At 60.4% G+C, this 57,485-nt stretch carries 49 protein-coding genes, 1 tRNA gene and 1 pseudogene; 17 read left to right on the top strand and 34 right to left on the bottom strand.

Features of this window, described 5'->3' with window-relative positions:
* The first annotated feature begins 30 nt into the window (after positions 1–30).
* The 3 genes from AC13QY_RS21265 (at position 31) to AC13QY_RS21255 (ending at position 2,945) form a co-directional block, all read left to right on the top strand.
* Positions 31–1,083, top strand: coding sequence for a type III polyketide synthase (locus tag AC13QY_RS21265; protein ID WP_113353802.1), 1,053 nt, complete (start codon positions 31–33; stop codon positions 1,081–1,083).
* Entirely contained in the window at positions 1,083–1,580 is a 498-nt protein-coding gene (locus AC13QY_RS21260) for an isoprenylcysteine carboxyl methyltransferase family protein (protein WP_113353801.1), read from the top strand. The genes AC13QY_RS21265 and AC13QY_RS21260 overlap by 1 nt, the downstream gene beginning before the upstream one ends.
* Before the next feature lie 117 nt (positions 1,581–1,697).
* Positions 1,698–2,945: an NAD(P)/FAD-dependent oxidoreductase gene (locus tag AC13QY_RS21255; protein ID WP_113353800.1), complete on the top strand. Its 1,248-nt coding sequence runs from the start codon at positions 1,698–1,700 to the stop codon at positions 2,943–2,945.
* A gap of 9 nt (positions 2,946–2,954) precedes the next feature.
* Here AC13QY_RS21255 and AC13QY_RS21250 read toward each other — a convergent pair whose 3' ends face one another.
* The 10 genes from AC13QY_RS21250 to AC13QY_RS21205 form a co-directional block, all read right to left on the bottom strand.
* On the bottom strand, positions 2,955–3,482 hold the full coding sequence (locus AC13QY_RS21250; RefSeq protein WP_113330110.1) for a gluconokinase: 528 nt from the start codon (positions 3,480–3,482) through the stop codon (positions 2,955–2,957).
* A gap of 74 nt (positions 3,483–3,556) precedes the next feature.
* A complete protein-coding gene (locus AC13QY_RS21245) occupies positions 3,557–4,510 on the bottom strand; it encodes a peptide ABC transporter ATP-binding protein (RefSeq protein WP_113353799.1) in 954 nt (317 codons plus the stop codon).
* A complete protein-coding gene (locus tag AC13QY_RS21240; protein ID WP_113330108.1) occupies positions 4,507–5,523 on the bottom strand; it encodes an ABC transporter ATP-binding protein in 1,017 nt (338 codons plus the stop codon). Before AC13QY_RS21240 ends, AC13QY_RS21245 begins: the two co-directional genes overlap by 4 nt.
* Complete coding sequence (locus tag AC13QY_RS21235; RefSeq protein ID WP_113330107.1) at positions 5,523–6,431, bottom strand: ABC transporter permease subunit; 909 nt, start codon at positions 6,429–6,431, stop codon at positions 5,523–5,525. The genes AC13QY_RS21240 and AC13QY_RS21235 overlap by 1 nt, the downstream gene beginning before the upstream one ends.
* 10 nt (positions 6,432–6,441) lie before the next feature.
* Positions 6,442–7,446, bottom strand: coding sequence for an ABC transporter permease subunit (locus AC13QY_RS21230; protein ID WP_113353798.1), 1,005 nt, complete (start codon positions 7,444–7,446; stop codon positions 6,442–6,444).
* An 89-nt stretch (positions 7,447–7,535) separates the two neighbouring features.
* On the bottom strand, positions 7,536–9,131 hold the full coding sequence (locus AC13QY_RS21225; protein WP_113330106.1) for an ABC transporter substrate-binding protein: 1,596 nt from the start codon (positions 9,129–9,131) through the stop codon (positions 7,536–7,538).
* A gap of 81 nt (positions 9,132–9,212) precedes the next feature.
* The gene (locus AC13QY_RS21220) at positions 9,213–9,452 is read right to left on the bottom strand and encodes a hypothetical protein (protein WP_152095527.1); all 240 of its coding nucleotides are present in this window, start codon (positions 9,450–9,452) and stop codon (positions 9,213–9,215) included.
* Positions 9,453–9,473: 21 nt separating this feature from the next.
* Complete coding sequence (gene rirA / locus AC13QY_RS21215) at positions 9,474–9,962, bottom strand: iron-responsive transcriptional regulator RirA (RefSeq protein WP_113330105.1); 489 nt, start codon at positions 9,960–9,962, stop codon at positions 9,474–9,476.
* A gap of 156 nt (positions 9,963–10,118) precedes the next feature.
* On the bottom strand, positions 10,119–10,466 hold the full coding sequence (locus AC13QY_RS21210; RefSeq protein ID WP_113330104.1) for a VOC family protein: 348 nt from the start codon (positions 10,464–10,466) through the stop codon (positions 10,119–10,121).
* A 145-nt stretch (positions 10,467–10,611) separates the two neighbouring features.
* The gene (locus tag AC13QY_RS21205) at positions 10,612–12,108 is read right to left on the bottom strand and encodes a CoA-acylating methylmalonate-semialdehyde dehydrogenase (RefSeq protein ID WP_113330103.1); all 1,497 of its coding nucleotides are present in this window, start codon (positions 12,106–12,108) and stop codon (positions 10,612–10,614) included.
* Between the two features lie 126 nt (positions 12,109–12,234).
* Here AC13QY_RS21205 and AC13QY_RS21200 point away from each other — a divergent pair, with 126 nt between their 5' ends.
* Positions 12,235–13,116 carry a LysR family transcriptional regulator gene (locus tag AC13QY_RS21200; RefSeq protein ID WP_113330102.1) on the top strand — a complete coding sequence of 294 codons (882 nt, stop codon included), beginning with the start codon at positions 12,235–12,237 and terminating at the stop codon, positions 13,114–13,116.
* A 40-nt stretch (positions 13,117–13,156) separates the two neighbouring features.
* Here AC13QY_RS21200 and AC13QY_RS21195 read toward each other — a convergent pair whose 3' ends face one another.
* On the bottom strand, positions 13,157–13,363 hold the full coding sequence (locus AC13QY_RS21195) for a hypothetical protein (RefSeq protein ID WP_113354068.1): 207 nt from the start codon (positions 13,361–13,363) through the stop codon (positions 13,157–13,159).
* 190 nt (positions 13,364–13,553) lie between these two features.
* On the opposite strand from AC13QY_RS21195, the gene AC13QY_RS21190 reads away from it, so the two are divergent.
* Positions 13,554–13,700 (top strand): hypothetical protein, encoded by a 147-nt coding sequence (locus AC13QY_RS21190; protein WP_167078186.1) that lies wholly within the window; start codon positions 13,554–13,556, stop codon positions 13,698–13,700.
* Positions 13,701–13,752: 52 nt separating this feature from the next.
* On the opposite strand, the gene AC13QY_RS21185 is transcribed toward AC13QY_RS21190, so the two are convergent.
* Together AC13QY_RS21185 and AC13QY_RS21180 are read right to left on the bottom strand one after the other, a co-directional pair.
* Positions 13,753–13,829, bottom strand: a tRNA-His gene (locus AC13QY_RS21185).
* A 220-nt stretch (positions 13,830–14,049) separates the two neighbouring features.
* A complete protein-coding gene (locus AC13QY_RS21180; protein ID WP_069612335.1) occupies positions 14,050–14,496 on the bottom strand; it encodes a phasin in 447 nt (148 codons plus the stop codon).
* Positions 14,497–14,718: 222 nt separating this feature from the next.
* On the opposite strand from AC13QY_RS21180, the gene AC13QY_RS21175 reads away from it, so the two are divergent.
* A complete protein-coding gene (locus AC13QY_RS21175; RefSeq protein WP_113353796.1) occupies positions 14,719–18,324 on the top strand; it encodes an ATP-binding protein in 3,606 nt (1,201 codons plus the stop codon).
* Between the two features lie 18 nt (positions 18,325–18,342).
* Here AC13QY_RS21175 and AC13QY_RS21170 read toward each other — a convergent pair whose 3' ends face one another.
* From AC13QY_RS21170 to AC13QY_RS21160, 3 genes are all read right to left on the bottom strand, one after another.
* Positions 18,343–18,744: a GFA family protein gene (locus AC13QY_RS21170; RefSeq protein ID WP_145633260.1), complete on the bottom strand. Its 402-nt coding sequence runs from the start codon at positions 18,742–18,744 to the stop codon at positions 18,343–18,345.
* A gap of 127 nt (positions 18,745–18,871) precedes the next feature.
* Positions 18,872–20,275 carry a chromate efflux transporter gene (gene chrA, locus AC13QY_RS21165; protein ID WP_152093693.1) on the bottom strand — a complete coding sequence of 468 codons (1,404 nt, stop codon included), beginning with the start codon at positions 20,273–20,275 and terminating at the stop codon, positions 18,872–18,874.
* A gap of 6 nt (positions 20,276–20,281) precedes the next feature.
* A complete protein-coding gene (locus AC13QY_RS21160; protein WP_145633264.1) occupies positions 20,282–21,094 on the bottom strand; it encodes a chromate resistance protein ChrB domain-containing protein in 813 nt (270 codons plus the stop codon).
* Positions 21,095–21,452: 358 nt separating this feature from the next.
* On the opposite strand from AC13QY_RS21160, the gene AC13QY_RS21155 reads away from it, so the two are divergent.
* Positions 21,453–22,475, top strand: a complete 1,023-nt coding sequence (locus AC13QY_RS21155) for a class I SAM-dependent methyltransferase (RefSeq protein WP_113330096.1) — start codon at positions 21,453–21,455, stop codon at positions 22,473–22,475.
* Between the two features lie 88 nt (positions 22,476–22,563).
* Here the strand turns inward: AC13QY_RS21155 and AC13QY_RS21150 are convergent, their stop codons facing one another.
* Both AC13QY_RS21150 and AC13QY_RS21145 read right to left on the bottom strand, forming a co-directional pair.
* The gene (locus tag AC13QY_RS21150; protein WP_488493939.1) at positions 22,564–24,480 is read right to left on the bottom strand and encodes a DEAD/DEAH box helicase; all 1,917 of its coding nucleotides are present in this window, start codon (positions 24,478–24,480) and stop codon (positions 22,564–22,566) included.
* A 354-nt stretch (positions 24,481–24,834) separates the two neighbouring features.
* On the bottom strand, positions 24,835–26,787 hold the full coding sequence (locus tag AC13QY_RS21145; protein WP_488493916.1) for an acetoacetate--CoA ligase: 1,953 nt from the start codon (positions 26,785–26,787) through the stop codon (positions 24,835–24,837).
* A gap of 165 nt (positions 26,788–26,952) precedes the next feature.
* Between AC13QY_RS21145 and AC13QY_RS21140 the strand changes: the two genes are divergently transcribed.
* Positions 26,953–28,848, top strand: coding sequence for an AsmA family protein (locus AC13QY_RS21140; RefSeq protein WP_488493915.1), 1,896 nt, complete (start codon positions 26,953–26,955; stop codon positions 28,846–28,848).
* A gap of 28 nt (positions 28,849–28,876) precedes the next feature.
* On the opposite strand, the gene AC13QY_RS21135 is transcribed toward AC13QY_RS21140, so the two are convergent.
* From AC13QY_RS21135 to AC13QY_RS21120, 4 genes are all read right to left on the bottom strand, one after another.
* Positions 28,877–29,692, bottom strand: a complete 816-nt coding sequence (locus AC13QY_RS21135) for an ABC transporter permease subunit (protein ID WP_113353790.1) — start codon at positions 29,690–29,692, stop codon at positions 28,877–28,879.
* Between the two features lie 3 nt (positions 29,693–29,695).
* On the bottom strand, positions 29,696–30,607 hold the full coding sequence (locus AC13QY_RS21130) for an ABC transporter permease subunit (RefSeq protein ID WP_113353789.1): 912 nt from the start codon (positions 30,605–30,607) through the stop codon (positions 29,696–29,698).
* A gap of 2 nt (positions 30,608–30,609) precedes the next feature.
* Positions 30,610–31,752, bottom strand: a complete 1,143-nt coding sequence (locus AC13QY_RS21125; protein WP_113353788.1) for an ABC transporter ATP-binding protein — start codon at positions 31,750–31,752, stop codon at positions 30,610–30,612.
* Between the two features lie 129 nt (positions 31,753–31,881).
* Entirely contained in the window at positions 31,882–32,970 is a 1,089-nt protein-coding gene (locus AC13QY_RS21120) for a polyamine ABC transporter substrate-binding protein (RefSeq protein WP_233788612.1), read from the bottom strand.
* Between the two features lie 339 nt (positions 32,971–33,309).
* Here AC13QY_RS21120 and AC13QY_RS21115 point away from each other — a divergent pair, with 339 nt between their 5' ends.
* The gene (locus AC13QY_RS21115; RefSeq protein ID WP_113353787.1) at positions 33,310–34,308 is read left to right on the top strand and encodes an aldo/keto reductase; all 999 of its coding nucleotides are present in this window, start codon (positions 33,310–33,312) and stop codon (positions 34,306–34,308) included.
* Between the two features lie 36 nt (positions 34,309–34,344).
* On the opposite strand, the gene AC13QY_RS21110 is transcribed toward AC13QY_RS21115, so the two are convergent.
* Positions 34,345–35,217 (bottom strand): LysR family transcriptional regulator, encoded by an 873-nt coding sequence (locus AC13QY_RS21110; protein WP_113395718.1) that lies wholly within the window; start codon positions 35,215–35,217, stop codon positions 34,345–34,347.
* A gap of 87 nt (positions 35,218–35,304) precedes the next feature.
* Here AC13QY_RS21110 and AC13QY_RS21105 point away from each other — a divergent pair, with 87 nt between their 5' ends.
* Positions 35,305–35,562: a hypothetical protein gene (locus AC13QY_RS21105; RefSeq protein WP_113353786.1), complete on the top strand. Its 258-nt coding sequence runs from the start codon at positions 35,305–35,307 to the stop codon at positions 35,560–35,562.
* Here AC13QY_RS21105 and AC13QY_RS21100 read toward each other — a convergent pair.
* The 3 genes from AC13QY_RS21100 to AC13QY_RS21090 all read right to left on the bottom strand — a co-directional run bounded on the left by AC13QY_RS21100 (position 35,538) and on the right by AC13QY_RS21090 (position 39,878).
* On the bottom strand, positions 35,538–38,075 hold the full coding sequence (locus tag AC13QY_RS21100) for a methyl-accepting chemotaxis protein (RefSeq protein ID WP_152095528.1): 2,538 nt from the start codon (positions 38,073–38,075) through the stop codon (positions 35,538–35,540). The two genes, AC13QY_RS21105 and AC13QY_RS21100, sit on opposite strands and share 25 nt — an antisense overlap.
* 323 nt (positions 38,076–38,398) lie before the next feature.
* Positions 38,399–38,542: a hypothetical protein gene (locus AC13QY_RS21095; protein WP_173002499.1), complete on the bottom strand. Its 144-nt coding sequence runs from the start codon at positions 38,540–38,542 to the stop codon at positions 38,399–38,401.
* A 154-nt stretch (positions 38,543–38,696) separates the two neighbouring features.
* Positions 38,697–39,878 (bottom strand): BaiN/RdsA family NAD(P)/FAD-dependent oxidoreductase, encoded by a 1,182-nt coding sequence (locus AC13QY_RS21090; RefSeq protein ID WP_152093696.1) that lies wholly within the window; start codon positions 39,876–39,878, stop codon positions 38,697–38,699.
* A gap of 137 nt (positions 39,879–40,015) precedes the next feature.
* Here AC13QY_RS21090 and AC13QY_RS21085 point away from each other — a divergent pair, with 137 nt between their 5' ends.
* The 5 genes from AC13QY_RS21085 to edd all read left to right on the top strand — a co-directional run bounded on the left by AC13QY_RS21085 (position 40,016) and on the right by edd (position 47,077).
* Complete coding sequence (locus AC13QY_RS21085; protein WP_152095529.1) at positions 40,016–41,452, top strand: glutamine synthetase family protein; 1,437 nt, start codon at positions 40,016–40,018, stop codon at positions 41,450–41,452.
* Between the two features lie 12 nt (positions 41,453–41,464).
* Positions 41,465–42,763, top strand: coding sequence for an NAD(P)/FAD-dependent oxidoreductase (locus AC13QY_RS21080; RefSeq protein WP_152093698.1), 1,299 nt, complete (start codon positions 41,465–41,467; stop codon positions 42,761–42,763).
* Between the two features lie 131 nt (positions 42,764–42,894).
* Complete coding sequence (gene zwf, locus AC13QY_RS21075; protein WP_095433980.1) at positions 42,895–44,370, top strand: glucose-6-phosphate dehydrogenase; 1,476 nt, start codon at positions 42,895–42,897, stop codon at positions 44,368–44,370.
* 15 nt (positions 44,371–44,385) lie between these two features.
* A complete protein-coding gene (pgl, locus tag AC13QY_RS21070; protein WP_113330082.1) occupies positions 44,386–45,084 on the top strand; it encodes a 6-phosphogluconolactonase in 699 nt (232 codons plus the stop codon).
* 169 nt (positions 45,085–45,253) lie between these two features.
* Entirely contained in the window at positions 45,254–47,077 is a 1,824-nt protein-coding gene (gene edd / locus AC13QY_RS21065) for a phosphogluconate dehydratase (RefSeq protein ID WP_488493914.1), read from the top strand.
* 41 nt (positions 47,078–47,118) lie between these two features.
* Here the strand turns inward: edd and AC13QY_RS21060 are convergent, their stop codons facing one another.
* Entirely contained in the window at positions 47,119–47,949 is an 831-nt protein-coding gene (locus AC13QY_RS21060) for a DUF3313 domain-containing protein (RefSeq protein WP_442966476.1), read from the bottom strand.
* 294 nt (positions 47,950–48,243) lie between these two features.
* Between AC13QY_RS21060 and AC13QY_RS21055 the strand changes: the two genes are divergently transcribed.
* Positions 48,244–48,840 carry a TetR/AcrR family transcriptional regulator gene (locus tag AC13QY_RS21055; protein WP_113353779.1) on the top strand — a complete coding sequence of 199 codons (597 nt, stop codon included), beginning with the start codon at positions 48,244–48,246 and terminating at the stop codon, positions 48,838–48,840.
* 46 nt (positions 48,841–48,886) lie between these two features.
* Here AC13QY_RS21055 and AC13QY_RS21050 read toward each other — a convergent pair whose 3' ends face one another.
* The 6 genes from AC13QY_RS21050 to AC13QY_RS21025 all read right to left on the bottom strand — a co-directional run bounded on the left by AC13QY_RS21050 (position 48,887) and on the right by AC13QY_RS21025 (position 55,889).
* Entirely contained in the window at positions 48,887–49,240 is a 354-nt protein-coding gene (locus AC13QY_RS21050) for a hypothetical protein (RefSeq protein WP_069612447.1), read from the bottom strand.
* A 191-nt stretch (positions 49,241–49,431) separates the two neighbouring features.
* Complete coding sequence (locus AC13QY_RS21045; RefSeq protein WP_113353778.1) at positions 49,432–50,520, bottom strand: sn-glycerol-3-phosphate ABC transporter ATP-binding protein UgpC; 1,089 nt, start codon at positions 50,518–50,520, stop codon at positions 49,432–49,434.
* A 21-nt stretch (positions 50,521–50,541) separates the two neighbouring features.
* Positions 50,542–52,194: a beta-galactosidase BglA gene (gene bglA, locus AC13QY_RS21040; protein ID WP_113353777.1), complete on the bottom strand. Its 1,653-nt coding sequence runs from the start codon at positions 52,192–52,194 to the stop codon at positions 50,542–50,544.
* Between the two features lie 36 nt (positions 52,195–52,230).
* The gene (locus tag AC13QY_RS21035; protein WP_113330076.1) at positions 52,231–53,385 is read right to left on the bottom strand and encodes a carbohydrate ABC transporter permease; all 1,155 of its coding nucleotides are present in this window, start codon (positions 53,383–53,385) and stop codon (positions 52,231–52,233) included.
* Between the two features lies 1 nt (position 53,386).
* Entirely contained in the window at positions 53,387–54,403 is a 1,017-nt protein-coding gene (locus AC13QY_RS21030; protein ID WP_113353776.1) for a carbohydrate ABC transporter permease, read from the bottom strand.
* A gap of 124 nt (positions 54,404–54,527) precedes the next feature.
* Positions 54,528–55,889, bottom strand: coding sequence for an ABC transporter substrate-binding protein (locus AC13QY_RS21025; RefSeq protein ID WP_113353775.1), 1,362 nt, complete (start codon positions 55,887–55,889; stop codon positions 54,528–54,530).
* Between the two features lie 310 nt (positions 55,890–56,199).
* Between AC13QY_RS21025 and AC13QY_RS21020 the strand changes: the two genes are divergently transcribed.
* Positions 56,200–57,231 carry a substrate-binding domain-containing protein gene (locus AC13QY_RS21020; protein WP_113330073.1) on the top strand — a complete coding sequence of 344 codons (1,032 nt, stop codon included), beginning with the start codon at positions 56,200–56,202 and terminating at the stop codon, positions 57,229–57,231.
* Positions 57,232–57,238: 7 nt separating this feature from the next.
* Here the strand turns inward: AC13QY_RS21020 and AC13QY_RS21015 are convergent.
* Positions 57,239–57,485: pseudogene (locus tag AC13QY_RS21015) on the bottom strand (bifunctional methylenetetrahydrofolate dehydrogenase/methenyltetrahydrofolate cyclohydrolase); the annotation flags it as partial.

The raw sequence follows: 57,485 nt of genomic DNA, 5'->3' as shown, positions 1-57,485 counted from the left end.
ACATGCCCCTCAAGGGCACAGGAGAAACTCGTGACCGATACCGTCAAACTTCTAAGCCTTGCCGTCGCAACGCCCGACAACATCATCCTCCAGACCGAAGCCGCCGAGACGGCGGGCCGTCTGTTCTCGGACCGTTTTCAGGATTTCAAATATCTCGCCCGCGTGTTCGAGAGCACCGGCATTCGCCAGCGCCATCTGGCGCGGCCGCTTTCCTGGTTCGAACAGCCGCATGGCTGGCAGGACCGCATGGCCGCCTATGCGGACGAGGCCTCCGAACTTTTCCGCCGTTCCGCAACAGCAGCGCTGCAGCGGGCCGGTCTCGAGGCCAGAGAGGTCGACTGCATCGTCACGGCTTCGTCCACAGGGCTTGCGACGCCGAGCCTCGAGGCACGGCTTGCGAGCGAGATGGGCTTCCGCCTGGATATCGAGCGCGTGCCGATCTTCGGGCTCGGCTGTGCTGCCGGCGTATCCGGCCTTGCCGTTGCGACGAAGATGGCAAGAAGCCGGCCGGGCGCCGTCGTGCTCTTCGTCGCGATCGAGCTCTGCTCGCTCGCCTTCCGCCTAGACGAACTGACACGGCCCAACATTATAGCCACCGCGCTGTTCGGCGATGGAGCAGCAGCCTGTGTGCTGCGAGCCGGCGAAGGCGGCATTGCGGAAATCGAAGCGACAGGCGAACATCTTTTCCCCGACAGCCTCGGCATCATGGGCTGGAAGATCGACGATACCGGTTTTGGCATCATCCTCGAACAATCACTGCCGGTCTTCGCCGAAACGCATCTGAGGCGGGCGGTTGCCGGGATTCTGGAGCGATCCAGGCTTTTGATCTCCGATGTCGACCGCTTCATTTGCCATCCCGGCGGCGCCAAGGTGCTGTCGGCCCTCGAGAAGTCGCTCGGCCTTGAAGAAGGTTCGCTCGATATCGAGCGCGAGGTGATCGGCGACTATGGCAACATGTCCTCTCCCACCGTGCTGTTCGTGCTGGAGCGGGTGATTGCGGCCGGATTGCCAGAGCGTTCCGCCCTACTCGCCATGGGGCCGGGATTTTCGGCAAGCTGCATTACCCTGAGGAGGGTTGCGTGATGCTGTGGCCATCGATCGCGCTTCTGACCTTCGTGACGCTGCAGCGGCTGGCAGAGCTCGTCTATGCCAGGCACAATACCGCGGCGCTCCTTGCCCGCGGCGCTCGGGAACATGCGCCGGAGCATTATCCCTTCATGGTGGCGATGCATACGACATGGCTGATAGGATTGTGGTTGCTCGCCATCGGCCGGTCGGTCGATCCCGCCTGGTTTGTGCTCTTCATGGTGCTGCAGGGACTGCGTCTCTGGGTGCTGGTGACACTCAAGGATCGTTGGACGACACGCATCATCATCCTGCCCCGCGCGGCGCTGGTGACCAAAGGACCCTATCGCTTCCTCAGCCATCCGAACTATGCCGTTGTCGTCGGCGAGATCGCCGTCTTGCCGCTCGCTTTCGGCATGCCGCTTTATGCCGCGATCTTTTCTCTGCTCAACGGCATCATTCTTGCTATCCGCATCCGCGCCGAAAACGCCTGCCTGCGACAGACTGCAAGCTGATCCGCATTTTTCAATTGCGCCACTGAAATTTGGCAGGCATTTTCGATGCTTAGAGCGCGGTCAGGCAATGCGGAGCGACCGGGCGCAATGCGATGAGCATGCGGATAGCAGGGTGAGATGACAAAGAACGCAATCGTTCTCGGTGCTGGTATCGTCGGGGTTTCGACGGCAATCCATCTGCAGCGGCGGGGACGGCAAGTCGTCCTCGTCGATCGCCAGCCACCGGGTCAGGGAACGTCCTTCGGCAATGCCGGCCTCATCCAGCGCGAGGGCGTGGTGCCCTATGGCTTCCCCCAGCAGTTCGGCCTGCTGCTGCGCTATGCCTTCAATAACCGCATCGACGCGCATTACCATCTGCGCGCGCTGCCGGCGCAGATCGCCTTTCTTGCCCGCTATTGGTGGAACTCCAATACCAAGCGCCATGAGATGATTTCGCGCGCCTATGCGCCGCTCATCGAACATTCCGTCAGCGAACACAACGATCTCATCCAAGCCTCGCATGCCGAGGAGCTCATTCGCAAGAATGGCTGGATGGAGCTCTTCCGCTCGAACGAGAAGCGGGATGCCGAGTTTGCCGAAGCGGAGCGCCTCAGCCGCGAATTCGGCATCGGCTATGACGCGCTGAACAGCGCAGAGATCGCAAGTGCCGAGCCGCATCTGAGAGGCAGCTTTGCCGGAGCACTTCGCTGGCGCGATCCCTGGTCGGTGCTGGACCCGCACGGATTGACGGCCGCCTATCGGCGATATTTCGAAAGCATTGGCGGCCGTGTGACGACCGGAGACGCGGTTTCGCTCGGCATGGCAGGTTCGGCCTGGAGAATGGTGACGGCGGAGGGATCGATCGAGGCGGAGGATGTCGTCGTCGCACTCGGCCCCTGGGCTGATATCGTCACGAAACGCTTCGGCTATGCTTTCCCGCTCGGCGTCAAGCGCGGCTACCACATGCATTACGCCGCCGAGGGCAATGCCATCCTCAACAACTGGATGCTGGATGCCGAGCGTGGCTATCTGCTGGCGCCGATGAGCCGGGGCATCCGGCTGACGACCGGCGCCGAATTCGCCCTGCGCGATGCACCGAAGACCCCGGTGCAGCTCGATCGCGCGGAGGCCGTCGCCCGCACCGCCTTCCCGCTCGGCGAACGGCTCGATCCGGAACCCTGGATGGGTGCGCGGCCCTGCACGCCCGACATGATGCCGATCATCGGCAAGGCACCGCGCCACAACGGCCTATGGTTCGCCTTCGGCCATGCTCATCATGGATTGACGCTCGGGCCGGTGACCGGTCGCGTGCTTGCCGAGCTCATCACCGGCGAGACGCCGTTCATCGATATTTCGGCTTATGCTCCTAGCCGATTTGCGCCCTGAGCTTTTGATTTAGAGAATAGCCTTGAGACTTTTGACGGAGGCATCGACGATCTCCCCGATCGTGGCGTCGATATCGACGGTGACGACGCCGGGCTCGCTGGTCGGCACTTCCAAAGTCTGCAGCTGGCTTTCGAGCAGTGACGCCGGCATGAAATGCCCCTTGCGCTCGCCCATGCGCTTCGTCAGCAGCTCCTTCGAGCCTTCGAGATAGATGAAATAGAGATGGCCGCCGGCAGACGCCCGCAGGCGTTCGCGATAGACACGCTTGAGCGCCGAGCAGGTAACGACAACGCCCTCGTTTTTCGCGAGGCTTGCCGATATTTCCTGACCGATCTTTTCGAGCCAGGGCCAACGATCCTCGTCCGTCAGGGGGATGCCCTTGCTCATCTTCTCGACATTGGCGGCCGGATGCAGCGCGTCGCCTTCGATAAAATGGATGCCAAGCTTGGCCGCGACACCCTCACCGATTGAGGATTTGCCACTGCCGCTCACACCCATGACGATGATGGCAAGGGGAATGTCTTGATTATCGCGCATAAGGCCTGTCCGGAATGATTGACTTGAACGGGGCACGACTGGTCTCGCCAGCCGTGCCCGACTCACAACTTGGATCAATCCAGCGGAAAGAAACAGGAAAATTTATGCGTACCCTCGCCCGCGAGTTCCGGTTCGACCTGCCGGCACTTGTCCTGGGCACGCCAGCAGCGCGGATTGAAGTGACATCCCTTCGGCGGATTGAGCGGGGACGGCAATTCGCCCTGAAGGCGGATACGGTTCTTCTCGCGATCCGGATCGGCGATCGGCGTTGCCGACAGAAGGGCTGCGGTATAGGGATGGCGCGGCCGGCTGAAGACCTCGTCCGCCGTGCCGGTTTCCACCGGGCGTCCGAGATACATAACCATCACGTCGTCTGCGATGTGACGGACGACGGAAAGGCCATGCGAGATAAAGAGGTAGGCAAGGCCCATCTCTTTCTGCAGGTCCATCAGCAAGTTCAGGACCTGCGCCTGAATCGACAGATCGAGTGCGGACACCGGCTCATCGAGCACCAGCACCTTCGGCCGCAGCATCAGGGCGCGTGCGATGGCGATGCGCTGGCGCTGGCCGCCCGAGAACATATGCGGATAACGATCGTAGTGTTCCGGGCGCAGACCGACGCGCGCCATCATCTCCTCCACCTTGCGGCGGCGCGTCGCGGCATCATCATCCGTGTTGATCTTCAGTGGCTCTTCCAGGATGGAGCCGACCTTCTGACGCGGGTTCAGCGAGCCATAGGGGTTCTGAAACACGATCTGCACGGCGCTGCGCAGGCTGCGATCGCCGAGCCTGGCGGGCTTGCCGTCGATCAGCAATTCGCCGGCCGTCGGATTTTCGATCATCGTCACCAGGCGAGCGAGCGTCGACTTACCGCAGCCGGATTCGCCGACGACAGCGAGCGTGCGGCCCGACTGCAGGCTGAAGCTGACACCGTTCAGCGCCTTGACGGTCGCTTCCGGTTTGAAGGTGCCGCGCTTGACGGTGTAGAAACGGGCGAGATCGCGCCCTTCGAGAACAGCGCCGGTCATGCGGCACCTCCTGCTTTTTGCGTGGCGGCAATCCCGGGGTGGCCGAGCGGCTTGCCATGTTGCAGCGGATAATTGCATAGGGCTACGCCCAGTTCAGGCCCCTGACGCTTGACGCCCTTGTCGCATTCCGGCGTTGCAAAGGAGCAGCGCGGCGCAAAGAGACAGCCCCTGGGACGATCGTGCTGGCCGGGAACGACGCCGGCGATCGACGGCAGACGCTCGCCGACTTCGGCACGTTCCGGCAGAGCCGAAAGAAGGGCTGCCGTATAGGGATGATGCGGATCGCGGAACAGTTCCTTGACCGGCTGCTCCTCGACCTTCTGGCCGGCATATTGCACCTGGACGCGCTCCGCCGTTTCGGCGACGACGCCCATGTCATGGGTAATGAGCACGAGCGCCATGCCCTGCTCCCGCTGCAGGCGCACGAGCAGGTCGAGGATCTGCGCCTGGATCGTCACGTCGAGCGCGGTCGTGGGCTCATCGGCGATCAGAAGCTTCGGATTGCAGGCGAGCGCCATGGCGATCATGACGCGCTGGCTCATGCCACCAGACATCTGATGCGGAAAGTTCGACAGACGATCCTCGGGAGCTGGAATGCCGACGAGATTCAGCAGTTCGATCGAACGCTGGCGGCGCGCTTTACGGTCGAGGCCCATGTGGATGCGCAGTGTCTCGCCGAGCTGGAAGCCGACCGTGAAGCACGGATTGAGGCTCGACATGGGTTCCTGGAAGATCATTGCCATGTCCTTGCCGATGATCTTACGGCGCTGGCGCGAGGAGATGCCGCGCAGATCCTTGCCATCGAACATCATGCGGTCGGCGGTGATCTTCGCCGTCCAGGGCAGAAGGCCCATCATGGCCAGCATGGAGACGGATTTGCCGGAACCGGATTCGCCGACGATCGAGAGGATTTCTCCCTTGTCGCAGGTGAGCGAAACGCCATCGACCGCCCGGAACAGGCCGGACGAAGTCTGGAATTCAACGGATAGGTTTTCAATATCGAGGAGTGCCATTACGACCTCTTCAGCTTCGGGTCGAACGCATCGCGCAGGCCGTCGCCCATCAGGTTGATGGCGAGAACGGTAATCAGGATACAGAGACCGGGGAAAGTAACGAGCCAAGGGTTGCTCTGGAAGAATTCGCGCGAGTCGGCGAGCATCGTGCCCCATTCCGGCGTCGGCGGCTGGGCGCCCTGGCCGAGAAAGCCGAGGGCTGCGGCATCGAGAATGGCGGCCGAAAAGGCAAGCGTCGCCTGCACGATCAGCGGACCGAGGCAATTCGGCAGGATCGTCTTGAACATCAGCCGCAGAGGACCGGCGCCGGCAACACGCGAGGCGATGACATATTCCTTGTCGCGCTCGGCCATGACGGAAGCGCGGGTCAGACGAACGAAATGCGGCTGGTTGACGATGGAGATCGCGATCATCGCATTGGTCAGGCCCGGTCCGAGGATTGCCACCAGCACCAGGGCAAGCAGCAATGACGGGATGGCAAGAATGATGTCCATGATACGCATTATGATCGTATCGATGCGGCCACGGGCGTAGCCGGCGACAAGGCCGATCAAGATGCCGGCGATCGCCGAAAGCGAGGCAACGACGAGGCCGATAAACAGCGAGAAGCGCGTGCCGTAGATGAGGCGCGACAGAAGATCGCGACCATTGGCATCGGTGCCGAGCAGGAAACTGCTGTTGCTGCCCTCCGCCCAAGCTGGCGGCAGGCGCTGCATGTCGCTGCCGTAAGCGGCATCGGGATTGTGAGGCGCCACGACGCCGGCAAAGATTGCCAGAAACAGGACGAAGAGGAAGATCGCAAGGCCGATGACGGCGCCTTTGTTGCGAGAGAAATAATACCAGAACTCCGCAAGAGCGGAAGGACGGTCGGATTTGACACTAACCGTTTTGACGCTAACCGTGCTCATGGGGCCGCTCCTAGTGACGAATGCGTGGGTTGACGAAGCCGTAGAGCAGGTCGACAGCAAGATTGACGAGCATGACGATGCCAGCGATCAACAACAGGCCACCCTGCACCACCGGATAATCGCGCTTGAAGACGGCGTCGATCATCCATTTGCCGATACCGGGCCAGGAGAAGATGCTTTCCGTCAGGATGGCGCCGCCAAGCAGCACGCCGACCTGCAGGCCGATCGTGGTGACGACGGGGATCATCGCATTTCGCAACGCATGCACGGAAACGACGCGCAGCGGCGAAAGCCCCTTGGAGCGCGCCGTGCGCACATAATCCTCGCCCAGCACTTCCAGCATGGCGGAGCGCGTCTGGCGCGCAATGACGGCAAGCGGAATGGTGCCGAGCACGATGGTCGGCAGGATCAGCGAATTCAAAGCGGACCAGAAGGCGCCCTTCTGACCGGAGAGGAGGCTGTCGATCAGCATGAAGCCGGTGATCGGCTTGAAGAAATAGATGAGGCCGATGCGGCCCGAAACCGGCGTCCAGTGCAGATAGCCGTTGAAGACGATGATCAGCAGCAGGCCCCACCAGAAGATCGGCATGGAATAGCCGACAAGAGCCACGCCCATGACGCTTTGATCGAACCATGTGCCGCGCTTGACGGCGGCGAAAACGCCGGCCGGAATGCCAAGACAGATCGCAAGGATCATGGCGCAGATCGACAATTCGAGCGTTGCCGGGAAGAAGGTCAGGAAGTCGGTCAGCACGTCGCGCTTGGTGGTGATTGAGGTACCGAGGTCGCCATGCAGGGCGTTCCAGATATATCGGCCGTACTGTACCACCATCGGCTGGTCGTAGCCGAGATCGTGGGAGATTTGCGCATGACGTTCCGGCGACATGACGCGTTCGCCCGACAGCAGCATGACGGGATCGCCGGGAAGCAGGCGGATGAAGGAGAAGGCGACGATCGATACGCCGAGAAATGTCGGGATCAGCACCGCTAGCCGGCTGAGAAGAAATCGCAACATGGCAGATGTCCAAATTTTTCCGGCGGTCAGACAGGGTGTCTGACCGCCGGGTCGCCCGGTCTTAGCCGGGCATTCTCACAGATTTTTCGTTATTCGGCGATATCGACGCCGTCGAAGCGATGAACGCCGACCGGATCCTGGAAGTAACCGGAGACATTCTTCGTCATCGGAATGAACTCTTCCGAATGGTCGATGGTCATCCAGGGAGCCTCGCGCTTGAAGACGACCTGAGCCTGTTCGTAGAGCTTGGTGCGCTCCTTGACGTCGGCTGTCTGCTTGGCCTTCTTCACGAGATCGTCGAATTCCTTGTTGCACCACTGCGCGCGGTTGTTGCCGCCGACGGCATCGCAGCCGAGAAGCGTGTCAAGGAAGTTGTCCGGATCGCCGTTGTCACCGGTCCAGCCGAGGATGGCCGCACCGTCGCGGTCCTTGGCGGAGGAGAGCTTCAGGTACTGAGCCCAGTCATAGGTGACGATCTCGACCTTGACGCCGATCTTGGCCAGGTCTGCCTGCATGAGTTCGGCAGCGCGGCGGGCGTTCAGCATGTACGGACGCGAAACCGGCATTGCCCAGATCTTCATGCTCAGATCCTTGACACCAGCCTTTTCAAGCAGCTTCTTGGCTTCGTCCGGATTGTAGGCGTCGTCCTTCACGTCCTTGTTGTAGGACCACATGGTCGGCGGGATAGGGTTGGTCGCAACCTTGCCGGAACCCTGGAAGACGGCATCAACGATGGCCTGCTTGTTGACGGCCATGTTGATCGCCTTGCGAACTTCGACCTTGTCGAACGGCGCAACGAGCGTGTTGTAGGCAAGGTAGGAAACGTTCAGGCCGGCCTGTTCGAGAACCTTGAGATTCTTGTCAGCCTTCAGATCCTTGATGTCGGCGGCGTTCGGGTAAGGCATGAGGTTGCATTCGCCGGACTTCAGCTTCTGCGCGCGGACGGATGCATCCGGCGTAATCGCAAAGACGAGATCGTCGATCTTCTCCTTGCCCTTGAAGTAGGTTTCGTTCGCCTTGTAGCGGATGACGGCATCCGGCTGGTAGGCGACGAAGGTGAACGCGCCGGTGCCGAGCGGCTGCTGGTTCATCTGCTCCATCTTCTTGTCGGCCTGCAGCTTGTCTGCATATTCCTTCGACAGGATCGAGGCGAAGTCCATGGCGAGGTCGGCGAGGAACGGAGCTTCCGGACGGTTCAGAACGAACTTGACGGTGAGGTCATCGACCTTGTCGATCGACTTGATGAGCTTGGGGAAGCCCATGCCGTCGGCATATTCATAGGAACCGCCGGCAACATACTTGGCCCACGGATTGTCCGTACCGAGCTGACGGCCGATCGAGAAGATGACGTCGTCGGCATTGAGGTCACGCGTCGGCGTGAAGAAATCGGTCGTCTGGAACTTCACGCCCTTGCGAAGCTTGAAGGTGTATTCCTTGCCGTCGGGGGAAACGGTCCAGCTTTCGGCGAGGCCGGGTTCGATCTCGGTGCTGCCGTGCTTGAATTCGACAAGACGGCTATAAACCGTGCGCGAGGAAGCATCAAATGTGGTGCCGGCGGTATAGATGCCGGGATCGAAACCTTCCGGCGAACCTTCCGAGCAATAGACAAGCGTTTTCGACCAGGCGGACGTCGCCATGACCGAAGCCAAGGCTGTCACTGCCAGCAGGACAGAAATCTTTTTCATGATATCGTTTCCCAGATTTGTTATTCTTTTGAAGCCGTGGACACCACCAGAGGTTCCCATCCGGATCGCGCCGATGGAACTTTATTTTAAGTTTGAAAGCAACAAGCGCCGCCTAAAATTTTTCCAATTTCTATAGTTTGGAAATTTTTGGGCGAAAAAACCTTTGAATTGGTAATTTTCTGGCAAAAAATTACGTGCTTTTGGTTGATTCAGAATGATTTGCCGTTTTCCTCTTTCCATCGGCGAACGGCCTATTGCCCGGATAGGAGGCAATACAAACGAAAATCCGCAGCTACCGGCGGTAACTGCGGACCAAAACATGACCGAACTTCGGATAACCGATTAGGCGGCCGGGGCCGCGACCACCGGCTTCTTCGCAATCGCCTTGTGATCTTTGTCGGTGAGGCCGAGCAGGAAGTTGATCTGCGGGCGGGCCTTGACGAGGTCGTCGATGGAATATTCGGTCAGAACGTCGAAGAAAGCATTGAGCGCCTTGCGCAACGCCGAGTTGAGGCCGCAGCTATCGACCAGCGGGCATTCCACCACCCCATCCTCGAAGCACTCCGCCATGGCGAAACTGTCCTCGGTGACGCGGACAACGTCGAACAGGCTGATATCGGTCGCCGGCTTCGCAAGCCGCACACCGCCATTGCGGCCACGCACAGTTTCAACGAGACCTGCCTTGGTCAGCGGCTGCAGGATCTTGAAGAGGAACAGCTCGGACACGCTGTATGCCTTGGCGATCTCCGGGATGCGGCTGAGATGGCCTTCATTGGCGGCGCAATACATCAGCATGCGCACGGCGTAATTGGTCTGCTTGGTCAAGCGCATGCCGATCTCCTGGAATCAAGGCTGCTTAGGGGCTGACCCCGTATATAGTGGCTTTCTTAGTTTTGAACAATTCCAAAATATGAAATTCATATTCAGCTTATTTAGAAAGCCTGCCCTCCAGCCCCTGCCGATCTCCAATCGGCGATGTCCCGAAGCTCATGGCACGGAAATCCAGACCGCCATTTCGCAGCCGCCCGGCTCGCGGAAATGAAACCGACGGCCGCCGGGAAAATCGAAAGCGGGACGGGTGATGACGCCGCCGGCGAATTCGACGGCGCGCTGTGCGGCCTCCAGATCGGTGGTGCGCACGACGGGCAAAGGCGTGCCGGCCGCCTCTCCCGCATCTCCGTCAATGCCGGCATCTATTCCGGCCGCCTCGATGACATGGTAGGTCGGCCCATAGCTGACAAAGCTCCAGTCGAAGGCTTCCTCGAAGAAGCGGCGGGTCTTCAGGCCGTCTTTCGACGGAAATTCGAGATAGTCGATCTGATAGGTTATGGCCATCGCTCGGCCCTCCCGTTGTTCTTGTTTTGTTCTAAATGAAAACAGCGGCCATGACAAGATGACTCCATCGAAAACAAACGCAATAAAAAAGCCGCCGTCCGAAAAGTGTCGGACAGCGGCTGATACGAGCCAGCAATTGCGATGCTTACTTCATCGTCGGCATGACGAATTCCGCACCGTCCTTGATGCCGGACGGCCAGCGGGCAGTGATCGTCTTGGTGCGCGTCCAGAACTTGATCGAATCCGTGCCGTGCTGGTTGAGATCGCCGAAGCTCGATGCCTTCCAGCCGCCGAAGGAGTGGTAGGCAAGCGGGACTGGGATCGGAACGTTGACGCCGATCATGCCGATATTGATGCGCGAGGCGAAATCGCGGGCAGCATCGCCGTCGCGGGTGTAGATGGCGACGCCGTTGCCGTATTCATGCTTCATCGGCAGATCGAGCGCTTCTTCGTAGTTCTTGGCGCGAACGACCGAGAGAACCGGTCCGAAGATCTCGGTCTTGTAGATATCCATGTCCGGCTTGACGTGATCGAACAGCGTGCCGCCGACGAAATAGCCGTCCTCATAGCCCTGCAGCTTGAAGCCGCGACCGTCGACGACCAGCTTGGCACCTTCCTCGACGCCGCGGTCAATCAGGCCATTGACGCGGTTATAGGCATCCTTGGTGACGAGCGGGCCCATGTCGGCCTTGTCATCGGTATAGGGGCCGATGCGTAGGGATTCGATCTTCGGCACCAGCTTCTCGACGAGACGGTTAGCGGTCTCTTCGCCGACCGGAACTGCGACAGAGACCGCCATGCAGCGTTCGCCGGCAGACCCGTAGCCGGCGCCCATCAGGGCGTTGACGGCCTGGTCCATATCCGCGTCGGGCATGATGATCATGTGGTTCTTGGCGCCACCGAAGCACTGGGCGCGCTTGCCGTTCATCGCGGCCGTGCCATAGACGTAGCGGGCGATCGGCGTGGAGCCGACGAAGGAAACGGCAGCGATATCCGGATCGGTCAGGATGGCGTCGACAGCGGCCTTGTCGCCGTTGACGACGTTGAGGATGCCGGCAGGCAGGCCGGCTTCGATCATCAGTTCGGCCAGGCGGAGCGGCACGGACGGATCGCGCTCGGACGGCTTCAGGATGAAGGCGTTACCGCAGGCGATGGCCGGGGCGAACATCCACATCGGGATCATGGCCGGAAAGTTGAACGGCGTGATGCCGGCGCCGACGCCGACAGCTTGGCGGATGGAATACATGTCGATCGCCGGGCCGGCGCCTTCGGTGAACTCGCCCTTCTGCAGATGCGGAATGCCGCAGACGAATTCGCAGACTTCGAGGCCGCGGACGATATCGCCCTTGGAATCCTCGACCGTCTTGCCGTGCTCCTTCGAGAGAAGCGTCGCCAGCTCATCCATGTTCTGATTCAGAAGCTCGACGAATTTGAAGAAGACGCGGGCGCGGCGTTGCGGGTTGGTGGCAGCCCATTTCGGCTGAGCGGCCTTGGCATTTTCGACGGCTGCGCGCAGTTCCTCGACGCTGGCGAGCGCGACGGTTGCCTGCACTTCGCCGGTTGCCGGATTGTAGACGTTGCTCGTGCGTCCGCTCGTACCGGCGACGTGCTTGCCGCCGATGAAATGACCGATCTCACGCATGGATGTGCCTCCTCGTTTTCTTGGATGCTGACAGGATGGCACTTCAATTTGCACAAATCAATGAGCTGCTATAAGCAACCGTTGTGCAAAAATTGAAGTCCTTCTTGTGCAAGAGAGGGTATGTAAATGGATTGGGATGATGTCCGGATGTTTCTGGCCGTGGCACGCACGGGCCAGATCCTGGCCGCTTCGAAACGGCTGGGCGTCAACCACGCCACCCTCTCCCGTCGCGTGACGACGCTGGAAGAGCGCTTGAAGACACGGTTGCTCGTGCGCCGCACCAATGGCTGCGATCTGACCGCCGAAGGCGAGATCTTCCTGCATGCGGCGGAGCGCATGGAAACGGAGATGCTGCGCGCGCAGGCGAGCGTCGGCCACCTCGACAGCGCGATCACCGGGACGGTGCGCATCGGCGCGCCTGATGGCTTCGGCGTTTCCTTCCTCGCGCCGCGGCTCGGGCGGCTGATCGCCCGTTATCCGGAACTGCGCATCCAGCTCGTGCCCGTTCCCCGCTCCTTCTCGCTATCGCAGCGCGAGGCCGATATCGCGATTACCCTCGAACGTCCCGAGCAAGGTCGCCTGGTCTCATCGAAGCTGACGGATTACACGCTCGGGCTTTATGCCTCAAAAGCCTATCTGGAGCAGGCCGGATTGCCCGACAGCGTCGAGGCGCTGAAGCTGCATCCGCGCGTCGGCTATGTCGAAGACCTGATCTTTACGGCTTCGCTCAATTTTTCCGGCGAGATCATGCGCAGTTGGGATGCCTCCTTCGAGATTTCCACCGCCATCGGCCAGACCGAAGCGGTGCGCTCCGGCGCCGGCATCGGCATCCTGCATGATTACATCGCCAGGCAGTTTCCGGAGCTGACGCGCATCCTGCCCGATATCTCCATTAAGCGTGCCTATTGGACGACCTACCATGAAAGTGCCCGCGACCTGGTGCGTGTGCGCACCGTCGCGGACTTCCTGCAGGAGCTTGTCAGCGAGGAGCGGCGGATCTTCCTGTAAAATGATGCCGATGGACGCGCTTCCTGCTCGCAGGCAGAGGTCACGGCATCAAGCTACACCACCATGACGGCGCATGCGGCTGCTGAGTTTCCGCATGCTTCGGCGGCTCCTCATTCTCATCCGGATTGGGAACGGGAACCTCATCCGGCAGCCTGTCCGGATCCGGCTCCTCGACAGGCGGCTTCGGTGTCCAGCCGGGTTCGGGCATCGGAGGCGTCTCGGGGATCGGCTCGTTCGGTACAGACATGTCCGCTCCTTTCGTCTCGTTGCCGATATGGACACAACGACCAGCAATGCGGACGGTTCCAAGATATTTCGGCATGCGGCCCGCATTTGTGGCGTGGGCGGGTCCGGCACTCCTCCCCGTTCGTCCCTCGCCGCTGGACAAAGGCCGGACGAAGCCTAGTATTTTAGACAGAGATCAGGGAGCCAGGACGATGAGCGACAAGAAGCAGCAGAAACTGGACGAGAAAAAGCACAAGGAACAGGACGATTATCTGGAGGAAGCGCTGGAAGAGACGTTTCCGGCAAGCGATCCGATATCGCCAGGTCACGTGTCCAAGAAGCCTGAAGACAAGAAATAATCCCACAAGGCTAAAGGCGTCGGCATCTTGTAAAGGATGGATCGGGAGAGAATGGTACGGTTGAGTGGGGTCGAACCACTGACCTCAGGTGCCACAAACCTGCGCTCTAACCAACTGAGCTACAACCGCACATGATCGCGTTGCCGCGTCAACGGGGGTCACATACGAGGACTTTGAAATTATTTCAAGTCCTATCTCCCCGCAATATAAAAAAGCTTTGCAGATATCCAAATGATGATGCTGGGCCGGATATCGGCCAAGCCGGCTTGAGCTGCAAATGAAAAGTCCCGCCCCAGGGTTTTCACCTGGGAACGGGACATTCATGCCTTGGGAGGCTTATTGGAAATGATCAGGCCTTGAAGGAGGCCATTGCCTTTTCAGCGGCGTCCTTGGCGGGCTTTGCCAGCTTTTCGGCAACCTTCTTGGTGGTGTCCTGAATGGACTTGGCCTGCTCGACGGTGACTTCGGCCTGCTTGCGGATGAAGGCGGTCTGAAGTTCGAAGAGTTCTGCAACGGACTTGACGCGAAGCAGGGCTTCCATGTGAGCCAGCGAGCTTTCGGCATTGGTGCGCAGAACGTCGATGGCCTTGAGGCCGATTTCGACCGAGCCGGCCTGTGCGGTCTGCACGGTTGCTTCAACAGTCTTGCCTGCTTCTTCGGTGGCAGCCTTCAGCTTGGCAAAGGCTTCCTTGGACTGGGCAGCACCCTTTTCCGCGAAGTCGCGGAAGGATTCGGAGAACTTGGACGGATCGAATGCAGCCGTTGAAAAAACGTCGTCTTTCTTTACAGTAGCCATGATTACGCTCCTAAAAGGGCCCTCCCTGAGGCGCCCGTCGTGAACTTGTGTGAGGGGTATATAATATAAAATATTGTGCAGTGCAACATATTTGTGCGCCGCACAACACGTTAACCTTTCCGGCCGAAAAATGGGCCGCTCGCTGGACCGGAAAGCAGGGCGCCGTTATTAATAAACCGTTAAATCACGAGAGGCGATCACGCCCGCAAAACAGGTTGGAAAATGCCCGCAATTCAATATCCGTTCATTGACATTGCCGTGCATCCGCGCGTTCGGGAGCGTTTCGCGCGCGGTGAAGCCATGGTCATGTTCTCGACCGGCATGGATCGCGTGCTCTGGGCCAATGGCGCCGGCGCCAACCTTTTTGGCTATGATGTCATTTACGATTTCGTCGAACAGGGACCGAAGCCGGGCGACGTCTCGTTCCGCCAGATCGAGGCGACGGCGCGCGGCCTTGGTGCTATCGGCGATCAGCGCACATTCCTGATCCGCATGGCCTCCGGCTTCCAGCGGGCTGTCGTCAACGCCGCCGTCGAGCTGATCCGCATTCAGGCCGGCGAAGAAGCGGTGCTGTTCTCCTCTCCGGTCTCTTCGAAACCGCTCGCAGCAGCCGAATGCGCCAAGCGCATGATCGATGGGTTCGACGATCCCGATACCCATATGGCCGTCATCGGGCGCGATGGCGAAATCGTTACCGCGTCCGCCGGTTTCAGGACGCTCGGCGTGACATCGCAGACCGCGCGGATGCTGACGACCATGGCCGGTGCGCAGCCGGACCGGCTGATCAAGCGGCCGATCCCAACCGGTCGCGGCTATCTGCCTGCCGCCATCGGCAAGCTCTCCGAAATTCCGGCCCTGCACCTGCTGTTCGTGGTCGAAACGGTGCTTGGTCATCTCGACCCGACGGAAAGCCTTGCCGACGAAGCCCGCCCCGCTATGGCTAGCGAACCGCAGGCGGAGGACGTGCGCAAGGAGCTTGAGGCAGCAGCGCCGGACGAGGAACCAAGACCTGTTCCGACCGCCCCCTTCGGCGACATCATCGATGCGGTGGCCGGCATTGAGGAGCTGGACGAAACCCCGGAATATCGGGAGGACGAGCAAGCGGAGGCGGCTTCGGCCGCCGGAAACTCGAGCGAGGCCGAAACCGAAGCTCACGCCGATGAGCATCAGCCGGAAACCGAAACGGGCGGCGGAGACGCTGCTGCCGCAGAGGCGACGGCATCTGCGGAACCGACTTCCTCGGAAACGGTTGCCGATAGCGAAAACACGCCCTCGGAAGGCTTCATTTTCAAGCGCAACGGGCGTGCCACCCGTTTCGTCTGGAAGATCGATGCCTCTGGCCGTTTCAGCGAGGTTTCACGCGAATTTGCCGATGCAGTGGGGCCGCATGCCGCCCAGATTGCCGGCATCGCCTTTGCCGATGTCGCCCGCCGCTTCAATCTCGATCCGGACGGCAAGATCGCGGAACTGCTGGCGCGGCGCGACACATGGTCCGGCCGCACGATCTACTGGCCGGTGGAGGGTACGAGCCTGACCGTGCCGGTCGATCTCGCCGCTTTGCCGACCTATACCCGCAGCCGCGAATTCGATGGCTTCCGGGGCTTCGGCGTCGTCCGCCTGGCGGATGCCATCGAAGATCCGATGAAGCGCGGCATGACCCTCGGCACCCATGCAGTTGGAGACGCCGCGCCCATCGCCGAATTGCCCCCCGAAGTGGAAGCTGCATCCAACGAGCAATCACCCGCTACCGAAGCTGAACCATCCCCAGCGACGGAAGAGATTGAAAATCCCGCTCAGGATAGCGCAGAATCCGCCCCGATCTCGCATTACGAACCGCCGGCACTGCGGATTTCCGAGACGCCGAACCGTCGCGAGTCGGACAAGGTCGTTCGTCTGCACGAGCGTCGGACATTGACGCAGACTACCCTTTCGCTGAGCGAACAGGCAGCGTTCCGCGAAATCGCTCGACAGCTCGAGCCCTTCGGCAAGCGCACGGAACCGCCGGCGGAGCAGCCTCACGACGGGCAGCATGAGGCGGGTACGGATACTCCACAACCGAATGCGGCCGACGAAATCCTCTCCGAGGCATCCGAAACCACGGACGGACACGGCCATGCCGATGACCAGCCGCCAGCAGCGACAATTGCGGAAGAGAACGTCGCGACGCCAGTCGTGACATTCGTCGACGCTGCAGATGATAAGAGCGCGAAAGCGGCTGACGAGGCTGCAGCTGAAGCATCGCCGGCATCGGCCGAGCCGGAGGAGGATTTCGACCCGCTGGATGTGCTGAACAACGCGATTCCGCCGCGTGTGAAGATGCGCACCGGCCTGTCGCCGGACATCATCGACCAGCTGCCGCTCGCGATCCTCGTCCATGCTGGCGACCGCCTGATCCACGGCAATCCGGAATTCCTGCGGCTGACCGGCTATGACAGCCTTGATGAGCTCGAGCAGGTTGGCGGACTTGATGCGCTGCTGCAACGCAACGATCTCGAAGGCAAGACCGAGCAGCCCGGCACGATGATGGTCGTGCGCGCCGACGATGCACTGGTGCCGGTGACGGCTCGGCTGCAGTCGATCCGTTGGGAAGACGGCACAGCCTTGATGCTGGCGTTGATGCCGGTGGAAAGAAGCGAGCCGCCAGCACCGCCGCCACAACCAATTCCTGAAGAGGCTCGCCCGGAGCGCATCCTCGAAAAGGTCGCGAAGCTGCAGGTCGAGATCGAGGAACTGCGCTCGACGCTGGAAACGGCGACGGATGGCGTGATCATCATCGGTCAGGACGGCGAGATCCGCTCGATGAACCGCTCGGCGAGCGCCCTCTTCAACTATGACGACCAGGAGACCCGCGGCAAACCCTTCGTCATGCTGTTTGCGCATGAAAGCCAGAAGGCAGTGCTCGACTATCTCGGCGGCCTTTCGGGCCATGGCGTCGCCAGCGTGCTGAACGACGGCCGCGAAGTGATCGGCCGCGAGGCTTCCGGCGGTTTCGTGCCGCTGTTCATGACCATGGGTCGGCTGAATTCCTCGAACGGTTACTGCGCCGTCATCCGCGACATCACGCAATGGAAGCGCACCGAAGAAGAGCTGCGCAACGCCAAGCGTGCCGCCGAAACCGCCAACGCGCACAAGACCGACTTTCTGGCTCGCGTCAGCCATGAAATCCGCACGCCGCTCAACGCCATCATCGGCTTTTCCGACATGATGGCCGGTGAGCGTTTCGGGCCGATCGGCCATTCGCGCTATGTCGAATATGCGACCGATATCGGCCGCTCCGGTCGCCACGTGCTGGACATCGTGAACGACCTTCTCGACATCTCGAAGATTGAAGCCGGCGAGATGGACTTGGATTTCGCATCGGTCGGCCTGAACGAAGCGATCACCGAAGCGGTGTCGCTGGTGCAACCGCAGGCTAACAGCCAGCGCGTCATCATCCGCACCGCACTTTCTCAGGCTGTGCCTAATGTCGTGGCCGATTTGCGCTCGATCAAGCAGATTGCGCTCAACATTCTCTCCAATGCCATCCGCTTCACGCCATCGGGCGGGCAGATCGTCGTGTCGACTGCGTATGAGGGCAATGGCAGCGTCGTGATGCGCATCCGGGATACCGGCGTCGGCATGACACGCTCGGAGCTGGAGCAGGCCATGAAGCCGTTCCGGCAGGTGTCCACCAATTCCCGCAAGCGCGGCGACGGCACCGGCCTCGGCCTGCCACTGACCAAGGCGATGGTCGATGCCAACCGCGCGACCTTCTCGATCAATTCCGCCCCGAACGAGGGCACGCTGGTCGAGATCACCTTCCCCTCGCCGCGGGTGCTGGCAAACTGAGACAGTCTCGGCTCGCCGTCAAAACCAAAGATCGCGCACGCATCGTCCGTCGGAAGGAAGATCTTCAAACGTGTCGAGCCCATCGAAATGATCGATCGGGAGGTCGGCAACGAGATCCGGCGGCGCCAGCCGAACATTGACCGCCATGCGCCGGCGGCCATCCTTTTGCAGCCTTAAGCCCCGCCAGCTCACGACGCAGGCGCAGGACGGGCAGAACAGTATTTCGAGAGAGGGCTTGTTCTTGCCGACGCGGGTATAGGAGGCAGTCTGGCCCGTGACGGAGACCCGCTCCTCTTCGTAGTCATAGGCCCACAGCGCACCGTAACGCCGGCAGAGCGTGCAGTTGCAGGCTGTAATTGAGCCTGGATCGCCTTCAAGCGTCCAGCCCGCCTTGCCGCAATGACAGGAGCCGATCAGCATGGGTGCACCACTCCATTCGCTGCCTGGTCGAAGGAGCGGCATTCTGCCTTAGTCACGAGATCCCTGCAAATGCGCGGGAGAACACGAATTCTCACTCCCGGCCACCGACGCGACGAATGCTCGGCTTTCAGGAAACGAGGACAGTCCAGCCAACACCCAAAGCGGCAGATGCCAACAAGGTCGATATTACTGACATCTTCAGGCGAAAAATGGCCATCGCTGCCAACAGGGTCAGCACCAGCGAGGGTAATGAAAGCGACGTCAGGACGGGCACATCCATCGCCCAGGAGCCATAGGTGAAACTCGTGGTCTCACGGAACAGCACATGGAGCCCGAACCAAATCGCGAGATTGAGGATGACGCCCACCACCGCTGCCGTTATTGCCGACATGGCGCCGGTCAGCGCGACATTCCCGCGCATCTTCTCGATGAATGGCGCGCCTGCGAAAATCCAAAGGAAGCTCGGCAGGAAGGTGACCCATGTTGTCAGCACCGCGGCAAAGGTTGCTGCCGCAAGAGGGCTGAGGGTGCCGGGATTACGATAGCCTGCCAGGAAACCAACGAACTGCGTGACCATGATCAGCGGTCCAGGCGTCGTTTCCGCCATCCCTAAACCATCGAGCATCTCGCCCGGCCGCAGCCAGCCCAGCTGCTGCACGGCCTCCTGCGCGACATAGGCCAGCACGGCATAGGCGCCGCCAAAGGTGACAACTGCCATCTCGCTGAAGAATATGCCGATTTTGGAAAAGACGTTATCGGGGCCGAGCGTAACCAGCAGGGCCGCGACTGGAATGAGCCACGCGGCCGCCAGCGCACCTGACGTCTTCAAAGACCAGGCGAGGTTCGGTCGCGCGTGCAAAGGGATCTCCTCGCCAAGAACGGAGTCCTTATCTTCCAGAATTGCCCCGGAGCCCGACTTGTGTCCGCCGCCCATCCTAAAGGCCGCGACCCCTGCCTGGGAGGCCAGGTAGCCGATAAGTCCGGCTCCAACGATGATGACGGGGAATGGAACATGCAGGAAGAAGATCGCCACAAAGGCAGCGGCGGCCAAAGCGACCATAGCCCTGCTTTTGAGGGCTCGACTCCCGATGCGAAAGACCGCCTGGACGACGACCGCCAGCACGGCGCATTTGAGCCCGAAGAACATCCCTTCGATAAAGGTCAGGCTCCCGAACAGGACGTAGACATAACTGAGCGCAAGGATTGCAATGAAGCCCGGCAGGACGAATAGAATGCCGGCGATCATGCCACCCAGCGTCCTGTTCAGCAGCCAGCCGATATAGATAGCGAGCTGATGCGCTTCGGGGCCTGGCAGCAACATGCAGTAGTTCAGGGCATGAAGGAACCTGTGCTCTCCCACCCATTTCTTCTCATCGACGACGATGCGGTGCATGACGGCGATCTGCCCCGCCGGCCCGCCGAAGCTCAAGGCGGCAACGCGGGTCCAGACCTTGACGGCCTCATGAAGGGGGACGATGTCCCGATCAGCCGCGCTTGATCGCTCGGCTGTATTTTTTACGAGATCGGTCATAGTCGGTTATATCTTCCTTGGATTTGGCCAGTTGTGCGTCTCTTCTGTCGCGTCACGACACCAACGATAGAAGGCATCATAGAGCGTCATGCCGGCTTCCAGCTGTTGCAGGTCGTCGTTGAACATTCGCGAAAGGCCAAGCGAGGCCGCAAGCAACCCCGGCACTTCAGGCGCGAGCTCGGGCCGGGCGGTATCGGCTCCCCGAACGATGGTTGCAAGATGAAGGAGAGGTTCAGTGCCGAGACCGAATTCCTCGATCATGACATCGAAGGTGCATAACTCGCCACGATGGCTCCAGAAGACGTCTTCGATATCGAATGGTGTTGCCTTGAAGCGATCGGCAACAGGCGCAACTTCGGTTGCCGGAACGAACAGGAAGATCGCTGACGGATCGATAAAGCGCCGGATCAGCCATGGGCAGGCGATGCGATCGATCTTCGGCCGTGCCCTCGTTACCCATACGGTTCGCCCCTTGGCATCGCGGAGAGGCAGCTTTTCCTCGGCGACCAACATGTACTTCGCGCTGCGCCACGCTTCGAACCCACCTTCAAGGACCTCCGCCTCCTTTCCGACGACACGCAGATGGGCAGCAACTCCGTGAGCGAGTTTCTGTCCTTTCTGGCAGAGTATGATGGCAGGTCCCGCCAGTTCGTTCGCCCAGTCCGCTACCCTTCGATAGTCGCGGCGGATGGAGCCGGGAATAAGACGGGGATCGGCGGCGAAATCCTCGTCATTGCGGACATCGATAATCGTCGGCAAACCGGGCGTGCCGATAATACGATTAAGCTTGTCGGGTGTGATTTCCAGAAATGACGGCATGGCGCGTCCTCCGTTGGCTCGGTTTTAAGGACGCGATTCTTCAGCCGTAGCCTCGTGGGGTGATCGCAACCCCATAATTAATTTTCTGCCTGACGCGTTCCAAATGTCAAGCCGAATAACCGCGTGCTGCACCGGCAGGCATTTTTCGGCTTCCGCAGCCACTTACAGATTACCTATGACGTCCTGGTGTCGCGAAGTTCTGCGGCAACGATGAAAGACCACGCTGCCGACCAAGAATATCTGATGTACCTCTGAAGTATTATCGACGACAAACTTAAAGTCCGTCGCCTTTTGTGAGATAATTTGTCGTTGCGACCGACTATTCCGGTCGGTCATTGGGCACATAAGGGGGGATCCAATGTCAACGACGGCAGTAGAAGCAGACGTAGGCGAAGTTTCACCTAATCTAGTGGTCGATGCGATGTTTGCGTGCCGAAAGACGGCCGCCATCGTAGCCGCCATAGAACTCGATCTTTTTACTCTGATCGGTGACGGCAGCGATGCGGCGTCCTTGGCGGCCGCAGCAAATGCAGCCGAAAGAGGCGTGCGCATTCTGTGCGACTATCTTGTTGTGAACGGCTTTCTCACGAAAACAGGCAATCAATACGCTCTGACACCATCCAGCCGGGTCTTCCTCGACCGGCATTCGCCAGCCTATATGGGCGCGGCCATCGAATTCCTGGCCGCACCGGAAATCCTCAAGCAGATCCTAGACAATCCGGCTTCCTATGTCCGCAACGGCGGATCCATTGGATTGGCAAACATGTCTCCGGACAATCCGGTTTGGGTGAAATTTGCTCGCGGCATGGGCTCGTTCACAGGCGGCAGCGCCATCAGCCTCGCTGCCGAAATGTCCAATTTGCCCATGCAGCCAAGGAAAATACTTGATATTGCCGCAGGGCACGGACTTTTCGGGATCGAGATGGCGAAGGCTTTTCCTTCGGCCGAGATCGTTGCAGTCGATTGGGGCTCCGTTCTGGAATTGGCCAAGCATAATGCGCAGCAATTTGGCGTCGCCGAGCGCTACAAGGTCATTCCGGGCAGTGCATTCGAAGTCGACTGGGGCACGGATTATGATCTTATCCTGATGCCGAACTTCCTGCATCACTTCGACCTGGAAACCTGCGCAGGATTGCTGCGGAAGAGCCGAGCCAGCCTGAGCACCGAGGGTAAGGTGGTTGCGGTGGAATTCGTGCCGAACGACGATCTCGTATCCCCACCCTTCCCCGCCGCTTTCTCATGGGAGATGCTGGCCAGTACGCCAAAAGGCGAGGCCTACCCGCAGAAGGACCTGGCTGAGATGGCTAGGCGTGCCGGTTTTCATAATGTGAGGATAAAGCCACTACCACCGTCGCCGGCAAGCCTGATCTTCTTCGAGTAGCGATGCCGGGAGTACCGGTCTCCTCTTGCCGGCAGATGCGGAGATAGCGCCGAAGGGGCCGCCGCCCCCTTGAACTCGCTGATAGAAGTTAATTCTCCTGCGCCCGCGCGGCCTTGCGCTTGGCCCTCGAATTCGGCTTGCCTGCTGGCGGGCCGTCGTTCTTAGCGAAGCCCGGTTTGCCGGGCTTTTTCGCCCAAGGCTTCTTGTCGGAACGCTCGGAAACGCCGCCCTCGCCTGCATGCGCCCGCTCCGGCTTGCGGTCGGACTTCCATTTCGGCTTCGGGCCGTCATTCGAACGCGGTCCCTTGTCAGCGAAGGGCTTCTTCTTTGCAAAGCCGCCTTCCCGCTTGGCCTGGAAATCCGGCGTGCCGGCAAGCGGCTTGACACGGATGCCGCGCTCGAGGGTCTTGTCGGGGCCGATGGCCGCGAGGAAGCGCTCGAAACTCTCCTGCGAGAGCTCGACGAAGGTCTCCTCGGGCTGCATCTTGATGGCGCCGATGTCGCGCTTGGTCAGATTGCCATTGCGGCAAAGCATGGGGATCAGCCAACGCGGTTCGGCATTCTGCTTGCGTCCGACAGAGAGCGATACCCAGAGGCCATCGGTGAAGTCGTTGCGTCCCGCAGACGAGCCCTCATCGCGTGGCGTGACCGGAAAGTCATCCCGACGTGGCTTTCTGCGCTCGCCTTCGGCCGGCACGTCCTGCAGCTCCTCGGGCGCAGAATGGCCGGCGCGGTATTGCCGCAGGAATGCAGCTGCCACCTGCTCGGCGCCATGGCGCTCCAGCAGCTGTTGAACGATCGACTGCTCGTCTTCGGCAAGCGGCGCTGTAAAGACCGGATCGGCAAGAAGACGCTCATCATCCCGCTGGCTCACCTCGTCGGCTGACGGCGGCTTTGCCCAGGTGGCGCGGATACGGGCGGCTTCCAGCAGGCGCTCCGTGCGGCGACGGGCGCTCAGCGGCACGATCATGGCGCTGACGCCCTTGTTGCCGGCGCGGCCAGTGCGGCCGCTGCGATGCAGCAGCGTTTCCGGATTGGTCGGCAGATCGGCATGGATGACCAGTTCCAGGCCCGGCAGATCGATGCCGCGGGCCGCGACGTCGGTTGCGATACAGACGCGGGCGCGGCCGTCGCGCATGGCCTGCAGGGCGTGCGTGCGCTCGTTCTGGCTGAGCTCGCCCGAGAGAGCGACAACCGAAAAGCCGCGATTGTTGAAGCGGGCCGTCAGATGATTGACGGCGGCGCGCGTCGAACAGAAGACGATGGCATTGCGCGCCTCATAGTAGCGCAGCACGTTGATGATGGCGTTTTCCCTGTCGCTCGGAACCACGGTCAGCGCGCGATAGTCGATATCGACATGCTGCTTGGCTTCGGAAGCCGTGGCGATGCGGACAGCGTCGCGCTGGTAGTTTTCGGCAAGCTTGGCGATCGAGCGCGGCACCGTGGCGGAAAACATCAGGGTGCGGCGCTCGAAGGGTGCTGCTTCCAGGATGAATTCCAGATCCTCGCGGAAACCGAGATCAAGCATCTCGTCCGCCTCGTCGAGCACAACGGCCTTGAGTTCGGAGATATCGAGCGAGTTGCGGCGGATGTGATCGCAGAGACGGCCGGGTGTGCCGACGACGATATGAGCGCCGCGCTCGAGCGTGCGTCGCTCCGTGCGCATGTCCATGCCGCCGACGCAGGACGCAATGGTCGCACCCGTCAGCCCATAGAGCCATTCCAGCTCGCGCTGCACCTGCAGCGCCAGTTCGCGGGTCGGTGCAATCGCCAGCGCCAGCGGAGCACCTGCGCGGCCAAACCGTTCCGCGCCGTCAAGGAGGCCGGGCGCCAGCGCCAAGCCGAAGGCAACCGTCTTGCCCGAGCCGGTCTGAGCCGAGACAAGCGCATCTTTGCCAGCGAGGCCGGGATCGAGCATGGCCTTTTGCACCGGCGTCAGCGTTTCATACCCGCGCTTCGCCAAAGCCTGGGCGATCGCAGGAGCGATGCCTTCGAATTCAGTCATCATCTGTCTTTCGGAATTCTTCGCACACCATCAGGTGGCGATCATCGTGGTTCGCACGTCGCGAACCTCTTCTTCAGGCGTGCACATACTTGCTCAATGCGTCAATGTACAGAGCAGACACGGATTCGTGACGAGGAAACGAAAAAAAGGCAGCGAACCGCGCTGCCTTTGAAGTTTATGCTGTCGAAAGCAAGCTCGAGTCGGGGAACTTCATGTCTCGGGAGCCGAGAGTGGCTCCAATCCGCTCCAGCTCATGCGAACGGCCTCAAGTTAGCCTTTACTTTTGACCAAGCTTTCTTAACGCGAGGTTAGCAAACGATGGTCATCGTTTGCCCCTCAATTTTAAGGCTGACCTTAACTTTTGAGTTCTTCCAGCCCGGCAAAGAGATCCAGCGCTTCCGGATTGGCGAGCGCCTCCTTGTTCTTGATCGGACGGCCATGCACCACCTCGCGCACCGCAAGCTCGACGATCTTGCCGGATTTCGTGCGGGGGATATCGGCAACGGCGATGATCTTGGCCGGCACATGGCGCGGTGAGGCGCCGGTGCGGATGCGGGTCTTCATCGCCTTGACGAGATCTTCGGTCAGGGAGACGCCGGCGGCAAGGCGAACGAAGAGCACGACGCGGACATCATCATCCCAATCCTGACCGATACAGAGCGCCTCCAGAACCTCGGGAATCTGCTCGACCTGGTTGTAGATCTCGGCCGTGCCGATGCGCACGCCGCCGGGATTGAGCGTGGCGTCGGAGCGGCCGTGAATGATGAGGCCGCCATGCTCTGTCCACTCTGCGAAATCCCCGTGGCACCAGATATTGTCGAAGCGCTCGAAATAGGCAGCCCGATATTTGGCGCGCTCCGGATCATTCCAGAACATGACCGGCATGGAGGGGAAGGCTTTGGTGCAGACAAGCTCGCCTTTCTCGCCGCGCACCGGCTTGCCTTCGTCGTTCCAGACATCGACGGCAAGTCCGAGGCCCGGCCCCTGGATCTCACCGCGCCAGACCGCTTGCAGCGGATTGCCGAGCACGAAACAGGAGACGATATCCGTGCCGCCGGAAATGGAGGCCAGCTGGATATCGTCCTTGATGCCCTCATAGACGAAGGTGAAGCCCTCGGGCGACAACGGCGAGCCGGTGGAGGTCATCAGCCGCAGGCTTGAAAGATCGTGCGAGGTCTTCGGCGTCAGGCCGCTCTTATGGACGGCGTCGATATATTTGGCAGAGGTGCCGAACAGCGCGAATTTCTCTTCTTGCGCATAGTCGAACAAAATGTTGCCATCGGGGGCGAAGGGCGATCCGTCGTAAAGGCAGAGCGTCGCGCCGGCGGCAAGGCCCGTCGCCAGCCAGTTCCACATCATCCAGCCGCAGGTGGTGAAATAGAAGACCTTTTCACCAGGCACGACGCCGCAATGGAGGCGATGCTCCTTGAGGAGCTGCAGCAGCGCGCCTCCGGTGGAGTGCACGATGCATTTCGGAACGCCTGTGGTGCCTGAAGAAAACAGGATGAACAGCGGGTGGGAGAAGGACACGGGCACAAATTCGACCGGCTTCGCCTCGAAGGGCGCGACCAGATCACCAAGGGTCCTCGCGCCCGGTGTCGCTGCCACGACGGCTTCGGCATTGCCGGCATAGGGCACGATGATGGTAGGCGCTTTCAGGCGCTGGGCGATGGCGCTGACCTTTGCTGTGACGTCCTGCAGCTTGCCGCTGTACCAATAGCCGCTGCACGCGATGAAGAGCTTCGGCTCGATCTGGCCGAAACGATCCATGACGCCCTGCTCGCCGAAATCCGGCGAACAGGAGGACCAGATCGCACCGATCGACGCGGCCGCCAGCATGCAGGCGATGGTTTCGGGCATGTTCGGCATCATTGCAGCGATGCGGTCGCCCTTGCCGATACCCTCGGCGCGATAGGCCTGCTGCAGGCGGGAGACCATGGCGGCCAGCCGATCCCACGACCAGCGATCGCGCACCTTGTCCTCGCCCCAGAACACAAGCGCATCGCCCTCGCCGCTTCGCGAGAGCAGGTTTTCCGCAAAATTCAGCTCGGCATCGGGAAAGAAGCGGGCATCCAGCATGACATCGCCATGGATTAACGCCCGTTCACCGCGCTTGCCCTTCACACCGCAGAAATCCCAGACCGCCGACCAGAAGTTCTCACGGTCGGCGATGGACCAGGCGTGGAGGCTGGCAAAGTCGGACAGCGGGAGGTCGAAACGGCGGTTGCATTCCTGCATGAAAGCGAACATCGGACTCTGGCGGCGAAATGTTTCCGATGGTGTCCAGAGCGGCTGCTGATCCTGCATATTTCTCTCCCGCTTTTCGCACTATATAGCAATGCTGCAACGCATTAATAAAATCACGGTGTTGTGGGTATTGCCAGTGCGTGACGTTTGCATCCGACAAACATTTCCTATATCCGGCAAACTCAGGCAGATTATCCCTATCAGTTCAAGAGTCTCCACGGGATCATGAGAGCTTCGAAAAACAACAAGTGGCGGTTGACGATGCGTTCGGCCTCGCGCTGGCTGCCTGCCGTTGCTCGCACGACCGGCATCATTCTTCTCACGATCCTCATCGTGTTCGCTGTCTTCAGAGCGACCGCGCCTTTCCTGATTTCAAGCGGTCTGGTGCGCTCCGGCATTGAGAAGGCATTGTCGGACTGGACGGGATATCGGGCCCAGATCGAAGGCGACCCGACGCTCGAATTCTGGCCGACCCCGCGCGTGACGCTCAATCAGGTCACCATCCGCGAGCCATCGAGAAACGGCAAGGTCCTTGGCCATGTCGACAGCCTCTCCGCGGATTTCTCGCTATGGTCGGCGATCCGCGGGCATGCGCATTTTCACGAATTCCATTTCCTGCGCCCGATCCTCTATATCCGCCGCGACGAGAACGGCCTGATCGACTGGACGAACGAAGGCCGCCTTTCCAAGGCGATCGAACAGGCCGAAACCTCCTCCGGCCAGGGCATGCGGATGAGCAAGGAACAGGATGCCGCCATCGGCATGCTGACCATTGAGGACGGAAGCGTCGAAATGACCGACGAGCGCAGCGGCAGCATCTACAAGCTGAACGCCGTCAATGCCGACATCGCCTGGCCGCGGCTTTCCCAGTCGCTGAGCGCTGTCATTCTTGCCCGCTTCAACGGTCAGGACATCAAGCTGAACTTCGACTCGACGCAGCCCCTGCTCTTCTTCGCCGGCAAGAATGTGAACACCACGACCAGCTTCGTTTCGTCGCTGATTAGCTGGACCTATACTGGCATTACCAGCATATCGGATTTTTCGGCACTTTCGGGCAATCTGGATTTGAGTGTGCCCAACGTGCCCTCCTTCATCGCCTGGAGCGGGCAGCGCCTGCCGGCAGCCGACGCCCTCAAGAATATTTCGCTCAGCGCCAATATCGCAGCAATCGACAACGGCCTGCGCTTCAACAACCTCAGCTTCAAAGTCAACGATTCCGCCGCTTCCGGCATCATGGATCTGAACTATACGAAATCGGGCAAGCCGAAGATTTCCGGTACGCTTGCCTTCGACCAGATGAACCTCAATCCGTTCCTGGCCGCCTTCTCCATGCGTCTGGCCGCGGAAACCGCCATTGATGCGCTGTTGAACGGCAATCCGCTGCAGCGGCTCGATCTCGATATGCGGCTGTCGTCGAGCAAGGCGGCTCTCGGCCCCTTCCAGTTCGAGAATATCGGCGCCAGCCTGCTGGTGGCAGGCGGCAAGGCGAAATTCGACATAGGCGACAGCAGCTTCGAGAGCGGTTCGCTGACCGCGCATCTGGAGGTCGCACCAGGCGATTTCGATGGCGGCGGCAAATTGCAGATATCGATCCGCAACGCCGATTTTGGTGGCCTCTTCACGCGCCTGAAGCTGGTAGGCCCGTTGCCGATGCCCTCATCGGCTTCACTGGATCTTTCGCTCAGCACCTCGAAGCCGATCTGGGTTGCCACGCTCAGTGACGTCGCCGGCACGCTGCACTTCACCTCGTCGGCAGGATCGTTTCGCCAATTCGATATCTCGACCTTCCGCACGCTCGCCGCCGAGAAGGCTTTCTTCCGGATGAGCGATATCGCCGATTCGTCTTTCGACTTCGATAGCATCAGCGTGGATGCCAGTTTTGCGAAGGGTTCCGCCGAGGTGCAGAACGCGGCCATTGCGGGCCGCAACGAAACGATCAGCTTCAACGGCGTCGTTCCGTTCCGCACCAACGGGCTGGCACTCTCCGGCGCGCTCGAGGCGACCTCGCCCTCCGACGCGGACGAACTGCCGATGCTGCCTTTCTTCATTGGCGGCAGCTGGCCGAATCCGGTGATTTCTCCGGTCGCAACGCTTCTGCAGAAGCCCATGCAACAGCCGTAGTTCTTTCACGCCGTTCAGCCGCAGCACTTCAAGCTGCTGCAGCCGCCTGCTCGTCCCTCTGCCGTTGGACCTCCCGGCGCTTCGTCGCGATGGAGGCGCAGATAACGCCCACGGCGACCACGCCGATCAGGATGGTGCAGATGGCGTTGATCTCCGGCGTCACGCCAAGCTTCACCTGACTGTAGATCAGCATCGGCAGGGTCTTGGCGCCGGCACCCGAAGCGAAAGTCGCAATGACCAGATCGTCGAGCGACAGGGTGAGTGCCAGCACCCAGCCGGAGAAGACCGCCGGTGCGATGATCGGCAGCGTCACCTCGAAGAAGGTGCGCACCGGCGGCGCACCGAGATCCATCGCCGCTTCCTCGATCGAGCGATCGAAGGTCAGCAGGCGCGACTGCACAACAACGGCGACGAAGCACATGGTGAGCGTCGTATGCGCCATGACGATCGTCCAGAAGCCGCGATCGACGCCTGACGTGACGAAGAGCAGCAACAGCGACAGGCCGGTGATGACATCTGGCATGACCAGTGGCGCATAGATCATGCCCGAAAACAGAATGCGGCCGCGGAAGCGCGTATAGCGTACCAGGGTAATGGCCGCGAGCGTGCCGAGCACCGTCGCAATCGTCGCCGAAAGCAGCGCGATGCGCACTGTAAGCCAGGCGGCGCTCAACATCGTGTCATTGCTGAAAAGATGCACGTACCATTGCGTCGAGAAGCCGCCCCAGACGGTGACGAGGCGCGAGCTGTTGAATGAATAGATGACCAGCAGCAGGATCGGCAGGTAGAGGAAGGCCAAACCGAGCGTGACCGAGACGATGTTGAAGTGGGACCAGCGGATCATAAGTTATCTCCCCTTCTCATCGGCCTTGGCCTGGAAATGCTGGAAGAAGACGATGGGCACCACCAGCACCAGAAGCAGGATGGTCGCCACCGCCGAGGCGAGCGGCCAGTCGGTATTGCTGTAGAATTCCGTCCAGAGCACCTTGCCGATCATCAGGGTTTGCGAGCCGCCGAGTAGGTCGGGGATGACGAACTCACCGACAGCTGGGATGAAGACCAGCATGCAGCCGGCGATAACACCAGGAAGCGAGAGCGGAAAGGTGACGCGCCAGAAGGCGCCGATCGGCGTGCAGCCGAGATCCTGCGCCGCCTCGATCAGCGTGCCGTCCATCTTTTCCAGCGCGGAATAGAGCGGCAGCACCATAAACGGCAGGTAGGAATAGACCATGCCGATATAGACGGCGGTATTGGTGTTCAGGATGACGAGCGGCTCATGGATGATGCCGAGCGCCATCAGAAGCTGGTTCAGCAGGCCCGTCGTGCTCAGGATCGACATCCAGGAATAGACGCGGATCAGAAAGCTCGTCCAGAAGGGCAGGATGACCAGCATCAGCAAGGTCGGCCGGATCGTGCGCGGCGCCTGCGCCATGCCATAAGCGATCGGATAGGCGATGATCAGCGTCAATAACGTGGAGATGCCGGCGATCTGCAGGCTCTCGATATAGGCGTTCATATAGAGCGGGTCGCCGGCAAGCCATGTGTAGTTGTCGAACGACATGGTCTGCAGCTTGTCCCACCAGTCGCTGAAACTGTCGCTCCAGGCGAAGGACGGGTCGTAGGGCGGCACCGACAAGGCCTTCGTCGACAGCGAGATGCGGAAGACGATGAGGAAGGGCGCGAAAAAGAAGATCAGCAACCAGGCATAGGGAACGATGATCACGAGGCGCTGATAGATTAGGGAACCGAGCGCTTTCATGATCAATCCTTCAGCAAGACGCCGGCATTTTCGTCGAAGGAGACCCAGACGTTCTGGTCGTAGGCGAATGGCTCTTCCACGGCGCGGACAGCGTTCAGCGACGAGGCCTTGACCACCTGCCCGCTCTTCAGCTTGACGTGGAAGACAGTCATGTCGCCGAGATAGGCGATATCCCATATCTCGCCTTCGGCCGCATTGACCGAGGCATTGGCCGGCGGGCGCGGCGTCACTCTGAGCTTCTCCGGACGGATGGCGAGGCTGGCTCGGCTTCCCGCCGAGGGCGTGTCTCCGGAAGCCGTGCGCACCGTGAAGCCCGATTCGACCGCTATCTCGACGATGCCGGATTGTGCCGAGGTGACGTTGCCGTCGAGGATGTTCACATCGCCGATGAAGTCTGCAACGAAGCGGCAATTGGGCGCCTCGTAGATCTCGGCCGGCGTTGCCACTTGCACCACCTTGCCGTGGCTCATGACCGCGATGCGGTCGGCCATGGTCATTGCTTCTTCCTGGTCGTGGGTGACGACGACGAAGGTCAGCCCCAGGCTCTGCTGCAGATCCATGAGTTCGAACTGCGTCTCTTCGCGCAGCTTCTTGTCGAGCGCGCCAAGGGGTTCGTCAAGCAGCAGCACTTTCGGGCGCTTTGCAAGCGAGCGGGCCAAGGCCACGCGCTGGCGCTGGCCGCCGGACAGCTGATTGGGCTTGCGCTTGGCGAATTGCTCCAGCTTGACAAGCTTCAGCATCTGCCCGACTCGATCGTCGATCTCAGCTTTCGGCATGCCATCCTGGCGCAAGCCAAAGGCTATGTTCTTTTCCACCGACATATGCGGAAACAGCGCGTAGGACTGGAACATCATGTTGACTGGGCGGCGATAGGGCGGCGTACCGGCGAGATCCTGACCATCGAGCACGATCTCGCCCGTCGTCGGCTGTTCGAAGCCCGCGAGCATGCGCAAAAGCGTAGATTTGCCGCAGCCGGATGCGCCGAGAAGGGCAAAGAATTCACGATTGTAGATATTCAGGGAGAGGTTATCGACGGCGGTGAAATCTCCGAACTTCTTGGTCACGTTCTTGAAGGAAATGTAAGGCTTGGCCGAAGGATCGATCCAAGGAGCAAAAGAACGCCGGATATTACCGAGTGACTTCATTATCTATCCCCAATTGAACGCCATTGTAGCGCGCGTCGCGCCGGCTCTTCCCCATCCCGGCACGTTCGTGATTCCTGACTTTATCCTCATAAGGAAAGGCCCGGACGTTGCCGTCCGGGCCGCTTCGATTTATTGGCCTGTCGTGACCTTTGTCCACAAGCGCGTCGCCAAGCGCTGCGTTTTAGAGTCCCAAGGGGTCAGCGTGTACAGTTTCTCGCGAACCGCATCCGTGGGATAAACGGCCGGATCATCGAGTACATCCTTGCTCACGAACTGCTGCGACGCCTTGTTGCCGTTGGCATAGGCAGTGAAGTTGCTGGCCTTGGCGATGACCTCAGGCTTCATGATGTAGTTGAGGAAGATATGCGCCTCCTCGACATGCGGCGCATCGGCAGGGATCGCCATGACGTCGAACCACATCTGCGCGCCCTTGGTGGGAATCGAATAGGCGATGTTGACGCCGTTCTTCGCTTCGGCGGCGCGGTTGCGGGCCTGCAGCACGTCGCCGGAATAACCAAACGCCAGGCAGATATCGCCATTGGCAAGCGCGTTAATGTATTCGGAGGAGTGGAACTTGCGCACGAAGGGACGGATCGCGGTCAGGAGATCCTCGGCCTTCTTGAAGTCCTCCTGCTTTGTCGAATTCGGGTCGAGGCCCAGATAGCGCAGCGCGGCCGGGATGACGTCGGTCGGTGAATCCAGCACGTAAATGCCGCAATCCTTGAACTTTGCGGCGAGCTTCGGATCGAAGATCACGTTGATATCGGGAGCGTCGTCGGTGCCGAGGATCTGCTTCACCTTGTCGACGTTGTAGCCGACACCGCTCGTGCCCCACATATAGTCGATGGCGTATTGGTTACCAGGATCATAGGTGGCGATGCGCTGCTGCACCGTATCCCACATGTTGGAGATGTTTGGCAGCTTGGACTTGTCGAGCTTCTGGAAGACGCCGGCCTTGATCTGGCGCTGCAGGAAATAGGCGGTCGGGACGACGATGTCGTAGCCGGTCTTGCCGGCCAGCAGCTTGGTTTCCAGCGTCTCGTTCTGGTCGAAGGTATCGTAGACGACCTTGATGCCGGTTTCCTTGGTGAAATCCTCCAGGATCGAATTGTCGATATAATCCGACCAGTTGTAGATATTGACGACCTTGTCTTCTGCCTGAGCGACCGTTGCCAGCGAAACGACGGCAAACGCCGTTGCTGCAAGCCGTGCGAACATGGACTTCATAGTCTCTCCTGTTTTGTTCAAGGGCATCCAGGCGATACCCAACCCTCTGTTTTTCCCGCTAGACTAGAAAGGAAATCGGAAGGCGACAAGGGAAAAAGCAAGCCGGCATAAGCTTTAGCCGTTTTCCCCGAAAACGACCGATCTCCAAGCAAAATTGCCCGCCAAGAGACAATGCCGTTCGCACGCAATTGTGAATGCAGGGCTTGCTTCGCACGTGAATGCGGAAGCAGGCTTTGCTAACATCGAGACGTTCTCGTCCACAAACATTCTCACGCCTGTTTCGCCATCCTGCCCAGCGGGCAAACTCAAACCCATCAGCGGGGACCTATCATGCAGTATCAAAAATTCGGCAATACCGGTCTCAGCGTCTCGCGCCTGTGTCTCGGCACGATGACCTTCGGCCTGCAGATCGAGCAGGAAGAGATCGCCCATGCCATTCTCGACAAGGCGGCCGATGCCGGAGTCAATTTCATCGACACCGCCGATGTCTACCCGCTCGGCGGCGGCGAGCAGCTTGCCGGCCGCACCGAGGAGATTGTCGGCCGCTGGCTGAAGGGCAAGCGCGACCGCTTCATCGTCGCGACGAAGGCTGTCGGAAAGGTCGGCCCGTCTCCTTGGGATCAGGGCGCGTCGCGCAAGCATCTTCTCGACGCCATCGACGCTTCGCTGCGGCGCCTGGGCACCGATTATGTCGACCTTTACCAGCTGCATTCGGACGATCGCGAGACGCCGATCGACGAGACGCTGGAGGCGCTCGATACCATCGTGCGCTCCGGCAAGGCCCGCTATGTCGGCGTGTCGAACTTCCTCGCCTACCGGCTGGCACTGGCGCTCGGCCGCGCCGATTTCCTGCGCACCGCGCGCTTCGTGTCGGTGCAGCCGCGCTACAATCTCTTGTTCCGCCAGATCGAGCGCGAGCTTCTGCCGCTTGCCGAAGAACAGCACCTCGCTGTCATTCCCTACAACCCGATCGCCGGCGGCCTCCTTACCGGCAAGCACAAGCACGATGTCGCGCCGACAGAAGGGCGTTTCAGCGCACAGCTTCGCAGCGCCGGCAGCAATTATCTGCAGCGCTATTGGCATGAACGCGAATTTGCCACGATCGAGAAGTTGCGCGGCATAGCCGAAGAGGCCGGGCAATCGCTGACCAAGCTTGCCGTCGCCTGGGTGGCCGCCAATCCGGTCATCACCTCAGCCATTATCGGCGCCAGCCGCCCCGAACAGCTCACGGACACGCTGGCCGCCATCGACCTGAAGCTCGATCCGGAACTGAAGGCGAAGCTTGACGAGGCCACGGTCGAATATCGCTGGGGCGACGCAGCTCGGTGAAGAAGCACGAACGGCGGTCAATTGCCGCCGGTTTCTTTACAGATAGGTCGGACGCTTGCCGGCAAAGAGCTCGGCGTGGCTTTTCAGCAATTTGGTCATGCGGTCGACCACGGTGCGGATTTCCCGGCGATGACGGTCGGCATTGTTCATGACGATCCACTGCCGATGGCGCAGCTCCGGAATTTCCTCGCCGACCCGCGCCAGCCACGGCTCCTGGTCGCCGACGAAGCAGGGCAGAACGGCAATGCCGGAGCCGGCAAGCACCAGATCGCGTAGCGAACGCGGCCGGCTGACCGTGAAAACGATTTCCTCGCGCTTGTTCTGGTGCGGCCAGCGCAGATAGGCCGAGATCGCCTCCTCCTCCGCTACCGCGATCCAGCGCTGCGGGCCGGAAAAGCGCATGTTGCGGGCCTGATAGGCAGCATAGGCGACATCGCCGATCTTGATGGCGGCGAGATTGGTCTCCTCCGGCTCGAAGGCACGGATGCCGATATCGCTTTCGCGATGGGCGAGGCTGGCGCGGCGTTCGCCGAGATGAAGGTCGATGCCAAACCCGTCACGTTCAGAGCAGATAGTCGGCATGTTCTGGCTGAGCAGCCAGCCGACCCAGGTGCCGGCAGCGATACGCACGATCGATGCACCCTGAGCATCGCGCTGCCAGCTATCGACCTTGCGGGCGGCGGCTTCCATCTCCAGTAGTTGGTCGAACAGGGCCTGGCCATTGCCGGTCAGCGTATAGCCCGCCTGGCTGCGCTCGAACAGCGGGCGACCGATCTTTCCCTCCAGCTCCAGCATGCGCCGGCCGATCGTCGCCGGGCTCAAGCCGCTGGAAGCAACCGCGCCGGTCAGGCCGCCACCACGGGCGACATCCAGAAAAAGCTGATAGGAATCCCATGTCGTGTTTTTCATAATTGAAAAACATAAGATGATCATGGCTGTTTATAAAGCAAATTCGTATGTGTAGTTGAAGGGATGCCTCACGGAAGGAGACATCTCATGATGGACAGCATGGCCCTGGCGAAAGCCATAGAAATACAGAGCCTGGCACGCGAAGAGCAATGGCGCTGCAACGAAGATTTATTCTACCTTGACTACGGGCTCGAGCCGCCGCGGCTCTTCATATGGATTGAGCGGATATTTGTCGCTTTGAGCACCCGACTCCAGGCAATGAAAAAGGCGGACCGGCCGGAAATGGGCCGATCCGCCTGCGATAGCAACGCCCGCTGCGGTCAGGCCGCCTGCTCGCGCATGTAGTTCGCGCTATAGCCGGTCTCGATCTTGAACTGCAGGATAAGGTGCAGCAGGGCATCGGCCTCGGTGGCGAGCTCGCGGCTCGCCGCCGTGGTTTCTTCTACCATGCCGGCATTCTGCTGGGTCATCTGATCCATGTGATTGACCGAGGAGTTAACCTCCTGCAGCGCGCTTGCCTGATCGTGGCTGGCGCGGGCGATCATTTCCACGTGGTGGCTGATCGTCACGATCTGGCTGCTGATCTGCGCGAGCACCGAACCGGCCTCCTGCACGTACTGCGAACCGGAATTGACCTCCTCGGTCGACTTGTTGATGAGCCCCTTGATCTCCTTGGCGGCAGCAGCCGAGCGCTGCGCCAGCTCGCGCACCTCCATGGCGACGACCGCGAAGCCCTTGCCCGCATCGCCTGCGCGGGCGGCTTCGATACCGGCATTGAGCGCAAGAAGGTTGGTTTGGAAAGCGATCTCGTCGATGACGCCGATGATCTGCTCGATTCGGCGCGAGGCCTCCTCGATACGCGACATGGCATCGATGGCGTTGCCGACGACGACAGAGCTGTCATCGGCACTGCGCTTGGCTTCGCGCACGATTGCATCCGCGTCCTTCGCGCGCTCGGCAGATGAACGGACCGTCGTGGTGATCTGGTCAACGGCAGCGGCGGTCTGCTCCAGCGAAGAGGCCTGCTGCTCGGTGCGCTTGGAGAGATCCTCGGCGGAAGCCGCCATCTGAGCGCCGTTGCTCTGGATCATCTCGACATTGCTGCGGACCTGGCTCAGCGTCTGTTGCAGGCGGGACAGCGAACTGTTGAAGTCCTGGCGCAGCTGCTCGAGGCGGCCGATGAAAGGCGTGTCGATCGTCGCCGAGATATCGCCCTGGGCAAGGCGCTCGAGACCGGCGGCAAGCTCGCTGACGGCATAGTCGATCTGACGGTCGAGCTCGCGCTTTTCGGCATCGTTGCGCTGGCGTTCGTGCTCTGCGGCAGCGCGCTCCTCGTCACTCTGCTCCTCGATACGGATCTTCGAAATGGCGTTTTCCTTGAAGATGCCGAGGGCTCTGGCCATGTCGCCGATTTCGTCCCGGCGCTGCTCGCCGGAGATCGAAGTCTCCAGCATACCATCAGCGATGCGGCGCATGGCAGCGGTGATCTGCCCGATCGGACGCTGCAGGGTCAGGACGAGTGCGATGCCACCGGCAACCGAGAGAATGATGCCGAGTGCGGTTGCCAGGATGGATATGGAATTTGCCTGGTTGCGCTCGCTGCCGGCGCTCTGCTTCTGCGTCTCGGCGAAAGCTGTCAGCTGGCCCCAGACCTGATCGAGCTGCTGGCGGGCACTGGCATATTCGCCGATCCGCTGATTGATGGTATCGACCAGCTTGCCGCCGGCCTCATCCATGGACTTGATGGCCGGACGAATGGCCGAGTCGATGTCGCCGGCGAAATCCATGCTCTTCGCGCTCTGGTTCAGCGTATCGATATCGCCACCGAGCTTGGAGACTTCCTGGCGCAGGCGGACGAGATTGTCCTTGTTCGTATTGGCGTTGAAATCGGCCAGCACGAGCTGCAGCGAATAGATCGAATCTTCAAGGCGGCGCGTGTCCTGCAGGACCGAATTGGTCTGTGCGACTCGGGCATCGAGGGAAACGAAGGTCGTGGTCGCCTGGCGCATCATCTGCGTCGCCGTCAGCTGCGTATAGGTCGAGGTCTGGCGGAAGCGCGAAAGCAGCCGGCTGATATTGGTGATCGTATCGTCGGTCGGAACATCCGTGCTTTCGGTGAAGGCAGCAAGATCCTTGATGGTACCCACGAGCGACTGGACAACGCTCTTCTGGTTCTGCGGCAAGGCAAGGTCGATGGAGCGCTGCGCCTTGTTCAGGTCCGGCAGCCGGTCCTTCAGTACCTTGACCTTGTCGGCCGGTGTCGCGGCCTTGTTGAAGTCTTCGGCAACAGAGGCCAGCATATCGCCGCCCTTCAGCAGGCGGTCGGCGGAGCGCAACGTGGAGGTCGCGTCCGCCTGGTCCTGGCGCATCCGGTCTTCCAGCTGCTGGCTGTTGAAATTGACGTTGAAGCGGGCACTGATCAAGGCGCGCTGGGCGTCGTCGATCGTCTTGCGCAGCGAGAGTTCCTGTTCGTGCAGAGACCACAGCCTGCCGACGAGGTTGGACATGTCGGCGGTCTTTGCCATCGCGTCGGTCAGATTGTCGCGACCATCCGCATCCGCACCGAGCTGGCCGAGAGTCGCATTCAGCACGCCCTGCTGCGACTTGATGTCCTCATAGAGCTTGTCGCGCTGCTGTGTGTTCGTGATGCGCAGGAAGTCATCCATGGAACCATAGAGGTTCTTGAACCCGGTCAGGGACTGCAGGACGCTGTTGGAGATCTCCATGCGGCCCTGAAGCAGGCCCGACGCATAAAGCCCGGTAAGGCCCACGGCGGAAATGCTGATGACGAACGGCAGGACGAATATCAGAACTTTCGTCTTGATGTTGAAACGCGACAATATCTTGTCAATGAACATTTTGGCCCAGACCTCTCACACACCGCTCCCCCGTCGACGCCGCCTCGGCGCTGACCGGATGTATAATCATCATTCTTGAAATATCAGCAGGCGGGGTTCCCGAGTATAAGTCGGGAAGCAATCATTGCTTCGGCTCCAGCTTGCAGTAGAGCGCCCCAAGAAATCGACAGGGATTGTCGGCGTGATTAATTAATTTTCAGATAAGGATGTAGTGTGACCCGCAGCATACAATCGAACGCTGAAAAGCGGAGGGAGAGATCTATCTCTGTGCGCGAGCCAAGGCTGCCGTTCGACGACGGCCAAGAGCAATGTGGCGGCTGAAATCAGAAGCCGCGTACGGTAAGGTAGGCGATGCAAGCGGCAGTAACGCCGGTCGCCAACATCAACAGTCTTGCCGCCAAAAGCTTGGCATTGTCACGGGTCTGAGCGATTGCAATGGCGCGAGCGCGACGATGTGTTCTGTTCATGAGTATATTCCCATTTTCGCACTGACACGATAACCGGCAAATGGTGCTTTCGGCAACTGCCAATGTATTCACTAATAATGTAGGAAAGGAAAACGCGAGAAACAGAGGCCGGTTCCATTTTCTCAAGGCGCCGACAAGGCCTTGAAACGGCAGTTCAAGCCGCTTCGCCGGCTACATGCCCGGAGGCCCACGCCCATTGGAAATTATAGCCGCCGAGCCAGCCGGTCACGTCGACGCATTCGCCGATGAAGAACAGGCCGGGATTGGTTTTCGCCTGCATCGTCCGCGAATCGAGGCAAGCCGTGTCGATGCCGCCGAGGGTCACTTCGGCGGTGCGATAGCCTTCCGATCCGGAAGGTTTGACCGGCCAGGACTGGATAGAAGCCGCGAGCTGCTGCAGGCGTTTGTCCGACAGATCGGCCATGTTGCCGGAAATGCCCTCGCTCTCGACAATGTGCTGAGCCAACCGTTTCGGCAGGATTTCCGCAAGCGCCGTCTGCGCAGATTGCCGGCCATTGACCTGCTTGGCCTTCTTCAGCAGTGCGAAAATGTCGATATCGGGCTCGATCGCGACGGTGATGTCCTCGCCTTCCCGCCAATAGGAGGAAATCTGCAGAATGGCGGGGCCGCTGAGGCCGCGATGGGTGAAGAGCAGGGCCTCGCGGAATGCCGTCTTGCCGTGGCGGATCTCGGCGGGGGCAGCAATGCCCGACAACGGAGCCAGACGCTGAAGCAATTGCGGATCGAGCGTCAGCGGCACAAGGCCCGGCCGCGTTTCGACGACAGGCACGCCGAATTGCTCGGCAATGCGATAGGCAAAACCTGTCGCGCCCATCTTCGGGATCGACTTGCCGCCCGTGGCGACGACCAGCGAGGATGCTTCGAAGGCGCCTTCGGATGTGCTGACACGATAGCCGCCCGCCTTCTGCTCGATGCCGCTGATCTCCGTTCGCAGTCGCAGTTGCGCACCGGCCACGCGCATCTCGTCGGTCAGCATGCGGATGATATCCTTGGCGCTATCATCGCAGAAGAGTTGGCCGAGCGTCTTTTCATGCCAGCCGATGCCATGGCGCTCGACCATGGCCAGAAAATCGGCAGGCGTGAAACGCGCCAGCGCCGATTTGGCGAAATGCGGATTGGCGGACAGGAAGTTCTTCGGACCGGCATGGATATTGGTGAAATTGCAGCGGCCGCCGCCGGAAATGCGGATCTTTTCGCCGGGTGCGGCGGCATGATCGAGCACGAGAACGGACCGACCGCGCTGGCCGGCGCGGATGGCGCACATCATGCCGGCAGCGCCTGCGCCAAGGACGATCACATCATATCTGCCGGTCACGCTTCAGCCCTTTATTCTTCGCCGCGCTCTCTCGTCATTTTTCCATCATACGGCGAAAGTCCCAGCGGTTTTCCCCCTCGCCAATTGGCAAACTGCAGTTATGATGCACTCACCGATCAACCCAAATACGGTGTTTTATGCCCGCGAGAAAGACCCCGCTGAAAGCTTCCATACCCGTCTCGAAAGCACCAATAGTACCCCCCAGTCTGAGATCGGCACGCGGCGTGGCAAACTGGAAGGAAGCGGCGCAATGGTTACGGGCACGCGGGATCGAGGACATAGAATGCATCACGCCGGACCTTGCCGGCGTGCCGCGCGGCAAGATGATGCCGACATCGAAATTCACCTCCAACACATCGCTGGCACTGCCCTCGGCGATCTATCGACACACGATCTCCGGCGAATATCCGGAAGAGACCGAAAGCTTCCGCTACGAGCCGCGCGACAATGACCTGAAGCTGGTCCCCGACCTGTCGACGCTGTCGGTCGTGCCCTGGGAAACGGATCCGACCGCGCAGGTCATCTGCGATATCGTCAATTCCGAGGGACAGGAAGTCTCCTATACGCCGCGCAACGTGCTGAAGCGCATCATGGGGCTCTATCGTGATCGCGGCTGGAAGCCGGTGGTGGCGCCGGAAATCGAATTCTATCTCGTCGCCAAGAATGACGATCCGGATTATCCGCTGCACCCGCCGAAGGGTCGTTCCGGCCGCTCGATCCTCGGCGGCCAAGGCTATTCGATCGCCGGCATCAACGAGTTCGACGAGCTGATCGACGACATCTATCACTTCTCCGAGAAGCAGGGCCTTGAGATCGATACGCTGATCCATGAAGAAGGGCCGGCGCAGCTGGAAATCAACCTGCGCCATGGCGACCCGATCGAGCTTGCCGACCAGGTGTTCATGTTCAAGCGCACGATCCGCGAGGCGGCGCTGAAGCACGGCATCTACGCGACCTTCATGGCCAAACCGATGCAGAGCCAGCCGGGCTCGGCGATGCACATCCATCAGTCTGTCGTGAACATCGAGACGGGCAAGAACGTCTTCACCAATCCGGATGGCACTCCCTCGCCCGAATTCTTCCATTTCATCGGCGGCATGCAGCGCTTCGTGCCGAATGCGCTCGCCATGCTGGCGCCCTATGTGAACTCCTATCGCCGGCTGGCGCCGAACATGTCCTGCCCTGTCAACAATGCCTGGGGCTACGACAACCGTACCACGGCTTTCCGCGTGCCAATCTCCGATCCGCAGGCGAGACGTGTGGAAAACCGGCTGCCGAGCTCGGATGCCAATCCCTATCTGGCGCTCGCCGCTTCGCTTGCGTCGGGCCTTCTCGGCATTATGAAGCAGGTGGAGCCGACGGCGCCGACCGAGGATTCTGCCAACGAAGGCTCCATCGACCTGCCGCGCGGTCTCCTCGAAGCCATCGCACTGATGGAAGACGAGCCGGCCTTCGAAGAGGTCTTCGGCCAGGATTTCATCGGTATCTATGCCGGCGTGAAACGCGGCGAGTTCGAGACTTTCATGCAGGTGATCAGCCCGTGGGAGCGGGAATTCCTTCTGCTCAACGTGTGAGGGAGATCGCCCATGACATTGCAGGAAACTTGGCAGAGCCCGATTGCTCCAGGCCTTTCCTTCTACCAGGCGACCGTCGGCCAGCGTCCGATCTATCCGAAGCTCGACGGCTCGCGCCGCGCAGATGTCGCGATCATCGGCGGTGGCTATACCGGCCTTCAGGCCGCCTACAACCTCGCCAAAGGCGGTGTCGACATCACTCTGATCGACGCCAACCGCTTCGGCGACGGCGCCTCCGGCCGTAACGGCGGCCAGCTCGGCACCGGCCAGCGCTGGTGGCCCGAAGAGCTCGAAGAGAAGATTGGCTATGAACGCTCCAAGGCCCTCTTCGATCTGGCCGAAGATTCCAAGCGGCATCTTCTCGATTTCGCGTCCGAGCATGGCATCGACATCGATTTCCTGCCCGGCCAGATGAATGTCACGCATAAGCGCAGCTACAAGCGCGACTATATGGACAGTGCGGAGATCGCGGCGACCCGCTACGGCTATCCGCATATGACCTTCATGGATCAGGCCGAAACCCAGGAGAGGTTGGGTTCGCAATTCTATCTCTATGGCGTCCGGGATATGGGCACGGGTCATATCCACCCGCTGAAGCTGCTAATCGGCCTTGCCCGCGTCGCGGCTGAGGCCGGTGCGTCTCTCTTCGAAATGACCAAGGCGAAGGGTTTTCGGCAGGCCGGCGCCAAGACGATCATCGAAACGGATGGCGGCGAGATCACCGCCGACCGCGTGCTGATCGCCTGCAACGGCTACATTGGCAATCTGGAGCCGGTGACGGCAAGTCACGTCATGCCGATCCGCTCCTTCATCGGCGCGACCGAACCGCTCGACCGCTTTCCGCAGGTTCTTCCCGGCAACGAGGCGGTGGCCGATTCGCGATTCGTCGTGCGCTATTTCCGCAAATCGAGGGATGGACGCCTGCTGTTCGGCGGGCGCGAGGCTTATACATCAGACAATCCGCGCGACATAACGCAGCACATCCGCCGGCAAATCACCGAAATCTATCCAGCTCTCGGCGATATCAGGATCGATTATGCCTGGGGCGGTTCGGTCGGCATCACCATGCCGCGCCAGCCCTTCGTGCGCGAAGTCATGCCGGGCGTGACCTCGATCGGCGGCTATTCCGGCCATGGGGTGATGCTGTCAAATTATTGCGGTAAACTCTATGCGAAAACGGTTCTCGGGAATGCGGACGAGCTTCATCTCTTCAAGGAGCTGAACATTCCGCCCTTCCCCGGCGGTGCGCGCATGCGGGCGCCTCTGTTGTTCCTGGCGCTCTCGTGGTTTGCGTTGCGCGACAGGTTTTGAAAACCGGAAGATGATTTCTTCCGCCGGCAATCCGCTCTAAAAAGCGCATCTGAATTTTGCGATGCACACTGGCCTTTTTAAATCGATTAGATTAAAAGGGGCCTCAACCAAGACCGATTGAGAGATAGCTCATGAGCAGCCAGATCATTCCCGTTGAACCATTTGATTATGTCGTTTTCGGCGGCAGCGGCGACCTTGCCGAACGCAAGCTCCTGCCCGCTCTTTACCATCGTCAGGTCGAAGGTCAGTTTTCCGAGCCAACCCGCATCATCGGCGCTTCACGCAGCGCGCTTTCCAATGAGGAATACCGCAAATTTGCCGACGCCGCCCTCAAGGAGCACCTGAAGAAGGGCGAATATGACGACGCCGAGGTCAAGAAGTTCCTCGCTCGTCTGTTCTACGTACCGGTCGACGCGCGCAGCGACGCCGGCTGGGATCAGCTCAAGAAGATACTGGACGAAGGCAAGGAGCGCGTGCGCGCCTTCTACCTCGCCGTCGCGCCTGGCATCTTCGGCGACATCTCGCAGAAGATCCACGATCACAAGCTGATCACCAAGCAGACCCGTATCGTCGTCGAAAAGCCGATCGGTCGCGACCTTGCATCCGCCCTGCAGCTGAACGACACGATCGGCAAGGTCTTCAAGGAAGAGCAGATCTTCCGCATCGACCACTATCTCGGCAAGGAAACCGTGCAGAACCTGATGGCGCTGCGCTTTGCCAACGCGCTCTACGAGCCGCTATGGAACGCCAATCATATCGACCACGTCCAGATCACCGTCGCTGAATCGGTCGGTCTCGAAGGCCGCGCCGGCTACTACGACACCGCCGGCGCCCTGCGCGACATGGTACAGAACCACATCCTGCAGCTGCTTTGCCTGACCGCGATGGAAATCCCCTCCTCGATGGATTCGGAAGCCGTTCGCGACGAGAAGCTGAAGGTGCTGCGCGCGCTGAAGCCGATCGACGCTTCCAACGTCGAGCAAGCAACGGTTCGCGGTCAGTACCGCGCCGGCGCCTCGGCAGGCGGTCCGGTCAAGGGCTACCTCGACGAACTGGAAGGCGGCGTTTCCAACACCGAAACCTTCGTCGCCATCAAGGCCGAAATCGGCAACTGGCGCTGGGCTGGCGTTCCCTTCTACATCCGCACCGGCAAGCGCCTTGCCGGCCGCATGTCGGAGATCGTCATCACCTTCAAGCACATTCCCCACACCATCTTCGATCAGGCTGCCGGCCGCATCGTCGCCAACCAGCTCATCATCCGCCTGCAGCCGGACGAAGGCGTCAAGCAGTCGCTGATGATCAAGGACCCAGGCCCGGGCGGCATGCGCCTGCGCAACGTCTCGCTCGACATGAGCTTCGCGTCTGCCTTCAACGTCCGCAATCCGGATGCCTACGAGCGCCTGCTGATGGACGTCATCCGCTCCAACCAGACGCTGTTCATGCGCCGCGACGAAGTCGAAGCCGCATGGGAATGGGTCGACCCGATCCTCAAGGGTTGGGAAGAAGCCAGCCAGCAGGTGCAGGGCTACACGGCAGGCACCTGGGGTCCGAGCCAGGCTATTGCGCTTATCGAGCGTGACGGCCGCACCTGGCATGACGATATCTAATCTGGGACGATGACGATGACAGCGAATATGCATGCTTTTGCCAATGGTGCCGAACTCGCCGGCAAGCTCGCGGACAAGGTGGCCGAGACCCTCTCGGTCGCCGTCGCGACGCGCGGCTCCGCAAGCATCGCGGTCTCCGGTGGCTCGACGCCGAAGGCCTTCTTCCAGGCGCTGTCATCGCGCTCGATCGAATGGGGCAAGGTGACGATCACCCTCGTCGACGAACGCTTCGTGCCGGCGGACAATCCGCGTTCGAACCACCTGCTCGTTCAGGAAAACCTGCTGAAGGACAAGGCGGCAGCCGCCAAGTTCCTTCCGCTCTATCAGGCTGCGGCCTCTGTCGAAGAGGCTGCAGTTATCGCCACGGAAGAAACCAAGGCTATCGGCCATCCCTTCGATGTCGCCATTCTCGGCATGGGCAATGACGGCCACACCGCCTCCTTCTTTCCCGGCGGCAGCAATCTCAAGACCGCACTCGATCCGAACACCCCGCGCGGCATCATCACGATGGAAGCGGAAGGTGCCGGTGAGCCGCGGCTGACATTCACTTTCTCCAGCCTTCAGGATGCCCGATTGCTGGTGCTCCATATCGAGGGAGAAGGAAAGAAAGAGGTTCTCGCCAAAGCCGAAGCGGCGGGCGAGGAAACCGAGATGCCGATCCGCTCCATGCTGCGGCGGGCGGCTTCCCCGGTCGAGATTTATTGGGCTCCCTGACACGGCCGACAGGCCTCGTCATCGAACCTTGAATGACACAGCAACCTATGCTGCGCCATGTGCCCTTGCGGGCGCAGCGACAAAGCATTGACTTTTGGACCCCCCGCGCCACGCCCCCACCGAGATAGATCTTCGGGCATTGCGCAGAACAGACGGAGGCAGATCGACCATGGCCGCTGACGCCCGCATTTCCAAGATCACCGCACGCATCGTCGAGCGCTCGAAGCCGACGCGCGAACGCTATCTGGACCGCCTGCGCAATGCCGCAACGAAGGGCGCGCAGCGCTCCGTGCTTGGCTGCGCCAATCTTGCGCATGGCTTCGCCATCTGTTCCCCCTCCGAGAAGGATGCGCTGGCCGGAGACCGCGTGCCCAATCTCGGGATCATCACTTCCTACAACGATATGCTCTCGGCACATCAGCCCTTTGAGACTTATCCTGCGATCATTCGCGAGGCGGCTGCGCAAGCGGGCGGTATCGCCCAGGTGGCCGGCGGCGTGCCGGCCATGTGCGACGGCGTCACGCAGGGCCAGCCCGGCATGGAGCTCTCGCTCTTCTCGCGTGACCTGATTGCCATGTCGGCTGCCGTTGGCCTGTCGCACAATATGTTCGATGCGGCCGTCTACCTCGGCGTCTGTGACAAGATCGTCCCCGGCCTCGTCATCGCCGCTCTCTCCTTCGGCCATCTGCCTGCCGTCTTCATTCCGGCCGGCCCGATGACCTCGGGGTTACCGAACGACGAGAAGTCACGCGTACGCCAGCTCTATGCCGAAGGTAAGGTCGGCCGCGCCGAACTCCTCGAAGCGGAATCGAAATCCTATCACGGCCCCGGCACCTGCACCTTCTACGGCACGGCCAATTCCAACCAGATGCTGATGGAGATCATGGGCTTCCACATGCCGGGCGCCTCCTTCGTCAACCCCGGCACGCCGCTGCGCGAGGCACTGACGCGCGAGGCGACCAAGCGCGCACTCGCCATCACCGCCATGGGCAATGAATTCACGCCGGCCGGTGAGATGATCGACGAACGCTCGATCGTCAACGGCGTCGTCGGCCTGCACGCCACCGGCGGCTCGACCAACCACACGATGCACCTCGTCGCCATGGCGCGCGCCGCTGGCATCGTGCTCACCTGGCAGGATATTTCCGAGCTTTCCGACATCATCCCGCTGCTTGCCCGCGTCTATCCGAACGGCCTTGCCGACGTGAACCATTTCCATGCTGCCGGCGGCATGGGCTTCCTCATCAAGGAACTTCTGAAGAAGGGGCTGCTGCACGACGACGTGCGCACCGTCTACGGCCAGGGCCTCGAGAGCTACTCCATCGACGTCAAGCTCGGTGCTGACGGCAATGTGGTGCGCGAGCCCGCCCCGGAAAAGAGCCACGACCCGAAGGTGCTGGCAAGCATCGACACGCCCTTCCAGAGCAATGGCGGCCTGAAGATGCTGCGCGGCAATATCGGCAAGGCGGTCATCAAGATTTCCGCCGTCAAGCCGGAGCGCCACATCATCGAAGCGCCGGCCGTGATCTTCCACGACCAGCTCGAGATGCAGCAGGCTTTCAAGGACGGCAAGCTGAACCGCGATTTCGTCGCCGTCGTCCGCTTCCAAGGACCGAAGGCCAACGGCATGCCCGAGCTGCACAAGCTGACGCCGGCACTCGGCGTGCTGCAGGATCGCGGTTTCCGCGTGGCTCTGTTGACCGACGGCCGCATGTCGGGCGCATCGGGCAAGGTCCCGGCCGCCATTCACGTGACGCCGGAGGCCGTCGACGGTGGCCCTATCGCCCGTATTCGCGAAGGCGACATCATCCGCATCGATGCGATCGCCGGTACGCTGGAAGTCCTCGTCGATGCCGCCGATATGGCGGAGCGGGAGCCCGTGGTCGCCGATCTCTCGGAGAATGAATTCGGCATGGGCCGCGAGCTCTTCGTACCGCTCCGCCACGCCGCGGGGCCGGCGGATCAGGGCGCAAGCGTCCTGTTCCGCCACTGAGATTGTCCGCCGGATTTCGGCAGGGCGACATCGAAGGCTGCTCAAGGAGCTTTCGATGCCGTATTTCCTGCTGCCGGCGGAGCCTTGTCCGTCCATGCCGGCGGAAGGCCGAGGCGCGCTCCGACGAAGCCTGTCACGCCGGGGGACTTCCCGAATACCTTGCAGGCATCGTATTTCGGGGCGCGGCCGACGAGGGCCGCCAATTTCGCCTTGGAAGGGAACGAGGGCACCGCGCCGAACGGCGTCTTGCCCTTGACCAGCATCTTGCTGAAATCGCCGCCGAATTTGGCGGCGAGGCTATAGGCATCCCCTTCCTTGGCGATGGTGCCCGAATCAAAAAATGCGTTCGCGCCACGTCCCCAGATCATGACAGCCTTCTGTACGCCTTGGGGATTGAAAGCCTCTGCCTCGAGCGAGAGGCTGCCCATGCCGATCGGAATACGCGGAACCGGAACCGGTACACCCGGCAGCAATACGCTCTTGCCCACAGACGCAACTTTCGAGACTCCGACGGCGGTGGCATTCGTTGCCCTGACCTGTGTCACGACGGCGCGGACGGTCAAATCCGCTGGCTCGGACAGACCGACGACGGCAAAGCGTTCGCTCAATCCGGAACAAAGCGCCCTGTCGACGGCATTGGTGACGAGATCGCGCTGTTTGGGTGTAAAGGCGGCGTTTTCGGCGCGCATGGAAAAAGCCGTGGGAATGATCTTCACGGTTTTGGCCGCAAGAACATCGTCCTTGCTCACCCTCAGAAGCGAGTGTGCGACCAGCCCGTCCGATCGGGCCAGGCCATCATAGGATCGCAGGGATCCCGCCCGATCCAGCGGCGCGGCGGCACAGCCTCCTAGCACGCTCAACAGCAGAGCCATCGAGCAAATATCGCGCCTCCGACGGCTTTCGGCGGCATATGGACCATACGTCTTACTTCCATCGTGATTTGAGATTGCATTGGCTGCCATGGATGTTTGTGCTCCTGCACCGGGTTATGAACATCAGCATCAACATTAAATATCGCACTGAGTGTAATATTAATATCGGCCGATTTGCGGCAATCGGGGAGCGAAGCGGAGAATTTATTTCACCAGAGATTGAGACCACAGAGAAGGAGCCACGGGGCATGCGCCAGATTTGAGCGGCGTTGCGACTCATGCCAAAATGATCCAATGCACGATGCACCATCCAAGCCGGAAGGCCTGCGCCAACAGAAGCGCCGCGTGACCTTTCAACGCATAGCGGACGTCGGAATGAAATCCTTTCTTGAGAAAGGTTATCAGGAAACGACAATCGAGGAGATTGCGGCAGCAGCCGGGATTTCCCGCCGGACTTTCTTTTATTACTTCAAGAGCAAGGACGATATTCTTCTGGCGCATCAACGCCGATATATGGATGCGCTGCGGACTGGCATCATGGAGAGTGCCTCAGCCGGGCGCCCCCTAGAGGTCGTCCATCAAGCCACCCTGGGACTTGTGGTCCGTATCGAGGCGGAAGCGCCTCGGCTTCTGGAGACTGCCAAGCTTTTACGTCAAAGCGAGATCTTGCGCGCCCGCGCACGAGGCAACTCTTTGGAGCTCGAGCAAATCGCCTACCAAACCCTGTGCGAATTGTTTCCGACGAAGGACCCAGACGGTCTGCGGCTGGTTTCGATGATCGCAGTCAGTCCGCTGCGCCTGTCGGTCGACAAATGGTTGCGGGAAAATGGCAGACTGCCGCTGATCAAATATCTTGAGGATGCGCTCGAAAAATGGCGGACGGAAATCTGAACCGTCTGCCGTACGGATCGCTATGCCCGTTTCTTGTGGCCGTCGATCAGGCGCGGATATCGAGCACGCGGTTCTTATGGGCCGGATGCGTGCTGTAGACGAAGATCTTGTTCATTTCCCTCTCGGTGAGAAGACGCAGGAAACGAACTTCGACGGTGTTGTTGGAGAAGACCTTCATCAACACGCAGCCGATCTTGGTAATGCGCGCGTCGGGGATATCCAGATAGAATTGCTTCGGCAGATTATACTGGGTGAGGATCGCGAGAACCGCACTGCTCTGCGAGATACGGATAATATCGCAGCGGCGGGACGCAAGGTTCATCACGCCCTTTTCGGTGTATTCGAGGCGCGCCGCATTCATCGTATCTTCCATACGGAACCGCACCTCGCGGTCATACATGAAAGATTCTTCTTTGTTGAGGAAATGCTGACCTGAATTTGCTCTGCCGAACGCGGCCATCTTAATAGACCCCTGAAGTATATTATGAGGGGAGACTATCAGCCGGTCTTTAACAGAAAGTTTGAACGCGCCGGCCCAAGATGAATTTTGTTGTTCATCTTTGTTTGAGCCGGCGACGCTCCCGTAAGCCACTACTTGCGATAGGAATGGCCGCTGGCATCGAACAGATGCAGCTTCTGCCGGTCGGCCGTAAAGCGCATCTTCTGCCCGCGATGAATATCGGCAATGCCGGGAATCTTGACGATAATCGGCTCGCCATCGACCAGACCTTCGAGATAGAGCTGGGTCACTTCGCCGAGCGCCTCGACGATGGAAACCTCGCCTTCGAAGAGATAGTCGTCACCGGCCGCGACACGCAGGTCTTCCGGACGCACACCGAAGCTCGCCGTCTTGCCCTTCTCGTCGGCCGTCGTCGGAACATCCAGCGTCACGGCCTTGCCGCCCGTCAGCGTCACGGTGGTCGTCGAGCCAGTTTCGGTTACCGTCGCCGGGATGATGTTCATGGCGGGCGAGCCGATGAACTTGGCGACGAACAGATTGGCCGGGCGCTCGTAAAGCTCGAGCGGTGCACCGACCTGTTCGACGCGGCCGGCCGACAGCACCACGATGCGATCGGCCAGCGTCATGGCCTCCACCTGGTCGTGGGTGACGTAAATCATCGTCGTCTCTGGCATCGACTGGCTGAGCTTGGCGATCTCGATGCGGGTCGCGACACGTAGCGCGGCGTCAAGGTTCGACAGCGGCTCGTCGAACAGGAAGACTTTCGGATTGCGGCAGATGGCGCGGCCGATGGCGACGCGCTGGCGCTGACCACCCGAAAGTGCCTTCGGCAGACGCTCCAGATATTGCGTGAGTTGCAGGCTCGCTGCCGCCGCCCTCACGCGACGGTCGATCTCCTGCTTGCTTTCGCCGGCGATGCGCATGCCGAAGGCCATGTTGTCGTAGACTGTCATATGCGGGTAGAGCGCGTAGGACTGGAAGACCATGGCAATGCCGCGCCGCGACGGCGGCACCTCATTCACCTTCTGTCCGGCAATCATCATATCCCCGGCCGTAATGCTCTCCAGGCCGGCGATCATCCTGAGCAAGGTGGACTTGCCGCAGCCGGAGGGGCCGACGAAGACGATGAATTCGCCTTCGTTGATCTCCAGATCGATGCCGTGCAGCACATGCACGCTGCCGTAGGATTTCTTGATATCCTTCAGAACAAGTCCTGTCATTATCTTCCTCCTCCCAAAGGCTCAGGCAAGACGCGCGAAGTAGGCGCCCCAGGCCGGAATATCGATCTTGTTGCCGTAGTTGTTGCTGGTAAATCCGTGTCCCGTCAACGCCTGCCAATTGCCATCAGGCAGGGCTGCCAGCGTTTCGACAGGGCTCATGTTGAAGACGCAGAGAATGGTCTCACCGGCATAAGTGCGGGTGTAGATCAGCACGTCGCCCTGCGGCTCCGAAAAGGCAATCTCGCCCTTGGCGAAGGCCGGATGCTGCTTCCGGAAGGCGAGGAAGCGACGGTACTGCTCCAGCACCGAATTTTCATCGCCCTGCTGGACGCTGACGGCGCGCAGAATATGCTCGACCGGCACCGGCAGCCAAGGTTTGACGGTGGAAAAGCCTCCCTGCGCCACCTGGCTGTCCCAGACCATCGGCGTACGGCAACCATCTCGCCCCTTGAACTCCGGCCAGAACTGGATGCCATAGGGGTCCTGCAGGTCCTGATAGGCGAGATCGGCTTCCGTCAGCGCCAGTTCCTCACCCTGATAGAGGCAGACGGAGCCGCGCAGGGTCAGCAGCAGCGCCGCATAGAGCTTGGCGAAAGCATCGCGGTCCGCCACCAGATTGCCCCAGCGGCTGACATGGCGCACGACGTCGTGGTTGGAGAAGGCCCAGCACGCCCAGCCTTCTGGAGCAGCCGTGTCGAAGTCGTTCATCACCTCTTCGACGCGATCCGGCGACAGGGCATCCGGCGCCAGAAATTCGAAGGCGTAGCACATATGCATCTTGTCGCCGCCGGAGGTGTATTCGCCGACGATTTCGAGGCCACGTTGGCTGTCGCCCACTTCGCCGACGGCGGCAATCGCCGGATATTCGTCGAGGACGGCACGGAAGCGCTTCAGGAATTCCAGGTTCTCGGGACGATTCTTGTCGTAGAGATGCTCCTGGAAGTTATAGGGATTGACCGCCGGCGCGGTGGAGGCGTTGCGGCGCGAGGGCTCCAGCGCCGGGTTGTCGCGCAATTCCTTGTCGTGGAAGTAAAAATTGATGGTGTCAAGGCGGAAGCCATCGACGCCACGATCGAGCCAGAAACGTACGACGTCAAGCAAGCGATCCTGCACCTCGGGATTATGCAGGTTCATATCCGGCTGCGAGGTCAGGAAGTTGTGCAGGTAATATTGCATGCGGGTCGGATCCCACGCCCAGGCCGAGCCGCCGAAGATCGACAGCCAGTTGTTGGGCGGCGTGCCGTCCGGCTTGGCATCGGCCCAGACGTACCAGTCGGCCTTGGGGTTATTCTTACTCGAACGGCTCTCGACGAACCAGGGATGGCGATCCGAGCTGTGCGACAGCACCAGATCGATCATCACCTTGATGCCGAGACGATGAGCTTCCGTCACCATCGCATCGAAATCGGCGAGCGAACCGAAGATCGGATCGACGTCCTCGTAATTGGAGACGTCATAGCCGAAATCGCGCATCGGCGACGTGAAGAACGGCGAAATCCAGATCGCATCGACGCCAAGCGATGCGACATGCGGCAGGCGGACGGCGATGCCCTTGAGATCGCCGATGCCGTCGCCGTTGGAGTCCTGATAGGAACGCGGATAGATCTGATAGATCACGGCGCCGCGCCACCAGTCCTTGTCAACTTCCGAAGCCGATTGAAGAGCAATGCTCATGCTGAATGGGTCCTGTAGTAAGTACGTGTTTTTGAATCAGCCCCCCTTCACCGACCCGGCAAGCAGACCGCGCACGAGATAGCGCTGCAGACCAAAGAAGACGAGGAGTGGGATAAGGATAGTGACGAAGGCCGAGGCCGTGAGGATTTCCCAGTTGCCGCCGCGCGAGCCGAGCAGCGCGTTGAGGGCGGCCGTGAGCACGAGGTGATCCTTGTCGGTGCCGAGGAAGACCATCGCGATCAGAAGGTCGTTCCACACCCAGAGAAACTGGAAGATCGCGAAGGAGGCCAGTGCCGGGAATGACAGCGGCAAGATAATCTTGACAAAAATGTCGAAATCGCTGGCGCCATCGACGCGGGCGGATTCGATGATTTCCTTCGGCAGGCCGGCAATGTAATTGCGCAGGAGATAGATGGCGAGCGGCAGACCGAAGGCCGTGTGCGCCAGCCAGATGCCTGGATAGGTCTTCGACGGCACGCCGAACATCTGGCCGATCTCGTTATAGATGCGCAGGAGCGGAATCAGCGACATCTGCAGCGGCACGACGATCAGGCCGACGACGAGCGCAATCAGAATCGCGCGACCTGGAAACTCCATCCAGGCAAGCGCATAGGCCGCAAAGGCAGCGATCAGGATCGGAATGACCGTCGCGGGAATCGTTACCGTCAGCGAGTTGATGAAGGACTGGCCGATACCCTCGCCGCCCAGCACGTTGCGATAGTTGTCGAGCGTGAATTGCGGCGGCGTGGCGACCGTCAAATAGACGCGCTTCGCCCGCGCATCAGCTTCGAACGGGCCATTCTTCTGATAGCGATAGCTTCCGTCAGAGTTGATCGTCAGCGTCTCACCATTTTCCAGCGCGGCGGGAGCGCCAGCCTTGTAGGCTGCCGGCTCCTGTACGCGCAGGCCGAAGGACTGGATCTTGCCGCCGCCTTCGACGGCGAGCGTGCCTGATATCACGAAATTTGCGCCGTCCGGCTTTGCCTTATCCGGACCGTCGAGGCGGGCTGCCGTGGTGCGCGACGAGCCGGCAAAGGCCGTCCACCAGCCGGAAGCGACGATCTGATCCTTGTCGCGCAGTGCCGTGACAAAGATGCCGAGCGTCGGCAACAGCCAGATAAGGACGATGAGCAATACCGCGGCGTGAACGAAGATGCGGGCGGGGCCGATACGACCGAGATTTCCAATCATGTCAGCGCCCCTTCGTTTCTGCGTTTGCACGGCGGATGTTCCAGATCATGATCGGCGTGACCGCGATCATGATGACCAACGCGATGACGGCGCTTCGACCACTGTCGCCGCCGCCGCGGAACATCCAGTTGAACATCAGGTTGGCGAGCACCATCGTGTTCCATTGACCGTTGGTCATGGTGAGCACGATGTCGAACACCTTCAGGACAAGAATGGTGATCGTGGTCCAAACCGTGGCAATCGTGCCCCAGACCTGTGGCACCATGATCTTCCAGAAGATCTGCCAGCCATTGGCGCCATCGATGACGGCCGCTTCGATCGTCTCCTCCGGAATGCCGCGCAGGGCCGCCGAAAGGATGACCATGGCAAAACCGGTCTGGATCCAGATCAGCATGACCATCAGGAAGAAGTTGTTCCAGAACGGAATCGTGATCCAGACCTCCGGCGTGCCGCCGAACAACTGGACGATGGCATTCAGTAGGCCGATCTGCGCGTCGGTGCCGCCACGATATTCATAGATGAATTTCCAGATGACCGAGGCGCCGACGAAGGAAATCGCCATCGGCATGAAGATGACGGCCTTGGCGATGTTGCCCCACCAGATGCGGTCGGTCATGACGGCGATGACGAGGCCGAAGAAGGTGCAGGCGGCCGGAACCACGGCCAACCAGAGAATGTTGTTGAAGATCGACTGGCGGAATTCGGTGTCGTTGAGCGCCCAGAGATAGTTGGCGCCGCCGACGAATTTGCTGCCGTCCGGCCCGTAGAAGGACAGGATGAAGGTCGCGACGACCGGATAGACGAGATAGACGATGAGTAGGAGCAGTGCCGGCCCCAAAAACAGCCAGGGGCGGATGAGGCCACGGCGGCGAAGATTGACAGCCGCCTGATGGACGTCGTCACCCTCCCGCGCCGGGAAAATCACGTCCAGAAACTTGTTGGAGAACCAAAAATAAGCGGCGCAAATGGCAACGCCGAATATCATGGCGCCAATCGCCGATACGATCTGCGAAAACATCCCTTCCCTCCCCGAATTCTCTGCTTTTGTCCATCAGTCGGGCATCGGCCGCGCTGAAGGGCGCGTCGTTATATGCAGTATGGCGCCGCCGGCGAAATGCCGGCGACGGCAGGGCTATGATGTCTTACTTGATGGCGTCCCAGGACTTCTGGATACCGTCGGCTACATCCTGAGCGGACTTGCCGCCGACGAAATCCACCATGCCCGTCCAGAACGAGCCTGCGCCGATCTTACCCGGCATCAGGTCGGAACCGTCGAAGCGGAAGGTGGTCGCCGTGGTCAGAATTTCGCCTTCCTTACGCAGCGTGTCGTTGGCGTAGGCAGCCGTGTTGACGGACTTGTAGGGCGTCAGGAAGCCGGACTGGGCCATCCAGACTTCCTGGGCGATCGGCGTCTGCAGGAACTGGATAAAGGCGCGAGCGGCCTTCGAATCCTTGGTGATGGCTGCCAGCGTGCCGGCACCGAGAACCGGCTTACCGAGTTCAGGATGCGCGGCGCTGGGCGGGAAGTAGAAGAAGTCCGCATCCTGGCCGAGCTTGGTGCCTTCCGGGAAGAAGGACGGGATGAAGGATGCCTGCTTGTGAAGGTAGCACTTCGGTGGGACCGTGAAGAGGCCCTTCGGGCTGTCACGGAAGTCGGTCGAGGCAACGGCCGCAACACCGCCGGCAACATATTTCGGATTCTTTGCAAACTTGCCGAATTCATCGATCGCCGCAACGACCTTCGGATCATTGAACTTCAGCGAGTTATCGACCCAGTGATCATAATCCTGCGGCGTATTCAGACGCAGCATCAGATCTTCCACCCAGTCGGTTGCCGGCCAGCCGGTCGCACCGCCAGAACCGAGGCCGATGCACCAGGGGGTACCGCCATCCTTGACGATCTGATCCGAAAGCTTGATCAGGTCCTCCATGGTCGTCGGAACCTTGTAGCCGGCTTCCTCGAAATTCTCAGGCACATACCAGACCAGCGACTTCAGGTCGGCCTTGTAGGGGAAGGCGTAGAAGGCGTCCTTGCCGTCCTTGCCCTTGTAGGTGCCGTAGCCGACCCAGCTGTCGCCGGCGCCGTAATTGGTCTTGACCCAGGACGAGAGATCATCACCGAGCGGCGTTAGATAGCCCTTGCTGGCAAGGTTGGCGAGCAGGCCCGGCTGCGGGAGAATGGCGACATTCGGCGGCGACCCCGCCTGCGTGTCGATGACGATCTGCTGCTCGTAGTTTTCCGAGGACGAATATTTGGCGTTTACGCCGGTCGCTTCGGTGAAGTAGTTCAGGACGCTGGTGAAGAGAGCCTCGTCCTCGCCGCGCCAGGGGCCGAAGATGGTCAGCGTCTCGCCCTTCAGGTCGGCATGCGCCGCCTTGAAGTCGTCATAGCTCTTCCAGTTGAACTTGGAGTCCTGGCCCGGCTGGAACTTCAGATCGGCAGCCATCGCCGTACCGGCCACCAGAGCGGCGGCAGCGACGGTCATCAGAAACATTTTCTTCATGCGGTTGTCCTCCCTAATAACGAAACCCATGAGCCCGGCACAGTTTTGTGCTGCGCGCCCCATTCCTCAAAGCGCTTTGGCTACTCCTGTCATCCATTGAGAGCGGGATAAAGTCAAGCGATTTTCAGATTTCAGCCAGTATACACAGCAATTCTCGCGTTGCAGCATAGAATGCATGTCGATTTTTCACTAATTATCTTGTTTCCCACGCTTCTGCTGCTACATAATTGAAAGCGCTTTGAAAGCCTGAGACTTTTCGGGAGGTTGTCTCGGCATCGTGGCGGCATGCAGTTGGAGGAGCCGAAATACCGTGAATCTGAAACAGCTATCGCACATGCTCGGGCTGTCGCAGACGACAGTCAGCCGGGCATTGAACGGATATCCGGAGGTCAATCGCGAGACTCGCGAGCGCGTTCTCAAAGCGGTTCGAGAAACCGGCTACCGACCGAACAAGGCGGCCCAGAGACTAGCGACCGGCAAAGCCGGCTCAATCGGGCTCGTCATGCCGACCTCACCCGGAAATTCCTCGGATGTGCACTTCTCGGAGTTTCTGACCGGCCTTGGCGAGGAAGCCTTGCGGCACGACTTCCATTTCGTATTGACGCCGGCGGATCCGAACGATGAGGTCGGCGCCTTGCGGCGGCTGGCCGCCAGCGGCAATGTCGACGCGCTGTTCGTCAACTATATGCGCGGCCACGACCCCCGCCTGGAAATGCTGAAGTCGCTCTCCATGCCCTTCCTCGTGCATGGACGATCGATCGGCTCCGAGCCGGACTATCCCTTCCTGGATCTCGACAACGAAGCCGCTTTCTACGATGCCACGAAGCTGCTGCTGCAGCTCGGCCATCGGCGCTTTGCTCTTCTGAACGGCCCGATCTACCTCGATTTCGCCATTCGCCGGAAGAACGGCGTGGATGCGGCCCTCGCCGAACGTGGCTTGGCGCTCGAGGAGGCCTGCACCAGCCATACGCCGATGACGGACGAACAGGGCCTGCTCGTCATGGAACGCATTCTGCAGATGGAGAAAGACAAACGCCCGACGGCCGTGCTTTGCTCGAGTACGGTGCTGGCGCTCGGTGCCGTTCGCGCCATCAATCAGGCAAAGCTCAGGCTTGGCGAGGACATCTCGATGATTGCCCATGACGACGTGTTGACCTTGCTCAAGCCGGAAAACTTCACCGTGCCGCTGACGACCACGCGCTCATCACTGCGAGCCGCCGGCGTGCGCATCGCCGAACGGCTCATCGGGGAAATCAAGCATACCGAAACATTTCCTGCGCAGGAATTGTGGAAGGCGGAACTGATCGTACGCGCATCGACCGGCGTTGCGCCGGCCGACTGATATCTGTTTAGAATTTCGGCGGCTTCTTACCCGCGGCGCGATGGGCAGTGATGACGGTATTGGCCATCAGCATGGCGATCGTCATCGGTCCGACGCCGCCGGGAACTGGCGTGATCGCGGCAGCGACTTCGGATGCTTCACCATAGGCGACATCGCCCACCAGCCGGCTCTTGCCTTCGCCGCGCTCCGGTGCATCGATCCGGTTGATGCCGACATCGATGACAGTGGCGCCGGGCTTCACCCAATCGGCCTTC

The sequence above is a fragment of the Martinezella sp. CNPSo 3795 genome (genome assembly GCF_057784475.1).
Note: the sequence above shows the minus strand (reverse complement) of the source record. Positions and strands in the feature narration are given on the sequence as shown.

Coding starts and splice junctions, on each gene's coding strand:
- AC13QY_RS21195 (WP_113354068.1), bottom strand. CDS start 13,363: ATGTCTGTACCGAACGAGCCGATCCCCGAGACGCCTCCGATGCCCGAA.
- AC13QY_RS21135 (WP_113353790.1), bottom strand. CDS start 29,692: ATGATCCGCTGGTCCCACTTCAACATCGTCTCGGTCACGCTCGGTTTG.
- AC13QY_RS21050 (WP_069612447.1), bottom strand. CDS start 49,240: ATGTATGACCGCGAGGTGCGGTTCCGTATGGAAGATACGATGAATGCG.
- AC13QY_RS21210 (WP_113330104.1), bottom strand. CDS start 10,466: ATGGCCATAACCTATCAGATCGACTATCTCGAATTTCCGTCGAAAGAC.
- AC13QY_RS21235 (WP_113330107.1), bottom strand. CDS start 6,431: ATGAGCACGGTTAGCGTCAAAACGGTTAGTGTCAAATCCGACCGTCCT.
- AC13QY_RS21250 (WP_113330110.1), bottom strand. CDS start 3,482: ATGCGCGATAATCAAGACATTCCCCTTGCCATCATCGTCATGGGTGTG.
- AC13QY_RS21205 (WP_113330103.1), bottom strand. CDS start 12,108: ATGCGTGAGATCGGTCATTTCATCGGCGGCAAGCACGTCGCCGGTACG.
- AC13QY_RS21160 (WP_145633264.1), bottom strand. CDS start 21,094: ATGCCGTCATTTCTGGAAATCACACCCGACAAGCTTAATCGTATTATC.
- AC13QY_RS21085 (WP_152095529.1), top strand. CDS start 40,016: ATGCCCGCGAGAAAGACCCCGCTGAAAGCTTCCATACCCGTCTCGAAA.
- AC13QY_RS21035 (WP_113330076.1), bottom strand. CDS start 53,385: ATGATTGGAAATCTCGGTCGTATCGGCCCCGCCCGCATCTTCGTTCAC.
- AC13QY_RS21140 (WP_488493915.1), top strand. CDS start 26,953: ATGAGAGCTTCGAAAAACAACAAGTGGCGGTTGACGATGCGTTCGGCC.
- AC13QY_RS21230 (WP_113353798.1), bottom strand. CDS start 7,446: ATGTTGCGATTTCTTCTCAGCCGGCTAGCGGTGCTGATCCCGACATTT.
- edd (WP_488493914.1), top strand. CDS start 45,254: ATGGCCGCTGACGCCCGCATTTCCAAGATCACCGCACGCATCGTCGAG.
- AC13QY_RS21225 (WP_113330106.1), bottom strand. CDS start 9,131: ATGAAAAAGATTTCTGTCCTGCTGGCAGTGACAGCCTTGGCTTCGGTC.
- bglA (WP_113353777.1), bottom strand. CDS start 52,194: ATGAGCATTGCTCTTCAATCGGCTTCGGAAGTTGACAAGGACTGGTGG.
- AC13QY_RS21125 (WP_113353788.1), bottom strand. CDS start 31,752: ATGAAGTCACTCGGTAATATCCGGCGTTCTTTTGCTCCTTGGATCGAT.
- AC13QY_RS21030 (WP_113353776.1), bottom strand. CDS start 54,403: ATGTTTTCGCAGATCGTATCGGCGATTGGCGCCATGATATTCGGCGTT.
- AC13QY_RS21045 (WP_113353778.1), bottom strand. CDS start 50,520: ATGACAGGACTTGTTCTGAAGGATATCAAGAAATCCTACGGCAGCGTG.
- AC13QY_RS21115 (WP_113353787.1), top strand. CDS start 33,310: ATGCAGTATCAAAAATTCGGCAATACCGGTCTCAGCGTCTCGCGCCTG.
- AC13QY_RS21120 (WP_233788612.1), bottom strand. CDS start 32,970: ATGTTCGCACGGCTTGCAGCAACGGCGTTTGCCGTCGTTTCGCTGGCA.
- AC13QY_RS21150 (WP_488493939.1), bottom strand. CDS start 24,480: ATGACTGAATTCGAAGGCATCGCTCCTGCGATCGCCCAGGCTTTGGCG.
- AC13QY_RS21105 (WP_113353786.1), top strand. CDS start 35,305: ATGATGGACAGCATGGCCCTGGCGAAAGCCATAGAAATACAGAGCCTG.
- AC13QY_RS21245 (WP_113353799.1), bottom strand. CDS start 4,510: ATGACCGGCGCTGTTCTCGAAGGGCGCGATCTCGCCCGTTTCTACACC.
- zwf (WP_095433980.1), top strand. CDS start 42,895: ATGAGCAGCCAGATCATTCCCGTTGAACCATTTGATTATGTCGTTTTC.
- AC13QY_RS21190 (WP_167078186.1), top strand. CDS start 13,554: ATGAGCGACAAGAAGCAGCAGAAACTGGACGAGAAAAAGCACAAGGAA.
- AC13QY_RS21220 (WP_152095527.1), bottom strand. CDS start 9,452: ATGTTTTGGTCCGCAGTTACCGCCGGTAGCTGCGGATTTTCGTTTGTA.
- AC13QY_RS21025 (WP_113353775.1), bottom strand. CDS start 55,889: ATGAAGAAAATGTTTCTGATGACCGTCGCTGCCGCCGCTCTGGTGGCC.
- AC13QY_RS21155 (WP_113330096.1), top strand. CDS start 21,453: ATGTCAACGACGGCAGTAGAAGCAGACGTAGGCGAAGTTTCACCTAAT.
- AC13QY_RS21260 (WP_113353801.1), top strand. CDS start 1,083: ATGCTGTGGCCATCGATCGCGCTTCTGACCTTCGTGACGCTGCAGCGG.
- AC13QY_RS21200 (WP_113330102.1), top strand. CDS start 12,235: ATGGATTGGGATGATGTCCGGATGTTTCTGGCCGTGGCACGCACGGGC.
- AC13QY_RS21060 (WP_442966476.1), bottom strand. CDS start 47,949: ATGGCTCTGCTGTTGAGCGTGCTAGGAGGCTGTGCCGCCGCGCCGCTG.
- AC13QY_RS21145 (WP_488493916.1), bottom strand. CDS start 26,787: ATGCAGGATCAGCAGCCGCTCTGGACACCATCGGAAACATTTCGCCGC.
- AC13QY_RS21080 (WP_152093698.1), top strand. CDS start 41,465: ATGACATTGCAGGAAACTTGGCAGAGCCCGATTGCTCCAGGCCTTTCC.
- AC13QY_RS21095 (WP_173002499.1), bottom strand. CDS start 38,542: ATGAACAGAACACATCGTCGCGCTCGCGCCATTGCAATCGCTCAGACC.
- AC13QY_RS21175 (WP_113353796.1), top strand. CDS start 14,719: ATGCCCGCAATTCAATATCCGTTCATTGACATTGCCGTGCATCCGCGC.
- AC13QY_RS21100 (WP_152095528.1), bottom strand. CDS start 38,075: ATGTTCATTGACAAGATATTGTCGCGTTTCAACATCAAGACGAAAGTT.
- chrA (WP_152093693.1), bottom strand. CDS start 20,275: ATGACCGATCTCGTAAAAAATACAGCCGAGCGATCAAGCGCGGCTGAT.
- AC13QY_RS21055 (WP_113353779.1), top strand. CDS start 48,244: ATGCACGATGCACCATCCAAGCCGGAAGGCCTGCGCCAACAGAAGCGC.
- rirA (WP_113330105.1), bottom strand. CDS start 9,962: ATGCGCTTGACCAAGCAGACCAATTACGCCGTGCGCATGCTGATGTAT.
- AC13QY_RS21130 (WP_113353789.1), bottom strand. CDS start 30,607: ATGAAAGCGCTCGGTTCCCTAATCTATCAGCGCCTCGTGATCATCGTT.
- AC13QY_RS21110 (WP_113395718.1), bottom strand. CDS start 35,217: ATGAAAAACACGACATGGGATTCCTATCAGCTTTTTCTGGATGTCGCC.
- AC13QY_RS21255 (WP_113353800.1), top strand. CDS start 1,698: ATGACAAAGAACGCAATCGTTCTCGGTGCTGGTATCGTCGGGGTTTCG.
- pgl (WP_113330082.1), top strand. CDS start 44,386: ATGACAGCGAATATGCATGCTTTTGCCAATGGTGCCGAACTCGCCGGC.
- AC13QY_RS21180 (WP_069612335.1), bottom strand. CDS start 14,496: ATGGCTACTGTAAAGAAAGACGACGTTTTTTCAACGGCTGCATTCGAT.
- AC13QY_RS21170 (WP_145633260.1), bottom strand. CDS start 18,744: ATGCTGATCGGCTCCTGTCATTGCGGCAAGGCGGGCTGGACGCTTGAA.
- AC13QY_RS21240 (WP_113330108.1), bottom strand. CDS start 5,523: ATGGCACTCCTCGATATTGAAAACCTATCCGTTGAATTCCAGACTTCG.